Raw genomic sequence first — 57,671 nt, forward strand, 5'->3', positions numbered from 1 at the left:
TAAGACTGCATTAGAAAATTTTCAGGGGAGTTTTTTACTTTTTATAGGGGATCAGTGTAGATTATTTAAAAATTCGCATACGTAATAAGCCCTGATGGGTTTTGTCTTTTTTCAATTAAACCGCTTGCTCTTTTTCAATTTTAAGATAAGCAGAAGTAACAACGGTTGTAAACCAAATAAAAAAAACGCAAAATTGCCCATCACATCTCCGAATTTAAATAGGTCATTAGTATCTTTCGGAATCATAGAAATGATGTAAATAACCGGAAGTAATCCAAATATAAATGGATAAATGTTCTTTTGAAAAAGTTGCGCCAGTCCCAAAGAAGCAGCATAATAACCAATGCTAAAGCAAGTAAACATTTTCATAATCCATATTGCGAGCAAAAAAGACTCAAATCGTTCAAATATCAAACCGGGTATTTCAAAACTTCGCATGAGGTCAACCGTCGGCCATGTTCTTGTTATCACTCCATCGATGGAAAACACACCGATGACTATTATAACAGTTATCAAGTAAATAATCAGTGAGATAGAAATTCCAACTAGAACAGCTTTTACTGCTTTATTTGGCTGTTTCATAAACGCCATTATAATCAACATGCTTTCAAAACCTGTATATGAGAGAGCGGTTGTTTTGATTCCTTTTAGTACTGGTATGATTCCCAATCCCAGTACCGGGCGGATATTATCTATCTCAAATATTTTGAAACTCATAAAGGCAACCAACAAAAAAAATCCGATCGCAATGGGGAGGATAATTTCAAGCAAGCGTGCAAGGGGATTTATGCCACCCATGATTAGATAGAGACTCACCCACATAAATGGCATCACGATGGCCCAAGACGGGGTGCCTTCCAATAAAAAGAAACTGGTTATTTCTGCTAATGAACGGGTATGAAACCCACTCATCATTATAAAATAACATACAAGGAGTAAACTTAGTAACCCGCCCATCCATTTCCCTACAATTTCTTGGCTATATTGATAAAAGGTTTTTCCAGGAAACTGTTGACCTAATTTGACCATAATAACGCCTAGTATCATCGCTATTAGCCCGCCTAAAATTACAGCTAACCAGATATCTGGTGTTTTCACTTTCTCTGTAGATGCTCGTGGCAAGGTTAAAATCCCCGTTCCAAGTGTATAATTGATAACGATAACAGCTGTTTGAATTGTTGTAATACGATCTTTTGGGTTCGTAATCATCGTGGATCACTTCCTTATCCATAATTCAGGATTGCTATTTTTAGAAGGTTCATTATTTCTCATTATTCCATGCTTTTTCTTATAAACCGTACAATTTTATATTTCCAAAAAAGAACAAAAATTATACATATTGTATTCATGTGGAATTTACATAACAGCTCATTATCGATAGCAAGAAACAAGGCGGCGCCTTTCGGCCTCACAATAGTTCCCTATGTCTCCCTATTTTTTGCATAAAAGTTGCTGTTTTTTTATTTTCAATTTCATTCATCTAATTCCAAAGCTAATGATAGAGTGCTTGCTCCAGTCCACAAAATCATTTCCATTTATTTTCTTATTACGACTCATTTGACGCAGTCGAGAAATTATGAAATATTAAAACACAACAAGTATTAAGCGACGATATTGAAAATCATTTTGTGGAGATTCCAAAATTAGTGAAACAAAGGCGTGAAGAAAAGGTGAACCCATGGGAAAATACATTTGTTCGTTGGATGTTATTGTTACCAGTCCATTATGAAACGGAAGAATAATGTGGGCATAGGATAGGATATGTTGATGTGAATTTATAACATTATAAGACCCTTATTTAATTATGTGTTTTTTACATAATTAAATAAGGGTTTATTTATTCGGGAAATAAAAAGAAGCTTGTGTATTAGGCAAAGAAATGAGTTTATAATTTCACCTGTAATTAAATGTAATTGAGTAAATAAGTTTTGGAGCAGATAGTGAATTTGGAGGATATTTGGCTCAGAGAAATCAGCACGTGAAGATTATTCTGTAAGTGGAGAAATTATGAGACGCCTATTTCAAATGGGGAAGGAATAATTATTAGGACAGCATAGTTTACACTAAGATAAAAAAGAAAAGTATCTTTTTAGAAATGGATACTTTTCTTTTTTTACGTAAAATAACAAAAAAGTAAACTATAAATATAAAGTTAATAAAATAAATTTTGATTAATACTATTCCCACACTAATCGCATACATGTCGTTTACAAATAAATTGTATAAGTACTTCAAAGTTTAAAGAGTACAATGTCGTTCTTTCTTATTCTTTATTCAATCAATTTTCAAATGTTGATAAAATATTTTCTAGTCTTTTGGAACTTAGTTCGCGTTTACTTCTCACAAAAGCAATAAAGTCAATTATTTCTTCAGTTGATAGTACTTCTCCGTCTATTGCAAGTGTTTGATCTGGATCTTTCAGTAGTTTTGTAATATCAATTACATCTTTGTTTTGATGTAAATTTTCAGTTCGGCCTATTATATAATCTACGGATGTATCAAATAAATCTGCTATTTTGGATAAAGATTGTAATGAAGGCAATCTATAACCATTTTCATACCCAGCATAGGTGCTTTTTGCAATCCCAAGTCGATCTGCTGTATCTTGTAAGGACCATTTTCGATTTTTTCTTAATTCAGATAAACGTTCCAGCATTCGTCTCATACCCCATCTATTTTTATTAAATCAATTATAACATAAGAAAATAATCAAAAACAGAAAAAAGTACGCGTATTGAATACGAAACCTTGATTATTTCAAATTAAGTTCTATAATGATAATTATAAATACGCATTTCGCGAACGATGTATAGTTGTTTATTTTATGGAGGTGTTTTGTATGAAGAGAATTTTATTACTTGCAACTGGTGGAACAATTGCATCTGTGGAGGGAAATGAAGGGCTTGTTCCAGGATTATCAGCTGAGGAATTGTTGAATTATTTTTCAAAGTCATCCCAAAACTTAGAAATAGATTGCAAAATCTTAATGAATATTGATAGTACCAATATGCAGCCTGAGCATTGGATAGAAATAGCTAATGCTGTTTTTAATCATTATGATGATTACGACGGGTTTGTGATTACACATGGAACAGATACGTTAGCCTATACATCTTCTGCGCTTTCTTATATGCTTCAAGGTTTAAGAAAACCAGTTGTTTTAACAGGCTCACAAGTACCTATCAGTTTTAAAAAGACAGACGCAAAGAAAAATGTAGCTGATGCCCTTAGATTTTCCTGTGAGGATGTTGGCGGTGTGTTTATTGTTTTTGATGGTCGGGTCATTATTGGGACAAGGGCCGTTAAAATGCGAACAAAAAGTTATGATGCGTTTGAAAGTGTGAATTATCCATATGTTGCTGAAGTAAATGAAAATGAAGTGAAATATCATTGGAAGCCAACTTCTATTCATAATGAACTCTCAGTAAATACTAATTTATGTACAGATGTTTTTCTTATGAAATTGTATCCAGGTACAAAACCGGAGATATTTGATTGTCTAAAAGATTTGTATAAAGGAATCATTATTGAAAGCTTTGGTAACGGTGGATTACCTTTTGAAGGAAGGAACTTGCTTTCGAAAATTCAAGAACTGTCTGAAATGGGGATTGCTGTAGTAATTACTACTCAATGCTTGGAAGAAGGAGAAGATATACTTCTCTATGAAGTAGGAAGGAAAGTGGCGCAGCATCAAGTAATATTATCAGGAGATATGAATACCGAAGCCATCATAGCAAAATTGATGTGGACGCTTGGAAAAACTAATAAATTAGAAGAAATTAAAGAGATTATTGAAACACCTTTAGCATATGATTTAACACTTAAATCTGACGATAATTGATAATGGATTCATCTGTTTTTTTCGGCTGTACATTTAATATAGGGAGAAATTATTATGTCAACTACAAATAAGAACATGCGAGTTGAGAAGGATTTTTTGGGATCAAAGGAAGCACCTACCAAGGCGTATTATGGAATTCAAACTTTACGTGCTGTTGAAAATTTTCCAATCACAGGTTACAAAATTCATGAAGGCTTAATTAAAGCGTTTGCAATTGTAAAGAAAGCCGCAGCTCTTGCAAATACAGATGTAGGAAGGTTGGAATTGAATAAGGGAAAAGCAATTGCAGAAGCTGCTCAAGAAATTCTAGATGGAAAATGGCACGATCATTTTATCATCGATCCAATTCAGGGCGGTGCAGGTACTTCAATGAACATGAACGCAAATGAAGTCATTGCCAATCGTGCTCTTGAATTATTAGGAATGGAAAAGGGAGACTATCATTATATTAGTCCAAATAGCCATGTGAATATGGCACAATCAACAAACGATGCATTCCCAACAGCGATTCATATCGCAACATTAAATGCGTTAGAAGGCCTATTACAAACGATGGGTTATATGCATGATGTATTTGAATTAAAAGCAGAACAGTTCGATCATGTTATTAAAATGGGTCGTACACATTTACAAGATGCTGTGCCGATTCGTCTTGGACAAGAGTTTAAAGCGTATTCTCGTGTACTTGAACGTGATATGAAACGTATTAAGCAATCACGTCAACATTTATATGAAGTAAACATGGGAGCAACTGCAGTTGGTACAGGGTTAAATGCAGATCCGGAATATATTGAAGCAGTTGTAAAACATCTTGCTACGATTAGTGAATTACCGCTTGTTGGTGCGGAAGATTTAGTAGATGCAACGCAAAATACTGATGCGTACACTGAAGTATCTGCAGCATTAAAAGTATGTATGATGAACATGTCTAAAATTGCGAATGACCTTCGCTTAATGGCATCAGGTCCACGCGTTGGCTTAGCGGAAATTATGCTACCAGCTCGTCAACCAGGTTCTTCTATTATGCCAGGGAAAGTAAACCCTGTTATGCCAGAAGTTATTAACCAAATTGCGTTCCAAGTAATTGGTAACGATCATACAATTTGCCTTGCTTCAGAAGCAGGACAATTAGAATTAAACGTTATGGAACCAGTACTTGTTTTCAACTTACTTCAATCTATTAGCATTATGAATAATGGTTTCCGTGCCTTTACAGATAATTGCTTAATAGGAATTGAAGCGAATGAAAATCGTTTAAAAGAATACGTTGAGAAGAGTGTAGGAATTATTACAGCCGTAAACCCTCATGTCGGTTATGAAGCAGCAGCTCGTGTTGCGAAAGAAGCAATTGCAACAGGTCAATCCGTTCGAGAACTTTGTGTGAAAAATGGTGTATTGTCACAAGAAGACTTAGAGTTAATTCTAGATCCATTTGAAATGACACACCCAGGAATTGCAGGAGCAACTCTTTTAAAGAAAAATTAAAAAAAGAGGGGGGACAAGCCCCTCTTCTTTGTTTACAATATAGAAATGCCATATATAAATAGAGGTAGGGATGTTATGAGTAAGTTTACAGTAGGTTCTAATGGTTCATTAGAAACGACATTAAGAGGAGTAGAAGTATTATCAACACCACTTTTAAATAAAGGGGTAGCTTTCACGCAAGAGGAAAGAGAAGAGTTAGGTTTAAAAGGGTTATTACCGCCAGCGGTTTTAACGTTAGAAGAACAAGCACGCCGAGCATATGAACAATTTAGTTCTCAGCCAGATGATTTATTAAAGAATGTATACTTAACTGCGTTACATGATCGAAATGAAGTATTATTTTATCGTATATTAACAGATCATTTACGTGAAATGTTACCAATTGTATATACACCAACTGTTGGTGTAGCAATTCAAAGATATAGTCATGAATACCGTAAACCGCGTGGGGTTTATTTATCAATTAACGATCCATCAGGTATTGAAGATGCATTTGCAAATATCGGTGCAACAGCTGAAAATATTGATTTAGTCGTTGTAACAGATGGAGAAGGTATATTAGGAATTGGTGATTGGGGTGTTGGTGGAATTAACATTGCGATCGGGAAATTAGCTGTATATACGGCCGCAGTTGGAATCGATCCCAGCCGTGTATTACCGGTAATTTTAGATGTAGGTACAAATCGTGAGGAATTATTAAACAATCCATTTTATATTGGAAATCGTCACCCTCGTATAACAGGTGAAGCTTACTATGAATTTATTGATACATTTGTACAAGCGGTAAATAAACAATTCCCGAAAGCACTTTTACATTGGGAAGACTTCAGTTCTCGAAATGCACGAAAAATTTTAGATAAATATCGTCATGACGTTTGTACATTTAATGATGATATTCAAGGTACAGGGGCAGTTTCACTTGCTGCCGTATTATCGGCAGTAAAAGCTTCGGGTGTACCGTTAAGTGAGCATCGTGTCGTTGTGTTTGGTGCTGGTACGGCTGGAATCGGTATCGCAGATCAAGTAAGAGATGCAATGGTTCGTGTAGGCTTATCAGACGAAGAATCTCATAATCGTTTTTGGTGTATCGACCGTAACGGATTAGTTACAGATAATATGGAAGATCTTCTTGATTTCCAAATTCCATATGCAAGAAAAGAAGTTGAAGTAAGTGAGTGGAAACAAAATGATGTGATCGGACTTGCTGAAGTTGTGAAACATGTAAAACCGACAATTTTAATTGGTACATCTACTGTTGCGGGCGCATTTAAAGAGGAAATTATTAAAGAAATGGCTTCTCACGTAGAAAGACCAATCATTTTACCGATGTCGAATCCAACGCCGCTTGCGGAAGCGAAACCAGCAGATTTAATCGAGTGGACAGAAGGAAGAGCGTTAGTTGCAACAGGAAGTCCGTTTGAACCGGTTACATATAACGGTGTAACATATGTGATTGGACAGTCAAATAACGCACTTATTTTCCCGGGACTAGGTCTTGGAACAATTGTTGTACGTGCAAGCGTCATGACGGACGGAATGTTCGCAGCAGCAGCTGAAGCAGTTGCAAGTATGGTGGATACAAGTAAGCCAGGAGCACCTATTTTGCCAGAAGTTGAAGAGTTACGTAATATCTCGGAAATGGTTGCAATTGAAGTAGCGAAAGTTGCAGTTGCAGAAGGTGTTGCTAGAGAGAACTTAAGTGATAACGATATCAAGATTGCAGTGAAAGAAGTAATGTGGAAGCCTGAGTATCGTCGAATAAAAGCAATAGAAAAGGTTAGAATATAGAAATAAAGCCCGTTTATAATAATAGGCGATACCGCCCCATGCCTATCAAGTTAAGCTTATATAAGTTTAACTTGATGGGCTTTTTTTCTCTAAAAATCTATTGTTAGTTCTTTGGCTCTGGTGTGAAAAAACAAAGCCTCCTGCAAGTAATCTTCTAAACTTGGGATTGTGAGGTATTTTTGATCAAACTTTATTTCAAAGCTACACTATATGAAACTGTCAAAGAAATAGCTTGTACTGCGATTACTCTTAGCAGAGAAATATATTGCAAAAAACAATCTTTTCCATACTGACCATGTCTTTTTTTAGAGTCATAGTATCAGTATGGAAAAGATTTATAGATTACTTGAACCATACTCAAAAAAGTTATTGAATAATTCTTTATTTTCAGTATAATTAACAAGTAACTATAATAACATTTTTAGTTACAAGGGTTATACCGCTTGTTTTTAATAAAAGATTCCCCGTAAATCAAGTAGTAGAAAAAATTTTTGTACACCTATGCATTCGGTATCCCCGCTAAAATGTTTCTTTTAAATAAACAGGAAGAAGGAAGTGATAAGATGAATCAAATGAATACACTCTCTCTATGGACAGCGACTGCAAACAGCTATGAGAAAGGAAAAACTCTAGAAGAAAATGAAGAGGCGGATGTTGTCGTTATTGGCGCTGGTTTCACAGGGCTTTCCTCTGCTTATCATTTGCAAAAGTTAGGAAAGAATGTCATTGTCCTAGAGCAAGAAACAATCGGATACGGTGCCAGCGGTCGTAACGGTGGGATGGTATTGCCAGGCTATAAGCCAACGATGCAGCAGCTTACCAAAAAGTATGGTACTGACGAGGCTAGACAACTAAACGATCTCTCCTTGTTTAGTATTGAACTGGTAAAAAACATTATTGACGAACATCAAATCAACTGTGACTTTAGAAATACAGGTCACATTGTAGTAGCTTACAAAGCAAAGCATTTTGAAGAATTGAAACTTGAAAGCGCATACTTAAACGAAAATTTCGGATACGAATCAAGAGTGCTCGATCGAAGTCAATTGCATCAAGAGATCGATTCCCCGGTTTATCATGGTTGCTTAGTCGATGACGCGAGTTATTCGTTCCATCCACTGAATTATGCAATTGGTTTGGGAGAAGCAGCTAAATCGATCGGTGCAAGAATCTTTGAGCATTCTAAAGCATTATCCATCGAGTACGGTCAACATAGTGTGAAAGTTGAAACAGAAAAAGGTTCTGTTATTGCGAAAGACATTATTGTGGCGACAGATGGTTACTCTGGAAAAATCATGAATGAACTGAACAAAGGTGTACTGCCAATTTCGGCACGTATTATTGCAACTGAACCGCTTCCGGAGTCATTGCTGAATATTGTCATTCCTAAAGATCGCATGGTTTTTGATACAAGTAGTTTTCTTTACTATTTCCGTCGTACACCAGATAATCGAATCGTATTTGGCGGTGGCGATATCCGTCCAAACTTAGATGATAGCGTGTATCAAAAAGTTTACGATGCGATGGTAAACTTGATGCCGAAGCTGGCAGGAAGCAAAATTGAATACCGTTGGGGTGGATTTATTGGGGTTACAATTGATACATTCCCGGTTATCGGAAGATCTAAAGAAGGCGCATATTTCGCAACAGGTTATACGGGCCACGGCGCTTCTCTCTCGACATTGTTTGGTAAGTTATTGGCCCAATGGATTGTTACAGGGAGTGCAGGTGGATATCGATTTGAAAAGGAACGTCTAAAAGCATTCCCGTTCCATAATCAGAAAACTATGCTTGTAAATCTAGCGCATATTGGTTTCAAACTGCATGATATTTTTGCGTAAAGGAGAGAGACGTGTGAAAATTAACATGTTCATTGATGGGAAATGGGTAGAAGCGTTATCCGGTGCTAGAAGAAACGTTATGAATCCAGCAACTGGAGAGGTAATCGCAACGTCTGCTGATGGATCAGAAGATGATGCAAAGGTGGCAGTCAAGGCGGCTCGCAAAGCGTTTGACAGCGGGATTTGGTCGGATTTATCGGCTGATGAAAGAGCTGAATATCTCTATAAGATTGCAGATCGTCTTGAAGAGAAGGCGGCTGAAATTGCACGTTTGGAGACTGCAAATAACGGTAAGGTTATACGTGCAACAACCTATGTGGATATTCCGGTGTCGATTCAATGCTTCCGCTATTATGCTGATTTGATCAAAGGCATGAAAAAAGAATCTTACACGCGTGCTGATTCTTCGGAAACAATTATTATTCATGAGCCGATTGGTGTTTGTGGGCTTATTGTCCCTTGGAACTTCCCGCTTATGTTAGCTGTTTGGCAAATTGCTCCTGCACTCGCTGCTGGAAATACAATTGTAATTAAGCCTGCGGAGGTCACTCATGTAAGCGTATTCAAATTATTTGAAATTATTGAGGAAGTCGGGCTTCCGGCCGGAGTGGCAAACTTAGTATTGGGACCTGGATCAAAAGTTGGAAATGAGCTTGCCGAGAGCCATGATGTTGATAAGATTGCCTTTACAGGCGGAACAAAAACAGGCCAAAGCATTATGCGCGCAGCTGCGGGAAATATGAAAAAAATTACACTTGAATTGGGAGGTAAATCTCCACTTATTGTGTTCAACGATGTGGATTTTGAAACTGCAGTCGAGAATGCGATGTTCGGTATTTTCCACAATGCTGGGCAAGTTTGTTCAGCTGCATCCCGTCTGCTTGTACAAGAGACAATTTACGATAAGTTTGTTGAAAGATTGGCCGAGCGTGCAAGCAAAATTGTAGTTGGCAACGGGGAAAACGAGAACATTGAAATGGGAGCGCTTACAAATGAGGCTCATATGAATGACGTTTTACATTACATCAAGAGTGGAATCGAAGAAGGTGCAAAATTAGTTTGTGGTGGTAAGCGCTTAACAGAAAATGGGCTTGATCGAGGATTTTTTATTGCACCAACGATCTTTGCTGATGTAAACACGAATATGCGTGTTGTTAAAGAAGAGATTTTTGGTCCAGTCCTTGTTGTACAGAAATTTAAAGATGAGGAAGATGCAATTCAAAAAGCGAATGATTCCATTTATGGATTAGCTGGTGCTGTATTTACTGAAGACATGGATCGAGCAAAACGTGTCATTAGTAAATTGCGCGCGGGCATCACTTGGATTAATAGTTATCACCTTGCTTATGTTGAAGGGCCTTGGGGAGGATATAAGCAAAGTGGAATCGGCAGAGCGTTAGGTGTTACTGGACTAGAGCACTTTATGGAAATGAAGCAAATCAATATCCACCAACATGCTAAGCCTGTAGGGTGGTATGCGAATTAATTTGGCTTAACTTGCTGTATAAACTATTTTTAGGAGGGCATGAGCATGGAAATAGCAGGAAACCGTCCCTCACCGAAGAAAGAAACAGCAGAAATGATGAATAAGTCAGTAAATGCTTCAGCACTGGGAACCAAAAGTATTCCTTTACTATATTTACGGTTTGCTTTGGCAGGAATTATGGCGAATGCGATTCTTGGAGTGGTATCGATTGTCGATGGCTATTTCGTCAGCGGCTTTCAGGAGCTGGAAGTGGAAGGAATCGGAATTGGATTTACAATCATGGTTATTACCCGTATGCTTGGCGTTCTTTTTGGTATAGGAGCCGGAGCGGTCATTTCGCTTCGGCTTGGAAAAGGGAAAATCGAAGAAGCTAGGAGTATTATGGGACAAACTTTATGGTTTACTCTTTTCATCTCCACCGTGCTAGCTGTACTTGGATTGGTCTTTGAAAATCCAATCCTGACTTTATTCGGAGCAAGTCAGGATGCACTTCCATATGCGGTGAAATATAGCCGACTATTGTGGATTTCATTGCCAATAACGATATTGGCGGTTGTACTAAGTATTTTAACCAATATCGATGAAAAACCTGTATTATCAATGAACAGTTGGTTAGTTGCAGCGGTTGTTGCGGGAATTACAGAATGGATTATGGTATCGAAATATGATATGGGGATGATGGGTTCCGCGTGGGCGAATACAATTTCACAATCGATCCCTGTTTTACTCATCTTTTATTTTTGGTTCGGTAAAACAAAGCTTAAGCCAAAAATAAAAGATATGATGATTAATCTCAAGACAATTGGTGAGGTGGCTTGGACAGGCTTTGCATCTTTTTCAAGTCAGCTCATGATGTTTTTTTCCATTATTTTCTTCAATAATTTACTGCTAAGCTACGGTGGTGGGCTGCATGTTGCTGCTTTTACGGTTCAAAACGGTTACATTACAAATCTGCTTGCTTTAGCAGCGCTCGGTGGGATGACGGGACTTCAACCGATCATTAGTTATAATTACGGTGCGGGCAATCTTGATCGTGTTAAACAAGCAATTAAGATTGGACTCATTTTTACGGTTTCCTTCTTTCTGATTGCGACAGCTTTACTAATCATGTTTGCAGATCCAATTATGTCATTTTTCTCTGGAGGTAATCCGGATTTACAGAAACTAGGAATCTGGACGACAATTGTATTTAATTGCATGTTTACATTAAATGCTGTTAGCTTGCTTATCGCCGGTTATTTCGAATCACAAGAGAAAAACTGGTCGGCAACGTTTATTAATGTTAGCAAAGTGTTGTTTTTTTCATTCCCGTTCATGTTTATTTTCCCAAAATACTGGGGAGTTGATGGTATTTGGTATTCCGCTCCAGCTGCTGAAATTCCGGGTGTTCTAATTGCGATTTATTTTCTTCGAAAAGAGTTGAAACGTTTAAAGGAAACAAGAGCAACGTAAGCATACTGATATCAATTAATCTTTCAAAATTATCTATAAGAAGGAGAGACGATGAAAATGTTTTTTGCGAAAAAAATTACAGATGAAGAAGCACAAAGATTAAGTGTTGACACTTGGGAGCCATGGGTAGGCGAACCTAATAAAGGAACTTGGCACGTAGAAGAACAGGAAGTTTTTTATGTGACAGATGGTGAGGTGTTTATTACTGTTGATGGAGAAAAGTATCATATTACAAAGGGCTGGGTCGTTTCTTTGGCTAAAGATCTTGTTTGTGAATGGGATTGCCCAGAATTTTTGAAAAAGAATTATAAAATGAACCATGAGATTAATTTGAAATAATGTGAAATTAGGAGTGGCATCTAATCATCACAATCGTATACTTTGCATAAATATTTGTGGTTTATGATACACAGCGCGGTTAGCCAATCTTGCGTCATATGCGATTGTTGCTTATCTTACGCAAATAAAATTCAGAATATTTTAACAATTAGGAGTGTTTGGGTAAAAACGGAGAATCTGATTCAGGATGCAAGAACGTTCCCTTATAAAAATAAAATCGGGAACGAATGTTCCGTGCCCGATTTTTTAGTTAGATCATTATTATGATTTATTTTTGACTAAGCCGAACAATAATACGTCTACGATAGATGAGAGGGCTTCTGGTAAGGTAATATTATTTTCCATATAAAAATTTCGATCAAAGACAGAATTTGTAGCATCTATGATCAGCTTTACAGCGAGTGTTGGATTGATTTCAATGAGTTCACCTTGCTGTATACCTTCTTCGAGTAACAAGCGCAGAGCTTCCCACTCGCTCAAAGCGTCATTCACTTTTGTCCATTGCTCTGGGTAATAGCGCTTCATTTGTTCCAACACTTTGAAGTCGTAAAACTCAAAATTGGGCAACACAGTACAAATCTGTCTGATTTTTTCAATCAGGCTTAAAGATGTATTATTCATAATTTGTTCTGTTTTTTCATCGAACTCTGATAACGATTGATCAATGATTAATTCTAAAATTTCAACTTTCGAAGAAAAATGTTGATAAAGGTATCGTTTGTTTACACCAATGCGTTTTGCTAGATCATCCATTGTGAACTTCATACCTTTATCATGAATCTCTTCAATAAAAGCTTTTATAATGCGTTCTCTCATTCCCGGTACTCCTTAAATTAGAAATTTGCTGAAAAGGTTATCTAAACTAAGTTACTCAACTTTCGTACCTTGAAAATTATTTTTAGCCCTTGTCTGTGTCTGTGCCATATTCTCTGTTGGGACATTTCCCTTATTAACACATAACACCTTTCTTTTTAGCAGGGTGGAAGCAACTAAACTCCCAATTAAAAACGGAAAGGTACATATCTTCCATGATACAGCACAACTCCCTGTCCGAAAAGGCACTTAACTCGACTATTTCAAGTATTTTCAATCCATAATACAACCTATATGCTCTGCATTTTTAAAGAGTTTTTATGTATTATATTTTTAATAACTTTACTATTCGCGAACATTAATAAAAATGTTGTAGGAAATGAAAATATTTGTGGTGCAAAAAAAGATAGAACATACAGAATTTTTATGTTTGTATCTATCCTCTTTTTTCTTTATACAATGTGTACATTATATATTTATTCTTGGTGAAATAAAGATAGATTCAAATTTTTTGAATCTAAATAAAAGTTATGCATTCTTCTTTTTTATGTAAATGAAAACGTTCACTCCTGGACTATTTGTTAATCAAATCATAGTAATGATAGCTTGCAGTAATTTCAAAACCACAGTGCTTATAAAGTTGCAAAGCATTCTCATTTTTTGTTTCTACCTCTAGTGTAATGCTTCTTTTTCCTTCTTTTAATAATTGCTGTACAGTAGTTTGTAACATGTTTGTTCCAAGTCCTCTTCCTTGATAAGAAGGATCTACAGCAAACCCAGAGATAGATGTGACCTCTTCTTCATGAGAAACGGTTATCGTTCCTACTACTTCCTGATTGAAAAGAGCCATATAAAGCTGACGGTTAGGTGCTGATATTGTCTTATGTAACCATGTTATATTATCTTGTAAGGAATCGTTAAAAGCTTTACTTGCAATTTTAGCGATGTTCGGCAATTCCTCAGTAGTAGCTGGTACAAGGTGAATTGTATTTTTTATATTTATAAAAGAAGTTGAATTTCTTTTGAATTGCATAGAGTATTCACTAAACAAAATTTGTAATCCAAAAGATTTAGCAAAGGCGTTTCCGCTTGTAGAAGCGGCATTTACAATGAATAATAGTTCATTGATGTTACGATTTTTTATTTCGTCAAAAGCTGCATTTAGAAGGTTACTACATATTTTTTGCCTTCGAAATGAAGGATGGACTATTCCTATTAATTCAAGTTTAGTAGGTCTTTCAAATTCATACATACTTACAAAACCAACTAATTTGTCGTCTTGGTAATAAAGAAAATCATTCACCTGATCTTTATTTCTTGTTTGGAGCACATCTACATATAAAGAAGGTTTATACTCCAGTCCATCGTTACGTTCACAGTATGTTGCTAAATCGATTATTTGTTGTATGTCTTTTGAGGTTAATATATTCTTTTTTTTAATCGTCAAAGAATCACTCTCCATTTCTCATACTATTAATCTTTTCTGTAAGTAATAGTGTGTATGTCCTTTCGGGAAGTCTTCTATAACACCATATACTTCATAGCCATGTTTTTTGTAAAATTCCGGTGCTTGAAAGCTAAATGTATCAAGTTTAATAAGATTACAATCGTTTTCTTTCGCTATTCGTTCGGCTTCTAATAGGAGCTTACTGCCATAGCCTTTATGGCGCAGACTATCACTGACCCATAAAATATTGACGTGTAAGCATTGCCAAAATATGACTCCTGTTAAGCCAGCTACTATTTCTTCATTATCGTTTTTTAGTGTTAAACTGATATCTTTAACAAGTGATTTCTCACTACCTGAAACTTGTGAATGATTGAATGCGATTAATTGTTTTCTGAGATAATCGCTGTCCTCTTGACTCCATTTGTATTGAATTTGCATATTGTATTCTCCTCTTTATATTGTGTTACTTAATAATTTAAAAAAAGATGGGTGTTCTATCCACTCGTCTAGGTTCACACTTCCTTGAATAGACAGTAAACGATATAAATATCGATATGGTGCTCTGCATTGTGTCAAGTTTGGAAGAGGGGATATGGTTTCATAGCCTTTTTGAAATGCTGTAGCTTCAGCTTCTGTAAATAAATATTCTAATCCAATGAAATCGAATTCTCGCGGTGCAATAGCGTAAGCTTCTGTATCTACAAGTCCGGTAATTTTTTGACCATCTGTTAAAAATTGTGTTGGGTCCATGTCGATAAGAACGAATGATGCTTCTTCTGGGGTAGGAAGAGACGCAGTTTGAGAAAAAAATTTTTTTAACCTGTTACGAATTTTTTGATTATGTGAGTGAAATCGCTCTATAAGTTCTGTGCTAGTTTGTATCACATGTTGATGAAAGCTATGTAATGGAATTTGATGTGTTCTAGATGGATTACCGACATAGTTTGTTTTGTATTGATGAATTTCAGCTAATCCTTTTCCAAAGTTATGTAGTAAAGAGTCAGGCTGATTGAAGAAGGATTGCAGCATTTGTCCTTCTAGTTTTTCAACGACAATGTACTCACGATCTAGTACATACTTGCGTAACACTTTAGGAATAGGAAGAGCTGTATATTGTCCGAGTGAATGATTGACAATTTCTAGATTATGAACAGATCGTGGATTAATTCCGAATAATTGTTTACATCCCCACCAAAAATCATTATTTGGTTCTTTTTCTAATTTAGAAGAACGAACGATGACTTCTTCATCTTTTGTTTTTACAAGCCATACATCGCTTGCATGGTCTTCGTAGCCAGGATGTAATTCTTCTATATGTAAGATAGGGGAAGAAAACATCGTTTGTAGCATCATATCGTATATGGACTCCTTTTTCGAAAAATTCATTCAAAATCATTATATAATATTTATAGGTAAAATAGGGATATTTTAGGTGGATAAGTGATGGGACAGAATAAAAAAAGGTGTTGTAAACAGATGAAATACATTGTTTACAGCACTTTTTTGATTTTTTGTTAACATTTCAAGATTTGTATTGAAAATTGTAAACCCTAGAAGTATCATATACATATTCAAACATTTGAAGATGTATATGATACTTCTAGGTTATATAAAATTAATAATAAGTAATGGAGGTGTTTGAATGGGTGGGGAAATGCAACAATTTAAGGCTGATTTTTTTAAAGCCTTATCACATCCCTTGCGAATTCGTATTCTCGAATTGCTGTCAGAGGGGGAAAAAAGTGTAAATGAAATTCAAAGCATTCTAAATAAGGAAGGTTCCTCGGTTTCTCAACAGTTAAGTGTATTACGTGCAAAAAATATTGTTGTTGGTACCAAAGATGGAAAGCGAGTTTTATATTCTCTTCGAGATCCTATGATTATGAACTTATTGGAAGTTGCTCGGAAAATATTTAATAACCATTTAATTGATACGATTTCAATGTTAGAAGAACTAGACGAAACAGACGGTGAAATGATCGCCAAGGAGGCACAGGTTGAGTATTGAGGTTAAGAAAGAAGCCATTATCCAACACGGAATTGAAATATTTCGTTTAATAGGAGCTCATCACGTTTGTAATGTTTGTATTAAAAGTGGGAATTCTTGTTGTTTTGCATGCCAACATTTACAAGATGGAGTTGGATGTCAAAAAAGGAATACAGCCTGTACAGCTTGGTTATGCGGGATTCAAAGTTTTTTATTTGATCAAATAGGATTACTGGATGAATGGAATCGTTTTTGGAGCGAAATTCCGGGGCAAATGTTTCGTAGAGATATGACGCCAGAGAAGATACCGATTACAGCACTTATAGATACGCAGAAGCTAGATAGTCATAGTGGGGAACTTCTAGCAGAAAGGTTGAAAACCTACGTGCAAGAAGGTGGAGATATAGATAAATTAGAACGTCATTTGAACAAAACGTATAGTAAATATTAAGTTGATGTTCTCATAGAAAAAGATAAAGTTTGCAATGCAAATTTATTAAAAATAGAAAAGAAGGGTTTGTATGAAAGGGTTATTTACGGGAAGATTTGAAGGATACTCATTGGGACATTTTCAAAAGGATCTTCTTTCAGGAACAATTGTCGCGGTTGTTGCGATTCCACTTGCTATGTCTTTTGCTATCGCTTCTGGAGTGAAACCGGAGTATGGGATTTATACAACATGTATTGCTGGGATTCTCACTTCGCTATTTGGTGGTTCGAAGTATCAAATTGGAGGGCCGACTGGTGCTTTTGTTCCAATTCTATTAGGCATTGTAATTACTTATGGATATGAAAATTTACTACTGGCGGGTTTATTAGCTGGAATACTCTTATGCCTTATGGGGATTTTTAAACTAGGATCTTTAATTAAGTTTATTCCACGTCCTGTAACAGTTGGTTTTACATCAGGTATTGCTGTTACTATTTTTACGGGACAAATTGCTGGCTTTTTGGGGCTGACAGGTATAAAAAAGCATGAGGCATTTATAGCAAATTTGAAGGAAATCTTTATCCATATTGATACCATCAATTTTTATAGTATTATAACTGCTTTGATTTGCCTTTTTGTGATATTGATAACACCAAAAATTTTACCAAAAGTTCCTGGTTCATTAGTAGGTATTGTTATTTCAACTTTAATTGCAACGGTATTTTTCTCGAGTCATGTACCTACGATTGGTACAGCATATGGTGCGATTCCGAATACACTTCCTCAGTTCCATATTCCAGAAATCACATTGGAGCGTATAAAACAGTTAATTGGTCCTGCATTTGTTATTGCCATGTTAGGTAGTATTGAATCTCTTTTATCCGCTGTCGTGGCAGATGGTATGACAAATAGTAAGCATAACAGTAACAAAGAGCTTATCGGTCAAGGAATTGCTAATATTGTTACACCGTTATTTGGAGGAATTCCGGCAACTGGAGCGATTGCCCGAACAGCAACTAATATTAAGAGTGGGGCTACTTCTCCTATGTCAGGTATTATTCATGGGGTGCTTGTTTTACTAACGCTTTTACTGTTAGCTCCATCTGCTTCACATATTCCACTGGCTAGTATGGCGCCCATTTTAATGGTAGTAGCTTGGAATATGAGTGAACAAAAACATTTTGCTCACATCCTTAAAATGAAAACAGGAGATTCTCTTGTATTACTTGTAACATTTTTGTTTACTGTGTTTACTAGTTTGACAACAGCTGTAGAAATCGGTCTTATTCTAGCTATTATTTTATTTACAAAACGTATGAGTAGCATGCTTGTTATATCTAAAGTGCTTCCTGATCATACAAGAAAGAACGAAAAATTGCTGCCGCATGTGGTGAATAAAACGCATGATTGTCCACAAATTAGTATTTATACAATAGAAGGTCCGTTATTCTTTGGAGCTGCTCAAACGTTTGAACAAAACATTTTAGCAACTATTCATTATAAACCAAAAGTATTAATTTTACGTATGGGAAAGGTTCCTTTTATTGATACAACAGGAGAATCCTATTTTAGGAATATTGTTCATCATTTTAAAAAACAAGGTGGCGTACTTCTTATTTCGGGAATTCAATCTGAGTTAAAAGTAACGCTAGAGAAAAATGGATTGTACAATGAGATTGGAGAAAAGAACTTTTTTGATCATACAGGGGAAGCTATTACTTATGCCCTAGAACATTTGGATGCAAAAAAATGTATAGATTGTAAGCATTTCGCTTTTCGTGAATGTACTCAACTTTCCTGTCAATCTCAAACAACGAATCCATTAGATAGAGTGTTAAAAGAGATATAAAAGATAAATAGAGGCTCTCTCTATCTTGATAGAAAAACTTTAAATGAAAAAGTGCTGTAAACAGATAAAACATATCGTTTACAGCACTTTTTTGCGTATGTTACCTAAAACCAAGCTTTCTTCAATAATTGAATGGCATAGGGAATGTCGTTTTCTGATAAACCGCCAAATCCCATCAATACGTAAGATTCCTTCTGTAAATCATATACTGCATCATATAGGGATAATGGATATACTTTCACACCTTTTACAGCAGCCTTATCAATAAGCTCATGTTCATTCATTCTGTTATGAACATGCAATACAATATGAAGTCCCGACTGGGAACCTATGATATCAACTAGAGGGCCCATTTCTTGTTGAATTGTATGTACTAATAATTGATGTTTCTTTTTATATACAGTGCGAATTCGATTTAAGTGTCGATTCCAATAACCTTCTCTCATAAATGTTGCAAACGTGAGTTGTTGTATTTTTGAGACAGTTTGTTTGAAGATGGTACCATGGTGTTGATAAGCTTTTAGCAAAGGTTGTGGAAGAACCATATAACTCATTCGGAGTGAAGGCAAAAATGACTTCGAAAATGTTCCCATGTAAATGACACGTCCATTTGTATCTAATCCTTGTAAGGAAGGGATAGGTTTCCCAGTGTAACGAAATTCACCGTCATAATCATCTTCTATAATATAGCTATCATTTTCATTTGCCCATTTTAACAGCTCCATTCGGCGAGAAAGCGGCATAATCATTCCATATGGAAATTGATGAGAAGGTGTTACATATACAACATCAGCATTACTTTTATATAAAGAAGAAATATGAATCCCTTTTTCATCTAGAGAAATGGGCTGTATATGTAATCCATAGCTTTGCATGACAGCTCTTACTCGGTGAAAACCCGGATTTTCCATTGCATATGTGTATTCATTCCCAAGCAATTGCAAAAGCAGCCAAAGAAGAGGTTGTGTACCGGCTCCGATGATAATTTGTTCTGGGGTAGAATGCACACCACGTGCTTGATAGAGATAACGAGAGATTTCAGAGCGAAGCTGCCACTCACCTTGTGGGTCTTCTTTTGTAAATAAATCATTCTCATATTCTAGGAGGCAATTACTAGTTATCTTTTTCCAAGTTGACGATGGAAAAGAGGATGTATCAATGCTTCCATGACTGAAATCATAACGTAAATTCTCTCGAACAGGTTTCCCTTCATATACAATATGTTTATTGTTTGTTGTTTGGATCATATCGTAATCTGCAGCAGCAACAAATAAACCTCGTTTTTGTTTACTCTCAACATAACCTTCAGCTATCAATTGTTGATATGCATATTCCACTGTATTACGGCTTATACCAAGCTGCAAAGATAAATTGCGGTGAGATGGCAGACGATTACCGACCTCAATATTTCCTTGTAAGATTTCTTGTTTTATATGGTTATAAATTTGTATGTAAAGTGGTATCTTACTTTCTGAATCTAATGGGATGATCAATTCCATTGGCATTTTCCTTTCAAACTGCCCCTGTAAAAAAGAATAAAACTGTCACTTACAAAAGGGGCATGAGATTTTTATAATAACAATTATAAAATATTTTGAATTTTTTATAAATAATTGGAGGGAAAGAATATGAATACATGTGTACAAGAGGTAAAAACAGAACAGGAATTTTGTAGGGTATTACCAGTATTACAGCAGTTGCGGCCTACACTTTCTCAAGAAGAAGCACAGCCTCTTTTGGAAAGAATGAAAGAAGAAAATTATCGCCTATTTGCTTTGTATAACAGTGAGGAAGAAGTAGTGAGTTTAGCAGGAACGGCAATTTGTACAAATTTTTATAATAAGAAACATGTCTTTATATATGATCTTGTTACAGCAGAAGCACATCGATCAAAAGGATATGGAGAGACATTGCTGTCGTATATTGAGGGATGGGGCAAAGAAAATGACTGTTCTTGTGTCGTATTAACTTCAGCGTTTCCAAGAATAGATGCACATCGCTTTTATGAACGAGAAGGGTATGAAAAGGTGAGTTATTCATTTCATAAGGAAATAAAATAAAGCAGAGGATAATCTTCTGCTTTATTTTGTACAAAGAGTATGTTTTATGAATTTAAAGTCTTCTTTTTTCATTTGTACTACGTAAGCATCACCTGTTGTTGCTATATGACGGAATCCAAAATTTTGTAAAACTCGTTGGCCAGAAATGTTGTTTTTTGCAATGCAATCTATCATAATCTCTCCGTTAAACCCTTCAAAGTAATATTCTAACAATAAACAAATTGCTTCTTTTGCATATCCATTTCCACGATGTTTGTATTCAATTTTGATATTAAATTCTGCAGTTTTTGTATTTAAATCATATCTCCCAAAGCTAACTTCTCCTATAGGGGTATCAGTGTTTGTGTAGATTAAAGTGTAAAAGTGTTTTCCATCAGTCGGCTCAACATTTTTCTCAAACCAACTTGGGCGGCGGTCTTCTAAAAAAATGAGTTCCGCCAACAGCTTCCATTGTTTTCTCATCCAGCCAGAGCTTTTGAATATAATCTAATTCTTTAAAAGTTGGCTTTTTAATATATATATTTTGGCCATTTCGTTTGAACATGAAATTTCCGCCCCTCATAATTTTCCTTAACATGGAAAACCTCCAAAAAATATTTTTACAATATTATACAAAATATATCTATTTGTTTTGATTTTTCAGAAAAAATATTATAATAAATAAAAAATATATTGTCTTTTAGTTCATTTAGTGGTGAATAAGAGAGGATCATACTACAGATTGCATAATATATTGCTACATGGTAATTGGAAGATGAGAAGGCATATATAGGAGGAATTTATGAACCAACTTTATATAAAAGGAGAAAAAATAGTTATTAGAATGATAGAAGACGAGGATCTATATCCGCTATGGCAAGAAATATATAAAGAAGAAAAACCAGAATGGAAAAAGTGGGACGCACCGTATTTTCCTTTTGTGAGACAAGAGTTTCCAATATTTCAGGAAAGAATTCGCTCTAAGCTCGAGAAAGACCCCTATTCACAGCTTATCATCGAAAATGAAGGTGAAATCATTGGGGTTGTAACGTATTATTGGGAACACGAGCCATCACGCTGGTTAGAAATAGGCATTACAATTTATAATCCGGCGTATTGGAGCGGTGGATATGGAACAGACGCATTACGTTTATATGTAGACGTCTTATTCCAACATTTGCGTATTGCGCGTGTAGGCTTGACAACATGGTCAGGAAATAGGCGCATGATGAAGGTTGCTGAGAAGCTAGGCATGCAATTAGAGGGAAGAATGAGAAAATGCCGTTATTATAATGGAGAATATTATGATTCGATTCGGATGGGGATGATCCGTGAGGAATGGGAAGAAATGAAAGCAGCGAGGGGATGGGCCGTTTGTACGCAGTTATTGTAACGTTTGATGAAATATTTGCAGCACATATAAAAAATAAATGGGATGAATTAAGTGATTTGTCATCTTATATAAACAACATTGAGGGACTGGAACCACATATTACATTAGCAGACTATAAATATTTAGATGTCGAAATATTCAAACGAGAGCTGCATCAGTTTGCAAAGTGTATGAGTACTATTGAAATCGAATTTTCTCATATAGGAAGTTTTCCGGTAAATGGAACAGTCTTTTATGCTCCGACGATAACAGAAAATCTGAAACAGTTTCATACAAACTATCATAAATGTTTTAGTCGTTTTCAAGATAATGCAGATTCCTATTATGTACCAGATAAATGGGTTCCACATTGTACGGTAGCAAGTAGACTAACGAAAATAAAGTTAGGACAAGTTTTTCAACATGTATGTGAGAGATTTGAAGTGATGCGAGCAGTAATAAATCGTATCAAGTTAATCCAAGTTGTATATGAAGATGGAGTGTGTGTGAAGTGTAACATATTAGCAGATTATAGATTGGAGGAGTCTCTATGAACTTTGTTATTCGTGAAATGAAAGAAGAAGATATTCCGTCTGTACAACATGTGGCCAAGACTTCTTGGAACGATGCATATACAGATATTATTCCGATATCAGTGCAAGAGAAGTTTTTACAGCATGCTTATTCTTATGACATGATGAAGCATCGTTTACAATATTCACATTTGTTTGTGGGAGAAGTAGACGGAAAAGTTGTCGGATTTGCAAATTTTTCACCGATAAAGCATCAATCTGAAACGGAGTTAGGAGCAATTTATCTATTGCCTGAATATCAAAGTAACGGTATAGGAGCGGCGTTGTTGCAAACAGGAATTGCAATGTTGGAAGGTGTGAAAAAGATTTATATTAACGTAGAATCAGAGAATAAAAAAGGGAAAGCATTTTATAATGCAAAGGGGTTTGCAGTGGTTGATGCGTTTGAAGAAGATTTTGGTGGCCATATACTCAAGACATTAAGGATGGTATTACATGTTTAGTAGGAGGGAGGAAGAGGTTCTTATGATACAAAGAGCAACTGAAAACGATACAGAAAAAATTCTAGCTCATGCTACCGAGTCTTTATATGAAGGGACTATGAAAACGAGTAAGTTGAGCCAAGAGAAAGTACTAGAAATTACAGCGCCCCTTTTAGAAAAAGGAGCATTTTATCTTGTTGTAAAACAGGATGATATTTTGAATGGATGGATATTAATTGGGAGTAATAAAGACTATTTTTCTGGAGAAGAAATAGGTTTCATTTATGAATTGTATGTGTTGCCTTCTTATCGTGGACAAGACCTTTCACGCCAACTTATGAGAGCGGCAGTTGATGAATTATATAAGCTAGGCTATTCGGAAATTCGTTTGAACGTGTTTGCAGGGAATTTTGCGAAAGAGTTGTATAAAGAGATGGGATTCATTGAGCGGCAAATTGTTATGAGCTTGAAGCGTGAGAGTATGTAATTTCGAAAGAAACATGGAATCACACTTTTAAATCTAAAAATAATGATAGAAAAGCATTTGAATGGGGATAAAGGATTATATTTGAGGAGGATATATGTATTGAAGGGGAATTTAGTAGAATTACGAGCTATTACAAAAGAAAACATGAACTCTCTTTATAAATGGCGCAATGATGACGAAGTGAGTTACTGGGCGACAGGAAATTCACCATTTTTTACAAATGTTTCAATGGAACAGTTAGACCATTTTTTTGAACAAGTATCGAATTTAAATAAAAAAGATGAATGTGTGTTTGCTGTTTACACGTTAGAGGGAAAGTGCATCGGAATAGCAGACTATAGAGATGTAGATGCGGTGACGCATAAGGCGGTAATTGGTTTAACGATAGGAGATAAAGAATATTGGGGAAAAGGGTTTGGAACAGACGCTGTACAAACACTTGTAAAATATTTATTTTTAAATTTAAATATGAGAAAAATTCAGCTTGATACATGGAGCGGGAATAAAAGGGCAATTCGTTCCTATGAAAAGTGCGGATTTCAAGTGGAGGGTGTTCTTCGTGAAGATGTGTATGTAAATGGAGAATACTACGATACTGTGATAATGGGCTTATTACGAGAAGAATGGGATCGAGATGTATTAAAGTGAAATTTCCATCAGTGGGGGTTTTACTGCCCACGAATAGCGAGATAAAAAGTTAGGAGATGAGACGATGATATTAGAAGCAGCGATGCTCCAAGTGAAGCGCGGGTTGGAAAATGAATTTGAAAATGCTTTTCAAGAGGCGTCTAGCATTATTTCTTCTATGAAAGGTTACCGAGGTCATACGCTTCATAAATGTATAGAAACGACAGGGAAATATCTTTTATTAGTGAACTGGGAGACGTTAGAAGATCATACGGAAGGGTTTCGAAAATCAAGTGAGTATGAAGAATGGAAAAAACGATTGCATCATTTTTACGAGCCGTTTCCAGTTGTTGAGCATTTTCAACATGTGGAATCGTGAGAGAAGAAAGTATAATTGTAATAAAATGAAGCTGCCATCAGTGGGAAATGAAGATATTTTACGCTGATGGCAGTTTTACTCTAGCGATACATCGTCCAAGTTCCAATATCTTCAAAGCCTAAACGTTTATAAATTCGTCCGGCTGCAGGGTTGTTGTAAAATAAACAAAGTGTTCTTCCTTCCGCGATGAAATCTTGAATCATTTTACTTAAAATTTGCGAAGCATATCCTTTGCCACGGTGATTTTGGTGTGTGCATACACCTACAACCATGGCGGATAATGAATTTTCAGCAGATGTAGACGCACATGCGATAATTTCTCCGTTTTCTTCTATGTAATATGTCCGTCCGGTGTTTGTTTCAATTGCTTGGCGAAGGAGTTTACCTGCGCTGTCTGCGATCTTAAATTCTGTAATTTGTTTTCGTAAATGCATAATATGATCTACATCTTCAACCGTTGCCATTTTTATGTCTTCTTTATTTATGTCTGTTACTAACTGTTTATCGGTTGTACATTCACAAAAGTATGAATGAAGTTTTTTACCAAGGTTTAGATTATCAAGATTTTCAAACTGTTCTACAACCTCTGATTTTCCAGAGAGTTTAATGTAGTCATGGTTAGTAAATTGATCAATGAAAGCTTCTGGCTGGAATGAAGTCTCCGCATAGGCAATAAAGGAATCGTGGAATCTCAATAGAACAGCTTGTAATTCATTTTCTATCGTAAACTGTCCCCATAATTCTTGGAAATCTTGATCATATCCAAATGCCTCAATATCACCAATTAAGAATAAATTGAATGCTGCTTCTTTCTTTAAAAAGGAAAGTACTTGTTTATGGTCTTGTTCGGTTAGTTTTCGAATCATATTGCTGCATCCCCTTTTGTTAGTATTTTCTAAATATTAGTACTTATTATTTTGGAAATCAATATAAAATTTATGTTTAGTTCACGATGTTTAGGAAAAACTAGGAAAGATATGAAAAAGGAGGTTATGAACGGTGGATCATCCAATTCAAGGGCTGATGAAAGCGGCTATGGAAAATTTAAAAGAAATGGTTGATGTGAATACAATCGTCGGTGAACCTGTTCAAACAGCAGATGGCGGTGTTGTTTTAACTGTTTCAAAAGTAGCATTTGGTTTTGGTGCAGGCGGATCAGATTTTTCCACAAATGACGTGCAAAAGGTACAAAGTAATCCCGCATTTGGCGGTGGTAGTGCGGGTGGAGTTTCTATTACACCGGTGGCTTTTCTAGTTGTGAATAAGGATGGTGTAAATATCCTTCATTTGCAAAATGCAACGCACTTGGCAGAGAAGGTAATCGAACTTGCGCCGCAAACAATTGATAAGATTCAGTCGATCTTTCAAAACAATAAAAAACAGGATCGTTCGCATTACCCACAAAATCCAGATGAAATTGCATGAAAAATGCCTGTTTATAAGCAGGCATTTTTTCTTGTAACGGTGATGTAATAAAACTCATGAAAATGTAAATAGTTTTTATAGTTTTTTCTATGTTTCTAAAAATTTTCATGATAAAATATCCTATAGTATTGAAACATATAAAACGAAGGTGGCTAGGTGCTTTGTCTGGAGGATCTGACCAAATCAAAAACATGATTTATATTAATGGTAATCGTCGCAATCATAGTTTTATCACATCTGGAATTACGTTTGAGGAATTTGCAAGCAATATTCCTTCGCCGCTTCATCAAGTTCTGCTTTTAAAGCATAGTTTTGAATGGACGGATTTTCATTATCATACTTTATTTGAATATGTAGAAGAAGAGAATATACATAAGTTAATTGCAGCAGATGTTGAAGAGTTTGAAGAATTTTGCTGGGTTGATTTTGATGATGTAAATGACTTGGATGAATTGGAGCCAAAAGAAATTGCAGAATTGCTCTATTTGGCACACAAAAAAGAACCACTCGGGAAAGCTTTTTTCCCACTTTTGAAAAATAGATTCGTTTATCTTTCTCATGATGATGGTTGGTACAATAAGGTATACTACCGAAGAATGTCGGACTTTGTTGGGATGCTTAGTAAAGTGATTCCTTATAAACTCGGTTCATTTGGAAAAAAACGATTTGCATTCTTTCAAAAATCAAAAATTTATCCAGCGATTTCAAAAGAGGTTATTCTCGAACTTCTGCCATTTATGGAAGATGGCTTATATTTGGACTTAGCAGGAAAAATAGAATCAAGACGTGGTTTAGAGATTCCTGTTTATGTCATCGGTTCGTATGAAAGTACAAATGAAGTTTTAGACAGTTTAGAAGATTTGAAAAGTGAAGGTTCTAAAACAGGATGGCTTATCTTTGATAAGAAAGAACAAGAGTGGCAGTGGATAATGGACTAAGGGAACTTGACGATAAGAGTCAAGTTTTCTTTCTTTTTGAAAGGAGATAAAATGGAGAAGACTTTCACAATAATAGGTATTAGTAGTATTATATTTGTAGCAATTTTATTATTAACTTGTCCGAAGGAAGCGGACTTTCAAAAACATTTAGAAGATGAATATTCAATTGTGTGTAGTGAAGTGAGTTTTAATTGTACACAGCAAAAAGATAATAAAGAAGAGAAACTAGAGTTTGTTAGTAGTGATGTTCGAAACGGCGTATTCTTTATGAAAATAGAACAAACCTTTCAAACAGAAACAGGAAAAAAGAAGACATATAGTGCCATTGGAATATTGGGAATGTTCCTCTTTTCCTCTGAAAAGACTTTCTAATGTTTAGAAGGTCTTTTTTTTATACTCTTCCTCATATAGTTATGGTAAGACAGGCTTGGGGAGGAGATTATTTGAATAAGACTTGTATCATTTGCGGAGGAGAAGAATTTTTTTCGTCCACCTTATATGCTCGTACAAAACAAGACTGGGCGTATGCCCCGAATATGTATCGTTTTGAAAAAGTATTTATTGAACAGCGAGATGAGGAGAACTATCCTGTATTTCAAGAAATTACTGCTTATCATTGCAGTGGTTGCGGTTATGTGATGTTATTTCGTTAAAAAGCAGAGAGATACAATAAATGCATCCATTCAACCATTGTTGAGTGGATGCATTTATTGTATCAGTAGGTTCTAACCTCAATGTTCTAAGAAAGAAAAGAAAAGAAAAGAAAAGAAGATAGGTGAGTTTTTTATCATATCTGGCGAGAAGACCCCCACCTCAAGCGCGAAGCGGTAGGTGGGGGTAGTTCAATAGTGGGAATGAGCATATCATTCTTTAAGGGATGAAAAGTTTAGGGCCAACATCAGAAAGTTGATGTTTTGGGTTGAAACTTTTGGAAGGTGCTTCTATCTGGTCACTATTCATTCTTTTGTTTAATCCTATAGAATCTTTAGAACTACCAACTGAAAATTGTTGCTTCGTATTGGAACTTTCAATTGCCGAATTTGTACCACTTGTACTGTATGTTCCACAACCGCTTGCTACTTGAGTAGCAGATGAATTAGAATCGTTCTCTCCTGCGTAATTAATCTGATTATTAATAATAATGATGATTTCTTCTTCTGCACAGCATGTTTTATGGTTTTCATGTGGTTCGTGCAGGGTGCCTTCTATGCCTTCATTTTTTGCTTTTCCTTCAGCACTGCTTCGACCTGTGCCACTTGCTAGTTGTGTAGTATTTGGTGCATTAGTGAACTGGTTGTTAATAACAATTACAACTTTTAGCTTCTCATGTATAGACTGTTCAACGATAGTTTTCTGTCCGTCTAACTCAACAGAGGCATCACCTTGTTTATTTTCCAAACTGCTATAACAACTCCTTTTTTAATAAATTATATGTAACCTGATGGCATCTGAAATGGACAATCCTCTAAGTTTAGAATGAATAATTTACTCAGTTATAAAACGTAATAATGAAGGTGATAGATTTGCAAGCTAAAAAAGAAGTGAAGATTCACTCCTTTTTTAGCTTGCAAATATTTTTTGTTTTAGTTCTTTATAAGAAAGCGCCTTTTAAAGGACTGATAAGAAGAGAGGATATAATAAACTGAAAAGCAGAGAAAATCCTCCAAAGCCAATAGCTGTGTATCCAAGTGTTTTTGCTTCATAACGAACAGCGAGAAGCCCAATTAAGATGGAAAGAGATCCAAATGTAATAGGATAGAAAGCAATTGAAAATAAAGAGAGAAATAATGCGATATACCCAACAATTGTACCAATGTCTGTTCTGTCTTCTTCTTTCTGAATTTCTTTACGACGACGTCTAATTGGAAGTCGCTGAGGGGTAATTTCTACCGCATATTCTTCCAGTTTTTCTCCATTTTTTACATGATGTGTTCGTTTCTTTTGCAATGAATAGCCCTCTCTTTCGATTTAGGGTATGTTTAGTATTTTTTATAAAGAAAAAAACATGCCTGTTATTTATACCCAAACAAATAAAAAATAAAGAAAGTGATAGTCCGTTGCTATGTTATCCATCTCTTCTTAAGAATAAACAGGAATAATGTAAAATGATGTAGAATGACTTTTAATAGATGTAAAATGTAAAGGTGGGACAAAAATGACAAAATTTAATTGGCATGCAACAGCGCAGCAGAAATGGGATAATAATGCTGATTTTTGGAATCAAAATAGTCAAGAAATGTGGGATAGTGGCAGCCGTAGTACAATTATTCCGTTTTTCCAAAAATACATACGAAACGGAGCAACTGTTCTTGATGTAGGGTGTGGAGATGGATATGGCACATACAAATTAAATAAAGCGGGTTATAAAGCTTGTGGTATTGACTTATCAGAGCAAATGATTGAGAAAGGAAAAGAGCGTGGCGAGAGTCCTAATTTATCATTCATAGTGGGAGATCTTACTTCATTACCGTTTCAAGATGAGGAGTTTGCATCAGTCTTAGCGGTAAATTCATTAGAATGGACGGAAGAGCCACTTCAAGCATTGCAAGAAATAAAGCGGGTATTAGCATCAGAAGGTTTTGCATGTATTGCCATTTTAGGACCAACAGCAAAACCGCGTGAAAATTGCTATCCGCGTTTATATGGAAAAGATGTCATTTGTAATACGATGATGCCGTGGGAATTTCAAAAGCTTGCGCAGGAGCAAGGCTTTCATTTAATAGATGGAATGGGCGTTTATAAGCGTGGCGTAAATGAAAAAATTATTGGACAACTTTCTCTTGAATTGCAACAAGCCTTAACATTTATGTGGGTATTTATGTTTCAAAAAAGTAACTTATAGGGGAGTTATAAGTGCAGAAAATACAAAAAACTGATACAATATTTTCAGAAACAATTAAAGGGGGACTAGGGAATATGACAGCAACTACTACAGTAAAATCTGATATTGAAATTGCACAAGAAGCAAGCATGAAGAAAATCCAAGAGATTGCATCGGAATTAAACATTTTAGAAGAAGAATTAGAGCCGTATGGCCATTATAAAGGGAAATTATCTCTTGATATTTTTAAGCGCTTACAAGAAAAAGAAGATGGAAAAATTGTTTTAGTTACAGCGATCAACCCTACTCCAGCAGGAGAAGGAAAATCAACGGTAACAGTTGGTTTAGGGCAAGCGTTTAATAAAATTGGTAAAAAAGCAGTTATCGCGCTTCGTGAACCATCTCTTGGACCAACTATGGGATTAAAAGGCGGTGCAGCCGGCGGAGGTTATTCGCAAGTTGTACCGATGGAAGATATTAACCTTCACTTTACAGGCGATCTTCACGCGATTACAACTGCGAATAATGCGCTTGCAGCATTTATCGATAACCATATTCAACAAGGGAATGAGCTTCGCATCGATACACGTAAAATCGTATGGAAGCGTTGTGTAGATTTAAATGACCGTGCACTTCGTAATGTTGTAATTGGTTTAGGTGGGCCAGTACAAGGCGTACCACGTGAAGATGGTTTTGATATTACAGTCGCATCTGAAATTATGGCTGTATTCTGTTTAGCGACAGATGTCCAAGACTTGAAAGTACGTTTAGCTCGCATTGTTGTAGCTTACAATATGGATAATGAGCCTGTAACAGTAAAAGATTTAGGGGTAGAAGGTGCGTTAACGCTTCTATTAAAAGATGCATTAAAACCAAATTTAGTACAAACGTTAGAAAATACACCGGCAATTATTCACGGTGGACCATTTGCTAACATTGCACATGGTTGTAACAGTGTAATCGCAACGACAATGGCGGCTAAACTTGGTGATTATGTAATTACGGAATCTGGTTTTGGTGCAGATTTAGGTGCTGAAAAATTCTTAGATATAAAAGCGCGTGCAGCGGGTATTAAACCAGAAGCAGTTGTTATTGTTGCAACAATTCGTGCTCTTAAGATGCACGGTGGCGTACCGAAAGATGGATTAAAAGAAGAAAATGTTGATGCATTAGCAAAAGGTATGGAAAACTTACAAAAACATGTTGAAACGATTCAAGAATTTGGTGTTCCATTTGTTATTGCAATTAACAAATTTATTACAGATACAGATGCTGAGGTAGAGTACTTACAAAATTGGTGCGGTGAGCGCGGTTACGAAGTATCGCTAACAGAAGTATGGGAAAAAGGTGGCCAAGGCGGTGTTGACCTAGCAGAGAAAGTACTAAAAGTAATTGAAAAAGGTGAAAATAAATACGCGCCTTTATATGATTTAGAACTTCCATTAGAAGAAAAGATTCGTACAATTGCTCAAAAAGTATACGGTGCAAAAGACATTGAATTTGCACCAAAAGCTCGTAAACAATTAACACAATTTGCGGGAGAAGGATGGGGCAACCTGCCAATTTGTATGGCAAAAACACAGTATTCTCTTTCTGATGATGCAACAAAACTAGGACGCCCAACTGACTTTGTTGTAACAATTCGTGAGTTAAAACCATCTATTGGTGCTGGATTTATTGTAGCGTTAACAGGAACAATGTTAACAATGCCAGGACTTCCAAAGAAACCAGCTGCTCTTCAAATGGACGTAAATGAAGATGGAAAAGCAGTAGGTTTATTCTAAAAGGTTGTATTTCTTTTCTTTTATCGGTAAACTATACGTACATCACACAGCGCCTTTCGATGGAAAGGCGCTTGTTTTTTGGAGGAATATATGTTTGATCCAACCGCTTTTGAAAATTTAAAAGTTGTCGTTGAAGGAGCTGTATATGATTTTGATTTGCATGCTGACATCATTGTAACTGACCGAAAAGATATAATGGATCTCGCATCGCTTAGTCGTACATATACCATTACGTTTCAATTGAGAGAATATATAGGGCCATTAGTAGAAGCGACATTTTTATTATCAGTCGATGCAGAAAACTTATCAGGTGAGATATTAGAGGTAAAAAATTTTGTACCTGGTTGTGAAATGAAGCTGTTCTTTACATTTTCTTTGGAGCATCCAGAAAAAGATTGTCAAGAAATCGAAGCGTTGCTACAATCCATATGGGGAAAAGAACGAATGATTACGCAGCAAATTTCATACGAATATAATAAGCAAGCGATTTCATATCATAACAAGGTAGAAATCTTATTTCAAAAAGCGATTACAGAAGATCATGTTGATGACTTAATAGCTGTTATTTCTCATATGATAGAAACGATGCGAACAATACAACAATTTCTTCAAAAATAGAGATAAAGGAGAAAAAGAAATGATAAAAGAGATGCAACCATTTTTGCTACAAGCTTGGGAGAAGGCTGGTTTTAAAGAGTTTACTGAAATCCAAAAGCAAGCTATTCCAACTATTCTAGAAGGACAAGATGTTATTGCTGAATCTCCAACTGGGACAGGTAAAACATTAGCGTATTTATTGCCACTTTTACATAAAATTAACCTTGAAGTGAAACAACCTCAAGTTGTAATTTTAGCACCGACGCGTGAACTTGTGATGCAAATTCATGAAGAAGTGCAAAAGTTTACCGCAGGTACTGAAATTTCAGGTGCTTCTTTAATAGGCGGTGCGGATATTAAGCGTCAAGTAGAGAAGTTAAAGAAACATCCGCGAGTAATCGTTGGATCACCTGGACGTATTTTAGAACTAATCCGCATGAAGAAATTGAAAATGCATGAAGTGAAAACAATTGTATTTGATGAGTTTGATCAAATCGTAAAACAAAAGATGATAGATGCTGTGTCCGATGTAATTAAATCGACAATGCGTGATCGTCAAGTTGTATTCTTCTCTGCAACAATGACAAAAGATGCAGAAGAAGTAGCGCGTGATTTTGCCGTTGAACCGCAATTGGTTCGCGTTAAACGCACGGAAACGAAGAGCCTTGTTGAGCATATGTATGTCGTTTGTGAACGTCGTGAAAAAAATGATTTTGTTCGTAAAATTATGCATAGTGGTGATGTAAAAGCAGTTGCCTTCTTAAATGATCCATTTCGATTAGATGAAATTGCAGAAAAATTGAAATTCCGTAAGATGAAAGCAGCAGCTCTTCATGCAGAAGCGAACAAACAAGAACGTGAAGCAACGATGCGCGCATTCCGTCAAGGAAAAGTAGAAATTTTATTAGCGACAGATATTGCGGCACGCGGATTAGATATTGATGATTTAACACATGTTATTCATTTAGAATTACCAGATACACTCGATCAATATATTCATCGTTCAGGACGTACAGGACGTATGGGTAAAGAAGGGACAGTCGTTTCGCTTGTAACACCGCAAGAAGAGAAGAAGTTACTTCAATTTGCGAAGAAGTTAGGTATTCAGTTCAATAAGCAAGAAATGTTTAAAGGATCGTTTGTTGAATCGAAACCAAAAGCTCCAAAGAAAAAGAAACCTGCATTTAATGGGAAGAAAAAGCCTAGATAAATAAAAAAAGACGTGGCTACGAATATTACGTAGTCGCGTCTTTTTTATCATCATTTAGGCGTAGACTGATTAGTGGTTAGCTTTTCTAAGCAGAACACACCTTTCTGAATAGAAGTTTCTATATATCCAATGATTTGATTCAGTGTAAATACTTGTAGGCTTGTATATAAGTCTTGTTGTGAATACAGCATATCTTCAAAAATTAATGTTTTAAAAGAAAGGGTGTTTTCTTCTAGTACTTCTTCTATATTCACCAAATTCGCTTTCTTATTCAAAATATGAAATAAGTTCTGATCTCCATCATAATAATGTAGCAATTTTCCATTTAAAAGCTTAAAGTCGTGATGATACAGAGAAAGGAGATTTGGATCATGATCTATTCGATTTTTGAGCCATGGAAGATAAAATCCTTGTAGCCACATTTCATCAGCAATGAGATGGGTATAGTACCCTAATATAAAAGGGGAATTTTTATAAGCTTTATATTTATGGAGAAATGCTTCATAATCAATCCTTCTTGTGTAGTTCTTTACTGTACCTGTATAAAAGTGCGATATTTCTTTTTCGTCTCTTGAATGAACTGCATCTGCAGCAACTCCTCCGAGTAGGAAGGAAGTTTTGTCCTGAATAGCCAATTTCTCTGCAATACAATTCGCGATAATGACATGCATAATTCTTGAGCCCATTTAAAACACCTCTAACGAAGATTTTATGGTGTTAACTGAACATCTAATATAATCTTTCCTGTACTTTGTCTACTTTCAACCCATTCATGTGCTTTTCCTGCGTCCTGAAGAGAAAAATGTTTTCCCACTTTTATTTGTAGGTTACCGTTACTTAAATGACGAAATACTTGCTTAGCAGTATGTTGAAGTAAATGGGGATGTTTTTTTCTAGTTGTTCCAAAGCTAAACCCGAGAATAGATCGACAGCTTGCATGTAAATCTTTTGTTTGAAATGTTCCGATATCCCCGCTTGCATTTCCAAAATGGACAAGGCGACCATAGAACGCAAGACATTGTAAGCTTCTCTTTGATACAGTACCAGAAATAGAATCTAATATAACGTTTGCACCTTCTCCATTTGTAAGTTCGTTTACTTTATGTACAAAATCTTCTTCCTTATAACAAATAACATAATCTGCTCCGGCTTCTAAAGCAATTTTCTTTTTTGCGTCATTTCCAACTGTTCCAATGACTTTTCCAGCACCAAAAATTTTAGCAAGTTGAATGGCAGTCGTACCAATTCCTCCTGCAGCGGAATGGATAAGAACTGTTTCACCTTGTTGTAATCTTGCAACATCTGCTAGAAGTTTATAGCTTGTAAAGGAAACAATCGGACAGGCTGCAGCAGTTTCAAAATCAATTCCATCTGGTAATACAAAAGTAAGCTCTTCATTTGCTACAACATATTCAGCATAAGAACCGTTAAGTGGAAAAGCAATAACGCGCTGTCCCACTTCAATATTCGTTACGTTAGAACCGATCTGTTCTACGATTCCAGCAGCATCTATACCAGGTATAAAAGGAAGATTTCCGGTTCCTTTTTTTCCATATCGAGATTTAATATCAGCAAAGTTAATACTTGTTGCGACAACGCGAACCAAAACTTGATTGGCGTTGATAGACGGTATAGCTATGTCCGTATACTTCATTACTTCAGGACCTCCAAATGCAGTTACAACAATGGCTTTCATGATATGTCCTCCCACAATAGATTCTATAGTTTATTTTAAACGGCCATTGTAAATTGGAAAATTATATAATAATTATCAAGGATTATAAGGAAGCATTATGAAACAGGTGCCACTAATAAATTTTCTATATAGAAAATTATTTCAAAAAAATCGAACGAAATTTTCTTTTCTTGCCAATATATAATGTAAGACATAAGGAAGGAGGCATTGAGGATGGAGAAAGAGATGGATGCGTCTACGTATTATGAAAAAAGCGGAAGAGCAGAAAAAAACAATTGAATTATGGATTATGTAAATGAAAAGGTACAAAAATAAAATAAGAATATTTCCACCGAATAATTTCCTATAGAAAAAGAGCCCATGTTAAGAAATGGACTCTTTTTCTATAGCGACAAATATTTTCATGTGAGCAGTAAGACTGGTCCTAAAATCTAAAAGAGTCAAACTGGTTGTAACAATTAGGTTAGTAGGAATAAAAAACATTGATGAAATATTTACTTTATAGTCATCTTTGTTTGTTCCAGCTTTGTAAAATAATCAATAATTCCCATCGCACTAATTTCCATATCAAGTTTCAACAAATCATAAATAGAATGTGTTGTTGGGACACCTTTTTTCGTAAGGTGCGATGACACTTTTTCCAACAATAGAGTAGACAGTTGATGACTTGCTTTTTCAAAGTTTTGTTCTTTTTCAAATACTTGCTTGCCAGTTTCAACAAATATATGGAGCCAATGTTCTAGTTCTGTGCAGACGTCAGAGACATGAGAAGAGGCACCATAATGACCGAAGTAAATGTAATCGACATTCATGTTTTGAATAAGGTCTTTTGAAGCTAACATAGCTTCAGGTTGAAATTGCGTAGGAGATGTTGTTGGTAAATAAAGATTAACACCCAGTTCAGCTAATTGACGATAGTAAATACCAATCGTATCGCCTGTAAATATACCATTTGTTAAGGAATCGTAAATACTAATATGATGCTTCGCATGGCCAGGTGTATTATAGAAGGTAAGCGTCCGATCCTTTGCGATTTGCAGTGTTTCACCATCTTGTACGATATGAACTCGTTCTTCCGGAATAGGCAAAATCGGATGAAAGAGTTTATCAAATGAATCTCCGTATACAGCTTTCGCACCTTGGATGAGTTTAGCCGGATCAACCATGTGACGAGCGCCTCGAGAGTGAACGAATAGCGTTGCGTTGGGGCATTTCTCCATCATTAAGCCAGCAGCGCCAGCATGGTCAAGATGAACGTGTGTAACAATAATATTTTTTATATCGGTCAGTTGTATATTCAATTGTTGTAATCCATCTAATAGGTAAGGAAGAGAAGGTGCAGCGCACGTTTCAATTATAGTAATTTCATCACCGAGTAAGACATATGTACCTGTACGTTGTTCATGTTGTAAGTCGTGATCGTCGATGATATATAAGTGTGAAGATATTTTCTCTACTTTTTTCAAATTTATCACTCCTTGTATCCTGTTATTCTTTTATTATAAAAGAAAAGGCAGAAAACGAAACAACGTTTTCTGCCTTTATGTAATGCGTTTAGTTATTTTGTTGTTTGCTAAGAGACATAATAAAGTAGCCAACAAGACCACCAATTGCTGGAACAGTAATCATTCCTGCTAGTCTAAAGTATTTGCTTAAGAAAATACCATTAACATCCATAAACCATCCTAAAACAAGTAACATCATCATGTATAGTACGAAATAAAATTCGCGATTAGAAAGCTTTTCACTTTGTGCAGTTTTCATTGTCAACACCATCCCTATTTTTAATAATAGAATTGAAAATGTTACAATTTAGAAGATAAACCGTCACATTTTGTTCACATTTTTATTGTAAAACTTTCCAAGAAAAATGTCTAGTTAATTGTGACGAATTTTTGAACAGAAATAAAGCGTTCTCATTAGACAATATATATATTGCATTCTATGATAGACATAAGCAATTGTATAAGATTAAGGAGGTAATACATATGACAATTTATAATTTTTCTGCTAAAACAATAACAGGAGAAGAAAAATCGTTACGTGAGTATGAAGGAAAAGTAATATTAATCGTGAATGTTGCCAGCAAATGCGGCTTTACACCTCAATATACAGGGTTGCAAGCTTTGTATGAAAAATATAAAGAGCAAGGTTTTGAAATACTCGGCTTTCCATGTAATCAATTTGGAGGCCAAGAGCCAGGAACAGAAGATGAAATTACGAGTTTTTGTGAACTAAATTATGGTGTGACGTTCCCGATGTTTGCAAAAATAGATGTAAAAGGGACTAATATGCATCCGTTATTTCATTATTTAACAGAGCAAGCGCCAGGACTATTTGGGATGAAAGCAGTAAAGTGGAATTTTACGAAATTTTTAGTAGGGCGTGATGGCGAAGTAATGAAGCGTTTTGCACCTAATACGAAACCGGAACAACTAGAAAAGGAGATTGAAAAGGAAATATAGAGAAAAGGGGCTGATACAGAAGAGCCTCTTTTTTGTTAGCTGGTTTTTAAAATATAGATAATAGAAGAGAGTTTTCATTGATAGGCGCATTCAAAAATAATATAGTAGTATAAGGATGCGGGAGGAGAATAGCTTGAGAAAATTTATTTTTACTATAGGATGTTTATTTATTATGTTAGCCGGTTGCAGCACCAGTAATTATGATGCACATGTTGATGCGGGCATGAAAGCATTACAAGATGAGAAGTATAGTGATGCAATTATGTGGTTTGAGAAAGCGAATCAAGAAAAGTCTACGGATGAAACAAAAAATTATATGAAGGTTGCAAAATGGATGGAATACGGAGATTCTGCATTAAAAGATGGCGATTATAAACAAACAATTGAAAAGGCAAATCAAGTAATAGATATGAAAAAAGGTGCGTCACTTGAAAAAGCTGTAGAGTCAAATGCTGAAGAAATGTTGCAGAAGGCGAAAGATATAGAGAAAAAAGAAGAAGCGAGAGATGAAAAGAGAAAGAAAATAGAGGAGGATGATATTGATAAAGCAATTAAAGTGGTAGATAGTGTTGACAAAGTAAGAGAAAAACAGAAGGAGATTGGAGAATCTTTAGATAAAGCTGAAAAAGCAAAGGAAAAAATAGAAGAAAAGAAAAACTGATATGGAGAAACATTGAAGACGCAAGGAACAAAGAATAAACCAAATGATTAATCATTCGTTTTATATGTTCATTGCGATTTTCCATAAGGACGCTAACAGTTAAAAGAACTTCTATTATGTATATTAATTTTATAAAAAAAAAGAAAAAGTTCACACGAAATACAAAAGTATTCGATACAATGACTCGGTGAGAAAGAAGCCATAAATACATGAAAAAAATATTCTATGTGTTCATTCAACAAATGTTCTAGTCAGAAAGGGAGAGAGAGATGAAGGAAGCGTTAAAAAACCAGTTTCAAAATATGCGTTTTATTTTGTTAACCGCTATTTTGATATGGTTAAAAACATATATTGTTACGCGATTTAGTTTTGATTTGAAGTTAGAATCTGCGACGCAGGAATGGATTCTTTTTATTAGTCCGTTAGCATCTTCTTTAGTGTTAATTGGGCTTGCATTATTTGCGAAGGGACCAAAAAGAAATTATATAGCTATCATTATTAACCTTATTATGACCATTATCCTCGTTGGTAATGTAATGTTTTATGGTTTTTATAATGATTTTGTTACACTTCCAGTGTTAACGCAAACGTCGAATATGGACGGATTAGGAACTAGTGTAAAAGCTTTGTTCAACATTAAGTTTTTATTAATGTTTGCGGATATTATCATTTTATTTTACCTTGCTAAAAAGAAGCCTAAATTTGCAAAAACAGAGCGTATTTCTGGCTCTATGAAGGCACTATACTTTTTAATCAGTATAGCTATTTTCATGGTAAACCTTGGTTTTGCAGAAAAGGAACGTCCTGAATTATTAACTCGTTCATTTGACCGCGTTATGCTTGTAAAAAATCTTGGGATATATGTTCATCAATTATATGATTTTGGTTTGCAAGCAAAGACAAGCTCGCAAAAAGTATTTGCTGATGGAAGTAAAATTCAAGAAGCAGAGAATTATATGAAAACAGTGGAGACAAAACCTGATCCAAATATGTTTGGTATGGCAAAAGGAAAGAACGTTATTGTTGTTTCTTTAGAATCAACGCAGTCCTTTTTAATTGATTCGAAAGTAAATGGACAAGAAGTTACACCTTTCTTAAACCAATTTAAAAAAGAAAGTTATTATTTCGAAAACTTTTATCATCAGACAGGACAAGGGAAAACATCGGATGCAGAGTTTATGATTGATAACTCATTATATCCGTTAGATCGCGGTTCTGTATTCTTTACGAATGCTGGAAATGAGTATATGGCAACTCCAGAAATTTTACATGAACAAGGCTACTATACATCTGTATTCCATGCGAATAATGCTACGTTCTGGAATCGTAATATGATGTATCCGTCCTTAGGATATGATCGTTTCTATAATGAATTGGATTATAAAATTACACCAGAGAATAAAATAGGATGGGGATTGAAAGATAAAGACTTCTTTGATCAATCTGTGGATAAGTTACAACAAATTAAACAGCCGTTCTATAGTCGTTTTATCACGTTAACGAACCATTTTCCATTTACGTATGATAACAGTATAAAAATGATTGAACCATTTAATTCAGGTGACGAAACATTAGATAATTATTTTGTCACAGCGCGCTATGAAGATGAAGCTTTAAAAGAATTTATTCAACGTTTAAAAGACACTGGCTTATATGATAACTCAGTTATCGTCTTTTACGGTGACCATTATGGTATTTCAGACGCCCATAATCGTGCGATGGCACAATACCTAGGGAAAAATGAAATTACTTCATATGATCACATGCAGTTACAACGTACACCATTATTTATTCATGTTCCAGGTCAAACAGAAGGAAAAACAATGACTGCTCCTGCTGGTGAAGTAGACGTGAAACCAACGATTCTTCACTTATTAGGAGTTGATACTTCTAATGATATTGAGTTTGGTCATGATTTATTTTCACCAGAGCGAAAACCGTTCGTTGTAGAACGTGATGGAAGCTTTATTACAGACAAGTATATTTATTACAATAACACATTCTACGATCGTCTAAATGGTCAAGTCGTTCAAGTACCACAACAAGAGGCAAAATCACTTATTGATAGAGCGCAGACAGAATTGAAAATGTCCGATAATATTATTCAAGGTGACTTGTTACGTTTCTCAGATGCGGCGACTAAAGTGAAATCAGGAACAATCAAAACAGCGATTAAAGATGATCAGAATAAAAAATAATGAAAAACCCGATGTCTGAAAGAGGCATCGGGTTTTTTCTATATCTGATACAAAATGAACAAGTTTAAAACAGCGCATTCTTTTCCAGTGGGTGAATAAGATGTTTCTAATTGTTTAATAACAAAGTTTGAAATACCGGTGCTTCGATGGATGACTTGGTCTTCCGAGAATCTACTGCCAATCCATTGTCCATTTTAGTTTGTGCTTTTGTAATGAATATACATTTGATTATATTAACATCGTTCCATTGTTTTCAAATATATTCTTAAAAGAGCACCATAGATAGGTGCTCCTTTAAGAATATATTGTTGTTTTTAGCTAACTATTGCTAATGAAAAAAAATTGGATTTTTCCTATTACTTTATAAGCGATAGAAAGTTTGTTTTTTCTTGTTTGATTAGGGGGATTATTAATGAAATTGTTGTTGGTTTGAATAATCGATTTGCTGATTATTCATTTGTCCTTGTTGACCGCCCATTTGTTGTCCTTGTTGGTTACTCATTTGCCCTTGTTGACCGCCCATTTGCTGTCCTTGCTGGTTACTCATTTGCCCTTGTTGACCGCCCATTTGCTGTCCTTGCTGGTTACTCATTTGTTTGATTTGTTGTTGAGCTTGAGAAATTGCTTGATTCATTTGCCCTAATGTTTGATTGGATTGAAGGTACTGAAGACCTTGGTTTAAAGTTTGAATCGCTTGTTGAATAGTTTGTTGTAATTGTTGATCAGCTTGTTGCATTTGTTGTTGAGACTGTTGGCTAAATTGCTGAAGCTGTTGCATTAACTGATTAGCTTGTTGTAATCCTTGTTGTGGCAATTGTTGTTGTTGCCCTTGAGACCCTTGGGATAAAGCCTGTTGTAAATGCTGAATTTGATTTCTGAGATTAGTTAACTCTTCAGCTACTTCTAAATCTGCTGCTTTACGCGCTATAGCTTCAACTTTTTTTTCTGTTCGTTTGTCCATTTTTAGTCCTCCTTTTGTATTCACATTGTTGTGAAGAACATTTTTTATAATGTACAAAAGTTAGCTTTTAATACTAAAGAAAATTTCAGGCAGTATCTATTAAATAAATTGTTTTTTGAGAGGAGTAATCACTACGAATGGCCTAATATTAAAGGTTTTTTCTTGGAGTTTTTAGACCACATTTGGCTCACGGATGATATAAAATATACAGAAAAATTCGCAAGTTACTTTTGTGTTAAAACGGCTTAATGAAAAATAAAGGCTTTTTTCATATAGATTGTTGTTTTTGCGATAAAAATAAGACCTCAGACTAAATCAAGGTCTTAGGTATTTATGAACGCTTTCTTCGTATGGCGATATTAATCTTCATCACGACTTCTAAAGCTAAACAATAAACAAAATAAACGCATAAGATAGAATTCGAAAATCAGCTTCAAAAGTGTAAATATTTATCAAAATTCTATTTTTTGTGCACATTCGAATTTAGAATATCCCTGCATTTTCTCATTGTTTGTTTAATTTGCTGGTTTTCAAAAAAATAAACCTCTGTACCTGACCAAATAAAAACCCAACATACAATGCTTAATACTCCTGCAATATAGGCATGATTATTTGAAAGGTTCAAGAATATCAACCCAACAATTATACCAATCACAAACAAAACAATAGCCTTTTTGACATTTCTAGCATATGTATATTCCTCTTCGTTCAAGAGGTTAGAAAAAGTGTTGAATGTGGCAGTCTTCAATGACTTTTCGTCAAAATCATTCTGACCTAGAAAAAATATTTCTACTTCTTTTCTTTTGCCACTGTGTAACTTTGACAAAAGAAAGTCTTCAAGGTCAGAACTTAGGTGAACATCATCTGAGCTATAATATCTTGAAAATGGAGTATCAGTTTCATCTAAATATATATTTATACTTAATTTATCTTTCATGTTAGCTCTCCTTTAACTCCAATGTGTTAGTTGAAAGTCAACCTTCTATCAGTATGGGCAAAATAGCAGCAATTTTTACGAAAACAGCAAAAATAAAAAGCACCAAAGCGCCCTTTAATAGAATAACAAGTATATGTGTTTAGTCCTATAATCTATCATTGCTTGTTGAACTAACGCACCCGTTAACTTAAAAATAATTAGGATTTTAATTTTTTTCTCATTTTATAATTAGTCAATTTGACACCTTTACGTTCAACAGTTTGTGAACGAATAATATTGTAACCTTTATGTTTAAAAAATGGTTTAGCTGTAATGCTTGAATCTGTAGTAATTTCTAAAAAATTTAGCTTTTTCGCTTCACTTTCAAGCATATCAACTAATGCTGAAGCTATACCTTGACATTGAAAATCTTTATGAACAAACAGTCTATCTAAGTACCCGTCATAGGTCAAGTCACTAAAGCCCACTACTTTATCATTAATTTTTGCGACAAATGATATATTTTGACCTAAAGAAACTTTCCACGAATTGATTTTCGATTCTTTTTCCTCTTTTGTTGCCCAAACATCTAATTGTTTTTGCGAATAATCTTTCAAATTAACTGAATGAATTGTCTCGTAAAATAAAGAAACAATTTCTTCAGTATCAGTTTCCTTAAATTTCATAATAATCATTTTCTAATATACCTCTCTATATATTAGAATAAATATATTTTACCATCGAACCCTTTATTCCACTATCCTGCCCCGATTGTGGAATAGGATGAATCTCATTTTTTTAACAACTTTATTATTTTTTTAAAAGACTTAATTGTAAATTAAACAACTTTTTTGTCACTAATATCAATGCAATTCTTTGAGTAAATAACATCAATAAACGCAAAGAAGAGATAGCTTAATGGCTATCCCTTAAATTCTCTATCGACTCCTGTTAGTTAAATAAATTTGTTGTCTGTTTTTATTGAGTGTCTTCGTCGCTTTTGTACTCCAAAATATCACCTGGCTGACAATCCAAAGTCTTACATATCGCTTCTAATGTTGAAAAACGAACCGCTTTTGCTTTCCCATTTTTCAGAATGGAAAGATTCGCCATAGTAATTCCAACCCTCTCCGAAAGCTCCGTTACGCTCATTTTTCGTTTTGCTAACATCACATCAATATTAATAATAATTGCCATATCCTCCACCTCAGACCGTTAAATCATTTTCTGATTTTATGTTAATAGCTTCTTGTAGAAGCCGTTGGAGGATAGCAGCAAAAACGGCGATAACCAACGAAGCAAAAATGATGATGAGTCCCATTAATCCAATAGGAGGGTCAACTTTCTTCGCTATAAAATGAAAGAGTGGCAAACCTAATACATACAAACCACTAATTGTAATCGCACAGCACTTTATGTTCTTTAACGCCTTTACAGATAATTCCGAGAACGCTGTGTTCTCGTCAATGTACCGTAAAAGATTGAAAGCCTGATAGAGAGAAAAGTAAAAAGGCACAGCCGCTCCATACATCACGATGAAAACGAGATATTTCATTGGGGCAATATTTGGATACAATTTTGCTGCGAAATTCGCCATATGGGGCACTAAAAATATACATAAAGCAAGAACCGGTAGTCCTATAATAAAAACAGCTATTTTTAAAAACAATGTTGGGACTTCTCTCAAAATACTCACTAAGCACCTCACTAATTTAATTATAAAATGACTTTAACATGCTATTTATCGTTTTGCAATAAATTAATATCGTTTTTTATTATATTATTGTTGTTAATGGAATATCCTTTTTATTTTAAGAAAAGGCTCTGTTAAAGTATTTTGTTGATTTTCTTATACAACTAAATGGCAGATTAGTTGTATAAGCACTGTGTTTAATTATACAAAAAAGGACTTTTTATAAAGTTATAGAATTTGATTGGATATGCTTTTATATTACTGGAGGATATTGAAGTGAAGGTCCATATTATTGGTGGTTCAGGGAGTGGAAAATCATTTAAATAGTTATTCGACAGCTTTGAAACTATTCAAAAATTGCCGCTTAAATTCGTAAGAGGGGATAAATTATGTTAGTTAAAGTTATGTCAATTTATAACTGTGAAACAGAAAGATTATATAGTGAAATAAAAAAATCAAAATCTCTTATTTATATAGGAAAACCACTTGTAAGATTTGTGCAATTACCAGAGCATTCGATACCTGAAATATGGGAAGAAGGCAGGTATCTTATCAAAATGTATATTTTGGGATTTATACCATTTGGAAAACAGTGGATAGTTATTTCTATTGATAATGACATGAAAAATATCAGAGATAATGGATATAGTAAGTTAATAAAAAAATGGGATCACAATATATACTTAAAAGACCTTGGAAACAATAAATCGCTTTATGTAGATACGATAGATATAAATGCGAGATTGTTAACACCATTTATCGTATTGTTTGCAAATGTATTCTATAGGTTAAGACAAAAAAGATGGAAGAAACTTATTAAAAATAATTTTAATTATGATCTTTAAGTGCTATATAATATAGAAATTAGCCAGAAGAAGCTCACATCAAAGTAAACAAACGAAAGTGAAATGACTATTTTGAGTAGAGATGCAGAACTTAATTTCGACGTTTATGTTTATTCCTAAAAAGAGTTAAGTAAGTAATCATTTTCTTGTACAACTAACGCATGCTTTAGTTCAATAAGAACGTGAAAGGACTGTCAAAAGCAACAGGTATTCCTTGGGATTCTGTTTATGACAAAAGAACAAAAAATGTCAACTCGGAGAGCGATTTTTTAAAGAGAAAAGAACAAATGACAAAGTAAAAAAATATTCAGCATTAATTTGAAATGAACTGTTTTTTAGAAAGGTGATAAATTAAATATTTGTAAGGGAAAGCTAAGCTTAAAGCCTTGGGCCACAAGGTATATTGGTTCATAATATGTTCACATTTTTGCTCACATTTTGCTCACAAACTATATAAAAGTATATGAAAGTGGGCGAAAAAATAATATTTTAATAAAATAAAATCAAGAAACCTAAAGCGCCAAAATCCTTTGTTTATCAAGGTTTTTGGCGCTTTATAGTCTTTGGAATTTACAAAATGAATTATTTTAAAACTGCTCATTCTTTTCCCAGGATTCAACTATATAATGGGCAACTGTCGGATTTATCCCGCGGCCAATTAAGTATGTGATTGCAGCAACTTCCGTCATTGCATGTGCTACGGATGTATATTTTGCTTCTTTTACTCCGTATTCTACCCAAGGTTTTACGAGGTGTAATACAGGTTGTTTTAAGTGATGATATTGTGAAGCGTATTGTTGGATTTGTTGTTGTGTTGGTTCTGTTGGCATTGTAGGACCGGATTGAGGGATACGTGGATCATAGTAATATGGTTGGTGTGGCTGTTGTTCATAGTTTGGTTGATAGTATGGTTGCTGTGGATAGGGCTGTTGTGGGTTGTAAAACATTTTTTTTCCTCCTTCATGATACTAAGTACAACATATAGTATGGGCGGACAAGAAAATATGTGATGAAAAAATGAGGGCGTGTTACAATAATAAATTGGGTGAAGATATTATGAAAAAACAACAGCAAATTGAAAAAACGATTACATTTGTAAAAGGCATATTAGAAAAAGATGCAAGCGGACACGACTGGTACCATATTGAGCGTGTACATAAGTTAGCGATTGCATTATCTGAAAAGGAAGGCGGACATCGCTTCGTTATTGAAATGGCAGCTTTGCTGCATGACATCGCAGATGAGAAGTTAAATGAAAGTGAAGAAGCTGGTATGAAAAAAGTAACAAATTGGCTTGAACAATTAGCAGTTATACAAGAGGATGTAGATCATATTGTTCATATTATCACCAATATGTCTTATAAAGGTGGACATGGCGGAACAGTGGTAACGTTAGAAGGGAAGATTGTTCAAGATGCAGACCGACTTGATGCACTTGGGGCAATTGGAATTGCTCGGACATTTGCTTATGGAGGGGCAAAAGGACGTTTAATGTATGATCCAAAAATTCCACCGCGTGAAGCGATGACGAAGGAAGAATATCGAAAAAGTGATGAACCATCGTTAAATCATTTTTATGAAAAATTGTTAAAGTTAAAGGATTTAATGAATACAGATGCAGCGAGGGAAGAGGCTGAAGAGCGTCATCGCTATATGGAACAATTTATTGATCAATTTATGAAAGAGTGGAATGCGCAAATATGAGAATGTTAACAGTCGAAAATGTATCTAAATCATATGGAGATAAACCGTTATTTAATGGTCTATCTTTTAGTATTGCTGAAGGACAGCGTGCTGGTATTATCGGTGTAAATGGAACTGGTAAATCAACATTATTAAAGATTATTGCAGGTATAGAAATTCCAGATACAGGAGAAATGACACATACGCGTGGTTATACGATTAGTTATTTATCACAGCAACCGGATTTTAAAGAAAATTTAACTGTACTTGAGCAAGTGTTCCATGGCGATACACCGTTAATTCGTCTTCTTCGTGAGTATGAACAAACATTATTGAACTTAGAAAAAAATCCAACAGATGAAAAAGCGCAAGAAGCATTATTTGCGGTGCAACAGCGTATGGATGCAATGAATGCTTGGGAAGCAAATGCAAATGCAAAATCGTTGTTAACAAAACTTGGTATTACTGACTTTTCTGCGACGGTAGGAAATTTATCAGGTGGACAGAAAAAACGTATAGCAATGGCGCAATGTTTTATTCAAACCCCAGATTTATTAATTTTGGATGAGCCAACGAACCATCTCGACCATGAAACAGTAGAATGGCTAGAAGAATATTTATCGCGTTATACAGGTTCTGTTTTACTTGTTACGCATGATCGTTATTTCTTAGATCGTGTAACGAACCGTATTTTTGAATTAGACAATGGTAAGTTATACAGCTATGAAGGAAACTATGGTGCCTTTTTAGAAGCGAAAGCACTTCGAGAAGAACAAGAAATGGCTCAAGAAGCAAAGCGTCAAAACTTATATCGTCGTGAACTTGCATGGATTCGTCGCGGTGCGAAAGCACGTTCTACGAAGCAAAAGGCACGTATTCAGCGTTTTGAAGAGTTGCAAAAGAAAGAAGGACCAACAGCAAAACAAAACGTTGATATTGCGCTTGGAGGCAGCCGATTAGGAAAGAAAGTACTTGAATTAAAAGATGTGACAAAAACATTTGGAGATAAAACGGTCCTTCATAATTTCCAATATATTGTGAAACCAGGGGATCGTATCGGTATTATTGGAGCGAATGGCAGCGGTAAATCTTCTCTATTAAACATGTTAGCTGGTAAAATCAAACCAGACAGCGGTGAGATTGAAGTTGGGCAAACGGTAAAAATCGCATACTATACGCAAGAAAATGAAGATATGAACTTAAATCAGCGTATGATTGAGTATATTAAAGAAGCGGCTGAAGTCATTCATACTACGGATGGAAAAACAATTAGTGCTTCGCAAATGCTAGAGCGCTTCTTGTTTGAACCACACACACATGGTACACCGCTTAATAAGTTGTCAGGCGGTGAAAGAAGAAGACTGTATTTATTGCGCATTTTAATGGGAGAGCCGAACGTTCTGCTTCTAGATGAGCCGACAAACGATTTAGATACGCAAACATTAACAGTGCTTGAAGATTATTTAGAAGAGTTTCCTGGTGTTGTGATTACTGTATCGCATGATCGATACTTCCTTGATAAAATCGTAGAAGAACTTTTTGTTTTTGAAGGTAACGGTCACGTCCGCGTCTTCTTTGGTAGTTATAGCGATTATTTAGATGAGAGAAAAGAACAAGAAGCACTGTTAAAAGCAGAAGTGCAGAAAGAGAAGAATGTAGAAGAGGCTCCAAAACAGCAAAGAAAACGTAAACTTTCCTATAATGAACAGCGCGAATGGGAAACGATTGAAGATAAGATTGCAGAACTAGAAGCGAAAATTGAAAGTATTGCAGAAGAATTAGAGAAAGTTGGTGCTGATTATACGAAAGCTCAGCAGCTTTCTGAAGAGCAGCAACAAACAGAAGAAGAATTAGAACAAACAATGGAGCGTTGGAGTGAACTATCTGACATTGTAGAAGGTTTAAAATAAGAACAAGCTGCATATCTTGAAATATAAAGGGAAAATATTTACACTATTGGTAGAATCTATTTTAGGAGGGAAATCATGCGAACATCCAATCCAATGTTAAAGAAAGAGGCGTTTCGAAAAGAGGGCGTAAGTACTTCAGCGATGACAATCGGTGGTACAGTTGGTAAAACGTTTATTATGCTCATATTGTTATTAGGAACGTCTGTGTACGCATACATGCAGATGATTGAAAATAAGATGCAACTACCAGTATTAATTGGTGCTTTAATTATAGCGGCAATTGTAGCGTTTGCTTCGGCATTTGTACCACGTATTTCACCAATTACAGCACCGATTTATGCAGCGGTAGAAGGAATTGTATTAGGAAGTATTTCTGCTATGTATACAATTCGTTTTGGTGACTATATCATTTTACACGCAGTGTTATTAACCATTTCTATTTTACTAGCAATGTTAGTGTTATATGCAACACGTGTTGTGAAAGTGACAGATAAGTTCCGTACAGGTGTTATGGCAGCAACGTTTGGGATTGCGATTATGTATTTAATCGTTTTAGTTCTACAACTATTTGGCGTGCCAGTGCCATTCTTACATCAAGGTGGAACAATTGGCATAATTGTTAGTGCAGTTGTGATAGTTGTTGCCGCACTAAACTTAATGTTAGACTTTGATTTCATTGAAGGCGGCGCGCGCGGCGGTGCTCCGAAGTATATGGAGTGGTACGGTGCATTAGGATTAATGATGACACTAGTTTGGTTATACCTAGAAATTTTACGCTTCGTTTCTTACTTTGTAAAAAATGATTAAAATGTGAAATCCTGCATGTTTGTATCATGCAGGATTTCTTTTTGTTTTTTTATAGAGACAAAAATGAGTTTTTTTATAAAAAAATAGCTTTTCACGTTTTTTACGGCACGCTTCCTTTTTTCTACAATAAAGAAAAAGGAAGAGGTGAAATAAATCGTATGATGAATCGAGTTGTGTTAATCGGCAGATTAACAAAGGATCCAGAATTATACTATACAAAGCAAGGGATTGCTTATGCGCGTCTTTGTGTGGCAGTAAATAGAGGATTTCGTAATAGTTTAGGGGAGCAACAAGCAGATTTCATTAACTGCATGATTTGGCGAAAATCGGCGGAAAATGTAACGATGTACTGCAAAAAAGGAGCACTTGTTGGTATAACCGGACATATTCATACGAGTCAATACAATAATGAGAGCGGAAAAAGAATATATAAGACAGAAGTTGTTATTGAAAGAATTACTTTTTTAGAGAAGAAAAAAGAGCAAGCACCTCAGTAGGAGTCTTATTTCAGAACATGTTACAATACAGCTAAGAACAGCAATAAAGGAGAGACAATATTCGTGAAGATTAAAGGGATTGAACCGACACCAAGTCCAAATACAATGAAAGTTATTTTAAATGAAGTGTTACCATCAGGAGCACGTAATAACTATACACGTAATAATATGGGGGAAGCTCCGGAAAGAGTGCAGCAAATTTTACAAATTGAAGGTATTAAAGGTGTGTATCACGTTGCGGACTTTTTAGCGGTAGAGCGTAATGCAAAATATGACTGGAAACATATTTTACAGCAAGTACGTGCTGTATTTGGGGAAGAAGTAGCAACGGAGAGTGAAAAAGAAGCCAATGCGCATTTTGGCGAAGTAAAAGTATTTATTCAAATGTTCTTTACTATTCCTATGCAAGTGAAATTAACAGATGGTACAACAGAGGAACGAGTTGGATTGCCAGATCGCTTTAAAGAAGCAATTATGAAAGTGCAGATGTCTGCGCCAAATGTTGTGAAAGAACGTAAGTGGGTTGAGCAAAGTACACGCTACGGTGACTTTGAAGACATTGGAAAAGAAGTTGTGGAAGAAATTGTTGCGGCATATCCAGCTGAGCGCGTAGAAACAATTGTACAAGAATTATTACAGCAAGCAGGAGCAAAAGAAGTAACGATTACAAAACGTCAGCCATATAAAGTAACAGAAGAAATGATGAATGATTCTGATTGGACAAAACGTTATGCAGCACTTGAACAAATGGATCCAACAGAAGAAGATATTCCTGTACTGAAGAAAGCGATAGAAGATGAAAAAGTATCGATTCGCCGCTTAGCAACTGCTTATTTAGGAATGGTAAAAGGTGATGCTGTATTACCTTTACTGTATAAGGCATTATTAGATAGGTCAGTAAGTGTACGCCGTACAGCAGGTGACTGTCTATCAGATATCGGTGACCCAGCAGCAATGTTTGTGATGATTAAATCGTTAAAAGATCCAAGTAAACTTGTACGTTGGCGTGCGGCAATGTTCTTATTTGAAATTGGTGATGAAAGTGCAGTCCCAGCACTTCGCGTAGCACAGGAAGATCCAGAATTTGAGGTAGCGATGCAAGCTCGCTTAGCCCTTGAACGTATTGAAGGCGGAGAAGAAGCGAAAGGTTCTGTTTGGAAGCAAATGACGGAGTATCGAAAAGGAGAATAATAGCCATGCTTGTTTTTTATGATAGCTGGTGCCCGATGTGTACAAAGGTTGCAAATCGAACGAAAGAACTAGATAAAAAGGGGAAAATCAAATTTGTCTCTTTTCGCGAAGAAGAAATTGTGCAGCAATATTGCTTATCAGAAGAGATGCAGCAAAATATGGAGAAACAGCTATATATTTATAAAGATAGTCGTTGGTATAAAGGCATTAAAAGTGTAGATGTTTTAGCGAAAGCAATTCCTGCATACTGGGCAATCGTACCATTTATTAAATTATCGATGCTTTTTGGTTTTGGTCAATTTTTATATGATTATATTGCCGAGAGAAGAGGAATTGTCCCCGTCGGACATTGCAAAGACGGGGTTTGCGAACTTCCGAGGAAAAAATAAGAAAGTCATTATGTTTCTTTTGCGTCTATTATTAGAGCATGATATGATGAATCTGGAATGAAAGTTGAAGGAGAGATTAGTAACATGACAAATGCATACGAAGAATACATGCGTCAAATGGTAATTCCAATGCGCCAAGAGTTAGTACGCGCAGGATTTAAAGAATTAACAACAGCAGAAGAAGTACAAGAATATATGGAAAATACAGAAGGGACAACATTAGTTGTTGTAAACTCTGTGTGTGGTTGTGCGGCAGGATTAGCACGCCCTTCAGCTGGCCAAGCGGTTGTACGTTCTGAGAAGCAACCTAACAATCTTGTAACTGTATTTGCAGGTCAAGATAAAGAAGCAACAGCAATGATGCGCTCTTACTTTGATGATATCCCGCCATCTTCACCATCTATGGCTTTATTAAAAGGAAAAGAAGTCGTTCACTTTATTCACCGTCATGAAATTGAAGGTGCAACAATGGAAGAAATTATTAATAACTTAGAACAAGCTTTTGAAAAGCATTGCTAAAAAGGGAGAGATTTTCTCCCTTTTTCTTTGTAATGAGGTGAAAGAATGATTGTAACGACAGCAGGACGAACAAATAAAGAGATGACCACATATGCTGAAAAAATAGCAGCAGATTTACAATGTACTTTTTTAGTGAGAAATGATCATCCTATTTATGAATTACATGAGCAATATAAACAAGATATACTTGTTGTTGGGAAGAACCGATTAGCGATTTATCCGCAAGGAACGGAAGAATCGTTCTTTTTTCATCCAAATTCAGCAATGTTTCGCGTGAAGCGATTAATGCGCGGTGAACATGATCCATTTCTGCAAGCTGCGCAGATAGAAGAAGGGATGACAGTACTGGATTGCACACTAGGTATGGCATCTGATAGCATTGTGGCAAGTTATGCTGTAGGAGAAGCGGGACAAGTTACTGGATTAGAAGGTAATCGCTATATGGCATATTTAATTGAAAAAGGTCTTCAACAGTGGGATGCAGGTGTAACAGAAATTAACGAAGCAATGCAGCGAATTACAGTAAAGCATACGGAGCATTTATCTTTTTTGCAACAATGTGCAGATCATAGCTACGATGTAGTATATTTAGATCCGATGTTTGAAGAAACAGTATTAGAATCAGACGGTATTCGTGGTTTAAAACATTTTGCATTGTACAACGATATTACGGATGAGACAATTAAAGAGGCAAAGCGTGTGGCGCGAAAACGAGTTGTGTTAAAAGACCATTTTCGTAGTACGCGTTTTGAAAAACATAACTTCTTTGTATATAAACGAAAAAGCTCTAAATTTCATTTTGGTGTAATTGAAACTTGCTAATTGTCAGATAATATGTATAATGGACTATAATCAATTGCATAGAAAATCTTGGATGAAGAGAGTAATTATTTTCAGAAGCGATAGCGAGCTAGGGATGGTGAAAGCCTAGTGCAGAGAAAATAATGAAGCGCACTTCGGAGATGCTGCTTGAACGGTGTAGTAGAGTAAGCCGGGGCTCCCTTACCTCGTTATAAACGGGAAAGTGGTTCGTTATGAACAACAAGGGTGGTACCACGGGTGTAAACTCGTCTCTTTTTTAGAAAAGAGGCGAGTTTTTTTATTGATAAAAAGGAGGAAGATACTGATGGAATATAAAATGAAGTTTGCACAGCATGTATTCGATGTATTAGAACCAAGTTTATCATTACAACAAATTGCCGCTTTAATTGAAACACCAAAGCAAGATGAGTTTGGAGATGCAGCCTTTCCTTGTTTCACATTGGCAAAACAATATAAAAAAGCACCAGCAGTTATTGCGCAGGAACTAGCAGATAAATTATCTCACCCATTTTTTACAAAAGTAGAAGCAGTTGGACCATATGTAAATGTGTTCTTCGATCGTCAAACTGTAAGTAATGAAGTGTTAAATGCAATACTAGACGAAAAAGAAGAATATGGGCAGCTGCACTTTGGGCAAGAAAAAACAGTTGTAATTGACTATTCATCTCCTAATATAGCTAAGCCATTTTCGATGGGGCATTTACGTTCTACAATGATTGGAAATGCATTAAAACATATATGTGAAAAGTGTGGTTACGAAGTCGTTGGCATTAACTACGTCGGTGACTGGGGAACGCAGTTTGGGAAACTTATTACAGCCTATAAAAAATGGGGCGATGAAGAACTTGTCAAAGAAGATCCGATTCGTGAGCTATTTAAGTTATACGTACGTTTTCATGAAGAAGTAAAAGAATATCCAGAGTTAGAAGAAGAAGGACGTGCTTGGTTTAAAAAGTTAGAAGATGAAAACCAAGAAGCGGTATATTTATGGAATTGGTTTCGTCATGAATCTTTAAAAGAGTTCTCTCGTATTTACGAACTGCTTGGCGTAGAATTCTCGAATTTTCAAGGCGAGGCATTTTATAATGATAAGATGGATGATCTCGTTTCGCTTCTAGAAGAACACCGTTTACTAGAGGAATCAGACGGAGCACAAGTGGTCAATTTAGAAGCAGAAGGAATGCCGCCATGTTTAATTAAAAAGTCAGATGGTGCTACTATTTATGCAACGCGTGATCTAACAGCTGCATTATATCGTCAAAATACGTATGAATTTGATAAAGCATTATATGTTGTTGGAGAAGAACAAAGCTTACATTTCTCACAATTCTTCACAGTATTAAAAAAATTAGGATTCCAGTGGGTAGAAGGTATGTCTCACGTACCATTTGGACTCATTTTAAAAGACGGTAAGAAAATGTCTACTCGTAAAGGAAAAGTTGTTCTATTAGAAGAAGTGCTAGAAGAAGCAATTTTGCTAGCAAAGCAAAATATTGAAGAAAAGAATTCGAACTTAAAGAACAAAGATGAAGTAGCAAGACAGGTCGGTGTCGGTGCAATTATTTTCCACGACTTGAAAAATGAACGCATGCATAATATCGAATTTTCGCTTGAAAATATGCTGAAATTTGAAGGAGAAACAGGACCATACGTTCAATACACACATGCACGTACTTGTTCGCTATTGAAAAAAAGCGATATAGATATTGAGAAACAAGAATTAAAGTTAACAGATGATATAAGCTGGACAGTGATAAAATTGTTAAATCGCTTTCCGCAAGTCATTGAAACAGCTTTTGTAAAATACGAGCCATCTCATATTGCAAAATATTTACTAGACGTGGCGCAGGCGTTTAATAAATATTATGGTAACGTTCGTATTTTAGAAGAAAACGCACAGAAAGAAAGTAGACTTGCGCTCGCATATGCGGTGGAAATTGTATTAAAAGAAGGTTTACGTTTGCTTGGGATGGAAGCGCCTGAGGAGATGTAGAGGATATGAAAGAGAAGGGAATTGAGTGTTTATCAATTTCTTTCTCTTTTTTATTTATAACATTTCAGCTAATTAGTAAACATGGATTAATTTTATAAAATAAAAGAGGCTGTACTCAAAACGAGTTTTAAATCATTTTGAGACAACCGCTGTCTTAAGGTATATCTATTTTTTTAGTATATTTTTAAGCTCCATCAAATTTGAAATCTCAAAAGTAGGTTTCAATCCTAATGTATTTACAATTTTATTAGGATTAAACCAGCACGTATCTATACCAAAATTGATCCCGCCTTGTATATCAGAAGTTAAGCTATCTCCTACCATCAATACCTTGCTCTTGTCAGTGTGCTGTATATTGTTTAAAGCGTGTTCAAATATTTTAGGGTCTGGCTTTGATGCCTCAACATCCTCAGAGACTACGATATCTTCAAAGTATTTTGCTATAATAGATTTTCTTATTCTATGATCCTGAACATCTTTAAGACCATTAGTAATTATAGTAAGTCTATAATCTTTATGTAGACTTTCTACAAGGTCTATACTCTCATCGTATAAAAAAGATGCATAAGATAAATGTTTCATATATAATTGTGCAAATTCAACTTCATCAAATTCAGCATTTAATTTATTTGATAACCGTTTAAATCTTTCAACATTTAATTTTTTCTGAGTAATAAGTCCATCCTCAAGCTCTTTCCATATAGCTGTATTTATATCCTTGTATACTTTCAAATGATGATTTTCATCATATTCTATATTAAACGCAAGCATAGTATTTTTAAGAGCATCTTTTTCAGATTTTTTAAAATCAAATAAAGTCTCATCTGCATCAAATATTATAATCTCGTACTTCATACTAATCCTCCAAATATAGTTAGTTTTTCTAGTTATCACATACAAACTTTTTTATAAAAAAGTCTTGTCAACGTACTTATATGATGTCCTATAGCATTTTGTTACAAAATGTCATAACAAGTAAAATACGAATCTAGTTTTATATAAAATACTTATTATGCTATACAACACTTTATAAATTACAGTATTTATAAAGTGTTGTATAGGACATATGTCATACTAAACAGGGGTATGAGAAAACTTGAGCACAGGAAAATTACCTGTATTTAGTTTTTTATATTTTGTATAATTTAAAATTTTCAAATAAAATATTATTAGAATTAAAGTTTCTAAACTCTAAAGAGGTGTACGATAAAATGAATACTGGGGTTAATTTATCAGTAAAGGAAATCTTAAAGCATAGGCATTTTCAAAATGCAAAAGTGATAGCAGGGAAAGCCGGCCTTTGCCGAACGGTAAAGTGGCTACATATTATGGAAATACCTCGAATTGGAAATCTCTTAAACGGAAATGAACTTATCCTTTCTACAGGAGTTGGATGGAAAGGAGATAAAGAAGTTTTTCTTTCATTACTTAAAGAATTTATTGATGCGAATGCTGCAGGACTTTGTATTGAATTAGGAATGTATATGACTGACGTGCCACAAGAAATTATAGAATTAGCCGATTGTCATGATTTCCCATTAATTGTTTTCTATCATGAAGTACGGTTTGTTGATATTACACAAGATGTACATACTCTTTTATTGAAAAAACACTATCAAATGATTTCAGATTTAGAAGACTATTCACATCAGTTAAATCGGTTGCTTCTTACATCTAACTCACAATCAAAAATCTTGCAACTGTTACACGATTATTTACAAATGACAGTATTGTATCGTTCAAAAGAAGGTGAAATCCAAATTATTTCCGAAAAAATGCCTGATGAACAAGAGAAAATCATTAAATTTTTAAGAGGGGATAACGTACAAAAGGACGTAACTATTTTTTGTCAATCAATACAAGCTTTAGATCAAAAATTTGCAGACCTCTTCGTCGTTTCAGAATCTGAAATAAATGGATTTGAATCACTTATAGTAGACCGAAGTGCCATAGCATTGGCGCAAAACCTATTACGTGAGTTATATGTTGAAGAACGAAGGAAGGCTGATGAAACGGAATGGATTCAAAGATGGATCGATGGGGCACATAGTGAAGAGCGAATTCATAGATACATTACTGAGCTTGAGCCTAACCTCAAAGTAAACGGCTGTATTGTGTTACTCTGTAAAATCGATGACTATGACCAAAAAAGCTCGGGTTTCACTTATTTAAAAATACTCTTTCGTTCTATATTTGAACAGCAGGGTTTCTTTCTTTTAGCAACTGTAAGGAAGAATCAAATGATGTTCATATTGCTGAACAAGCGGAAAACGAGTGATTGGAAACGTAGAATCGAAGCGGGAATCGACCATCTGCAAAAAACAGAATTAATGGAAAAATACAAGGTGGGTCAAATCCAATTTGGTGTCGGAAAATTTATAGATAAATTAAGTCATGTAAAAAAGAGCTATTACACGGCGCAAGAATCATTAATCATTCAGGAGAACATGCCAAAAGGGCATGTGAGCTATTTTTATGACGATTTACATATCTTTCGTTTAGTATCGATAGTTAACGAACAAGGAGATCTGGATGATTTTATCTCCGATTATTTAGGCCCTGTACTCATTTATGACCAGCAAAATAACGGAAAACTAATGGAAACATTAAAAACTTACCTTAAGTGCAATGGATCTAAGCAAGAAACAGCAACAAATTTATATATCGTTCGGCAGACTCTTTACCAACGACTTCAAAAATTAAATGAGCTCTTAGGGGAAGATTTTATGGATTTCCATAAACGACAAGCGATTGAATTTGCCATCACTGCCTATGAATATGTATTTGCTTTTAAATCGTAATGAAGTATGTTGAGTACTTTACTCTATGTTTTCTTACTTTGGACTATTTGTAAATAAATAGATTGGATATTACCAAAATGTAGTGATTATTTTACAAATAAATTTACATACTGTCTACTGAAAGCGCTTTCTGGTACGGATATAATAAACGCACAGGATTGTTATTTCA

60 protein-coding genes, 2 pseudogenes and 1 other annotated feature are annotated in these 57,671 nt (G+C 35.2%); of the genes and pseudogenes, 40 read left to right on the forward strand and 22 right to left on the reverse strand.

From position 1 onward, the window contains the following. Window positions 1-111: 111 nt before the first annotated feature. Window positions 112-1,209, reverse strand: a complete 1,098-nt coding sequence (locus ACFQZ1_RS22205) for a spore germination protein (protein ID WP_377884320.1) — start codon at window positions 1,207-1,209, stop codon at window positions 112-114. A gap of 320 nt (window positions 1,210-1,529) precedes the next feature. On the opposite strand from ACFQZ1_RS22205, the pseudogene ACFQZ1_RS22210 reads away from it, so the two are divergent. After that, window positions 1,530-1,724 (forward strand): annotated as a pseudogene (locus ACFQZ1_RS22210) (Rpn family recombination-promoting nuclease/putative transposase); the annotation flags it as partial. Window positions 1,725-2,278: 554 nt separating this feature from the next. Here the strand turns inward: ACFQZ1_RS22210 and ACFQZ1_RS22215 are convergent. Then, the gene (locus ACFQZ1_RS22215) at window positions 2,279-2,656 is read right to left on the reverse strand and encodes a helix-turn-helix domain-containing protein (RefSeq protein ID WP_377884321.1); all 378 of its coding nucleotides are present in this window, start codon (window positions 2,654-2,656) and stop codon (window positions 2,279-2,281) included. A gap of 183 nt (window positions 2,657-2,839) precedes the next feature. Here ACFQZ1_RS22215 and ansA point away from each other — a divergent pair, with 183 nt between their 5' ends. The 7 genes from ansA to ACFQZ1_RS22250 all read left to right on the forward strand — a co-directional run bounded on the left by ansA (window position 2,840) and on the right by ACFQZ1_RS22250 (window position 12,232). Beyond that, on the forward strand, window positions 2,840-3,841 hold the full coding sequence (gene ansA / locus ACFQZ1_RS22220) for an asparaginase (RefSeq protein WP_377884322.1): 1,002 nt from the start codon (window positions 2,840-2,842) through the stop codon (window positions 3,839-3,841). A 54-nt stretch (window positions 3,842-3,895) separates the two neighbouring features. Next, a complete protein-coding gene (gene aspA, locus ACFQZ1_RS22225) occupies window positions 3,896-5,326 on the forward strand; it encodes an aspartate ammonia-lyase (protein WP_377884323.1) in 1,431 nt (476 codons plus the stop codon). 75 nt (window positions 5,327-5,401) lie between these two features. Continuing rightward, window positions 5,402-7,114, forward strand: coding sequence for an oxaloacetate-decarboxylating malate dehydrogenase (malS, locus tag ACFQZ1_RS22230; RefSeq protein ID WP_377884324.1), 1,713 nt, complete (start codon window positions 5,402-5,404; stop codon window positions 7,112-7,114). Window positions 7,115-7,638: 524 nt separating this feature from the next. After that, complete coding sequence (locus ACFQZ1_RS22235) at window positions 7,639-8,955, forward strand: NAD(P)/FAD-dependent oxidoreductase (protein ID WP_377884945.1); 1,317 nt, start codon at window positions 7,639-7,641, stop codon at window positions 8,953-8,955. Window positions 8,956-8,968: 13 nt separating this feature from the next. Next, window positions 8,969-10,441, forward strand: a complete 1,473-nt coding sequence (locus ACFQZ1_RS22240) for an aldehyde dehydrogenase family protein (RefSeq protein ID WP_377884325.1) — start codon at window positions 8,969-8,971, stop codon at window positions 10,439-10,441. A 45-nt stretch (window positions 10,442-10,486) separates the two neighbouring features. Next, window positions 10,487-11,893 (forward strand): MATE family efflux transporter, encoded by a 1,407-nt coding sequence (locus ACFQZ1_RS22245; RefSeq protein ID WP_377884326.1) that lies wholly within the window; start codon window positions 10,487-10,489, stop codon window positions 11,891-11,893. A 57-nt stretch (window positions 11,894-11,950) separates the two neighbouring features. Then, window positions 11,951-12,232: a cupin domain-containing protein gene (locus tag ACFQZ1_RS22250; protein WP_377884947.1), complete on the forward strand. Its 282-nt coding sequence runs from the start codon at window positions 11,951-11,953 to the stop codon at window positions 12,230-12,232. A gap of 261 nt (window positions 12,233-12,493) precedes the next feature. On the opposite strand, the gene ACFQZ1_RS22255 is transcribed toward ACFQZ1_RS22250, so the two are convergent. The 4 genes from ACFQZ1_RS22255 to ACFQZ1_RS22270 form a co-directional block, all read right to left on the reverse strand. Then, entirely contained in the window at window positions 12,494-13,048 is a 555-nt protein-coding gene (locus tag ACFQZ1_RS22255) for a TetR/AcrR family transcriptional regulator (RefSeq protein ID WP_377884327.1), read from the reverse strand. 571 nt (window positions 13,049-13,619) lie between these two features. Continuing rightward, the gene (locus ACFQZ1_RS22260) at window positions 13,620-14,492 is read right to left on the reverse strand and encodes a GNAT family N-acetyltransferase (protein WP_377884328.1); all 873 of its coding nucleotides are present in this window, start codon (window positions 14,490-14,492) and stop codon (window positions 13,620-13,622) included. A gap of 18 nt (window positions 14,493-14,510) precedes the next feature. Continuing rightward, window positions 14,511-14,933, reverse strand: coding sequence for a GNAT family N-acetyltransferase (locus tag ACFQZ1_RS22265; protein WP_377884329.1), 423 nt, complete (start codon window positions 14,931-14,933; stop codon window positions 14,511-14,513). 15 nt (window positions 14,934-14,948) lie between these two features. After that, window positions 14,949-15,845 (reverse strand): phosphotransferase, encoded by an 897-nt coding sequence (locus tag ACFQZ1_RS22270; RefSeq protein WP_377884948.1) that lies wholly within the window; start codon window positions 15,843-15,845, stop codon window positions 14,949-14,951. A gap of 292 nt (window positions 15,846-16,137) precedes the next feature. On the opposite strand from ACFQZ1_RS22270, the gene ACFQZ1_RS22275 reads away from it, so the two are divergent. The 3 genes from ACFQZ1_RS22275 (at window position 16,138) to ACFQZ1_RS22285 (ending at window position 18,761) form a co-directional block, all read left to right on the forward strand. Next, complete coding sequence (locus tag ACFQZ1_RS22275) at window positions 16,138-16,503, forward strand: ArsR/SmtB family transcription factor (protein WP_377884330.1); 366 nt, start codon at window positions 16,138-16,140, stop codon at window positions 16,501-16,503. After that, window positions 16,493-16,933: a DNA mismatch repair protein gene (locus ACFQZ1_RS22280; RefSeq protein ID WP_377884331.1), complete on the forward strand. Its 441-nt coding sequence runs from the start codon at window positions 16,493-16,495 to the stop codon at window positions 16,931-16,933. The genes ACFQZ1_RS22275 and ACFQZ1_RS22280 overlap by 11 nt, the downstream gene beginning before the upstream one ends. 70 nt (window positions 16,934-17,003) lie before the next feature. Beyond that, a complete protein-coding gene (locus ACFQZ1_RS22285; RefSeq protein ID WP_377884332.1) occupies window positions 17,004-18,761 on the forward strand; it encodes a SulP family inorganic anion transporter in 1,758 nt (585 codons plus the stop codon). Window positions 18,762-18,865: 104 nt separating this feature from the next. Here ACFQZ1_RS22285 and pdxR read toward each other — a convergent pair whose 3' ends face one another. Continuing rightward, window positions 18,866-20,260, reverse strand: coding sequence for a MocR-like pyridoxine biosynthesis transcription factor PdxR (gene pdxR / locus ACFQZ1_RS22290; protein WP_377884333.1), 1,395 nt, complete (start codon window positions 20,258-20,260; stop codon window positions 18,866-18,868). A gap of 129 nt (window positions 20,261-20,389) precedes the next feature. On the opposite strand from pdxR, the gene ACFQZ1_RS22295 reads away from it, so the two are divergent. After that, complete coding sequence (locus ACFQZ1_RS22295) at window positions 20,390-20,821, forward strand: GNAT family N-acetyltransferase (protein WP_377884334.1); 432 nt, start codon at window positions 20,390-20,392, stop codon at window positions 20,819-20,821. Between the two features lie 21 nt (window positions 20,822-20,842). On the opposite strand, the gene ACFQZ1_RS22300 is transcribed toward ACFQZ1_RS22295, so the two are convergent. After that, complete coding sequence (locus ACFQZ1_RS22300) at window positions 20,843-21,283, reverse strand: GNAT family N-acetyltransferase (protein WP_377884335.1); 441 nt, start codon at window positions 21,281-21,283, stop codon at window positions 20,843-20,845. 319 nt (window positions 21,284-21,602) lie between these two features. Between ACFQZ1_RS22300 and ACFQZ1_RS22305 the strand changes: the two genes are divergently transcribed. The 6 genes from ACFQZ1_RS22305 (at window position 21,603) to ACFQZ1_RS22330 (ending at window position 24,680) form a co-directional block, all read left to right on the forward strand. Then, a complete protein-coding gene (locus ACFQZ1_RS22305; RefSeq protein ID WP_377884336.1) occupies window positions 21,603-22,193 on the forward strand; it encodes a GNAT family N-acetyltransferase in 591 nt (196 codons plus the stop codon). Continuing rightward, complete coding sequence (locus ACFQZ1_RS22310) at window positions 22,175-22,726, forward strand: 2'-5' RNA ligase family protein (RefSeq protein WP_377884337.1); 552 nt, start codon at window positions 22,175-22,177, stop codon at window positions 22,724-22,726. Before ACFQZ1_RS22305 ends, ACFQZ1_RS22310 begins: the two co-directional genes overlap by 19 nt. Then, a complete protein-coding gene (locus ACFQZ1_RS22315; RefSeq protein ID WP_377884339.1) occupies window positions 22,723-23,208 on the forward strand; it encodes a GNAT family N-acetyltransferase in 486 nt (161 codons plus the stop codon). Before ACFQZ1_RS22310 ends, ACFQZ1_RS22315 begins: the two co-directional genes overlap by 4 nt. A gap of 22 nt (window positions 23,209-23,230) precedes the next feature. Next, a complete protein-coding gene (locus tag ACFQZ1_RS22320) occupies window positions 23,231-23,674 on the forward strand; it encodes a GNAT family N-acetyltransferase (protein ID WP_377884340.1) in 444 nt (147 codons plus the stop codon). A 99-nt stretch (window positions 23,675-23,773) separates the two neighbouring features. Continuing rightward, on the forward strand, window positions 23,774-24,322 hold the full coding sequence (locus ACFQZ1_RS22325; protein ID WP_377884342.1) for a GNAT family N-acetyltransferase: 549 nt from the start codon (window positions 23,774-23,776) through the stop codon (window positions 24,320-24,322). A 64-nt stretch (window positions 24,323-24,386) separates the two neighbouring features. Beyond that, entirely contained in the window at window positions 24,387-24,680 is a 294-nt protein-coding gene (locus tag ACFQZ1_RS22330) for an antibiotic biosynthesis monooxygenase family protein (RefSeq protein WP_377884343.1), read from the forward strand. An 80-nt stretch (window positions 24,681-24,760) separates the two neighbouring features. Here the strand turns inward: ACFQZ1_RS22330 and ACFQZ1_RS22335 are convergent, their stop codons facing one another. Next, window positions 24,761-25,546, reverse strand: a complete 786-nt coding sequence (locus ACFQZ1_RS22335) for a GNAT family N-acetyltransferase (RefSeq protein ID WP_377884344.1) — start codon at window positions 25,544-25,546, stop codon at window positions 24,761-24,763. 133 nt (window positions 25,547-25,679) lie between these two features. Here ACFQZ1_RS22335 and ytfJ point away from each other — a divergent pair, with 133 nt between their 5' ends. From ytfJ to ACFQZ1_RS22355, 4 genes are all read left to right on the forward strand, one after another. Next, the gene (ytfJ, locus tag ACFQZ1_RS22340) at window positions 25,680-26,105 is read left to right on the forward strand and encodes a GerW family sporulation protein (protein ID WP_377884345.1); all 426 of its coding nucleotides are present in this window, start codon (window positions 25,680-25,682) and stop codon (window positions 26,103-26,105) included. Between the two features lie 161 nt (window positions 26,106-26,266). Further along, window positions 26,267-27,043 (forward strand): oxalate:formate antiporter, encoded by a 777-nt coding sequence (locus tag ACFQZ1_RS22345; RefSeq protein ID WP_377884346.1) that lies wholly within the window; start codon window positions 26,267-26,269, stop codon window positions 27,041-27,043. Between the two features lie 51 nt (window positions 27,044-27,094). Next, entirely contained in the window at window positions 27,095-27,415 is a 321-nt protein-coding gene (locus ACFQZ1_RS22350; protein ID WP_377884348.1) for a hypothetical protein, read from the forward strand. A 41-nt stretch (window positions 27,416-27,456) separates the two neighbouring features. Beyond that, window positions 27,457-27,696 (forward strand): hypothetical protein, encoded by a 240-nt coding sequence (locus ACFQZ1_RS22355; RefSeq protein WP_377884949.1) that lies wholly within the window; start codon window positions 27,457-27,459, stop codon window positions 27,694-27,696. A gap of 217 nt (window positions 27,697-27,913) precedes the next feature. Here ACFQZ1_RS22355 and ACFQZ1_RS22360 read toward each other — a convergent pair whose 3' ends face one another. Together ACFQZ1_RS22360 and ACFQZ1_RS22365 are read right to left on the reverse strand one after the other, a co-directional pair. Continuing rightward, window positions 27,914-28,441 carry a hypothetical protein gene (locus tag ACFQZ1_RS22360; protein ID WP_377884349.1) on the reverse strand — a complete coding sequence of 176 codons (528 nt, stop codon included), beginning with the start codon at window positions 28,439-28,441 and terminating at the stop codon, window positions 27,914-27,916. Window positions 28,442-28,651: 210 nt separating this feature from the next. Next, complete coding sequence (locus ACFQZ1_RS22365; protein WP_377884350.1) at window positions 28,652-28,990, reverse strand: permease; 339 nt, start codon at window positions 28,988-28,990, stop codon at window positions 28,652-28,654. Between the two features lie 208 nt (window positions 28,991-29,198). On the opposite strand from ACFQZ1_RS22365, the gene ACFQZ1_RS22370 reads away from it, so the two are divergent. From ACFQZ1_RS22370 to ACFQZ1_RS22385, 4 genes are all read left to right on the forward strand, one after another. Then, entirely contained in the window at window positions 29,199-29,885 is a 687-nt protein-coding gene (locus tag ACFQZ1_RS22370) for a class I SAM-dependent methyltransferase (protein WP_377884351.1), read from the forward strand. A 74-nt stretch (window positions 29,886-29,959) separates the two neighbouring features. Continuing rightward, window positions 29,960-31,648: a formate--tetrahydrofolate ligase gene (locus ACFQZ1_RS22375; protein ID WP_377884951.1), complete on the forward strand. Its 1,689-nt coding sequence runs from the start codon at window positions 29,960-29,962 to the stop codon at window positions 31,646-31,648. A 90-nt stretch (window positions 31,649-31,738) separates the two neighbouring features. Further along, on the forward strand, window positions 31,739-32,266 hold the full coding sequence (locus ACFQZ1_RS22380) for a hypothetical protein (RefSeq protein ID WP_377884352.1): 528 nt from the start codon (window positions 31,739-31,741) through the stop codon (window positions 32,264-32,266). Window positions 32,267-32,285: 19 nt separating this feature from the next. Next, window positions 32,286-33,455, forward strand: a complete 1,170-nt coding sequence (locus ACFQZ1_RS22385) for a DEAD/DEAH box helicase (RefSeq protein WP_377884353.1) — start codon at window positions 32,286-32,288, stop codon at window positions 33,453-33,455. A 50-nt stretch (window positions 33,456-33,505) separates the two neighbouring features. Here the strand turns inward: ACFQZ1_RS22385 and ACFQZ1_RS22390 are convergent, their stop codons facing one another. From ACFQZ1_RS22390 to ACFQZ1_RS22405, 4 genes are all read right to left on the reverse strand, one after another. Then, on the reverse strand, window positions 33,506-34,141 hold the full coding sequence (locus tag ACFQZ1_RS22390) for a hydrolase (RefSeq protein WP_377884354.1): 636 nt from the start codon (window positions 34,139-34,141) through the stop codon (window positions 33,506-33,508). Window positions 34,142-34,164: 23 nt separating this feature from the next. Beyond that, window positions 34,165-35,151 carry a quinone oxidoreductase family protein gene (locus tag ACFQZ1_RS22395; protein ID WP_377884355.1) on the reverse strand — a complete coding sequence of 329 codons (987 nt, stop codon included), beginning with the start codon at window positions 35,149-35,151 and terminating at the stop codon, window positions 34,165-34,167. Between the two features lie 494 nt (window positions 35,152-35,645). Further along, window positions 35,646-36,617 (reverse strand): MBL fold metallo-hydrolase, encoded by a 972-nt coding sequence (locus ACFQZ1_RS22400; RefSeq protein ID WP_377884356.1) that lies wholly within the window; start codon window positions 36,615-36,617, stop codon window positions 35,646-35,648. A gap of 88 nt (window positions 36,618-36,705) precedes the next feature. Beyond that, window positions 36,706-36,915 carry a DUF3925 family protein gene (locus ACFQZ1_RS22405; RefSeq protein ID WP_377884358.1) on the reverse strand — a complete coding sequence of 70 codons (210 nt, stop codon included), beginning with the start codon at window positions 36,913-36,915 and terminating at the stop codon, window positions 36,706-36,708. Between the two features lie 224 nt (window positions 36,916-37,139). On the opposite strand from ACFQZ1_RS22405, the gene ACFQZ1_RS22410 reads away from it, so the two are divergent. From ACFQZ1_RS22410 to ACFQZ1_RS22420, 3 genes are all read left to right on the forward strand, one after another. Next, window positions 37,140-37,616 carry a glutathione peroxidase gene (locus tag ACFQZ1_RS22410; RefSeq protein WP_377884359.1) on the forward strand — a complete coding sequence of 159 codons (477 nt, stop codon included), beginning with the start codon at window positions 37,140-37,142 and terminating at the stop codon, window positions 37,614-37,616. A 115-nt stretch (window positions 37,617-37,731) separates the two neighbouring features. After that, on the forward strand, window positions 37,732-38,277 hold the full coding sequence (locus tag ACFQZ1_RS22415; RefSeq protein WP_377884361.1) for an outer membrane protein assembly factor BamD: 546 nt from the start codon (window positions 37,732-37,734) through the stop codon (window positions 38,275-38,277). Between the two features lie 269 nt (window positions 38,278-38,546). After that, window positions 38,547-40,475, forward strand: coding sequence for an LTA synthase family protein (locus tag ACFQZ1_RS22420; protein WP_377884362.1), 1,929 nt, complete (start codon window positions 38,547-38,549; stop codon window positions 40,473-40,475). Between the two features lie 409 nt (window positions 40,476-40,884). Here the strand turns inward: ACFQZ1_RS22420 and ACFQZ1_RS22425 are convergent, their stop codons facing one another. From ACFQZ1_RS22425 to ACFQZ1_RS22445, 5 genes are all read right to left on the reverse strand, one after another. Then, window positions 40,885-41,436, reverse strand: a complete 552-nt coding sequence (locus tag ACFQZ1_RS22425; RefSeq protein WP_377884363.1) for a hypothetical protein — start codon at window positions 41,434-41,436, stop codon at window positions 40,885-40,887. Window positions 41,437-41,896: 460 nt separating this feature from the next. Then, entirely contained in the window at window positions 41,897-42,373 is a 477-nt protein-coding gene (locus tag ACFQZ1_RS22430) for a hypothetical protein (RefSeq protein WP_377884364.1), read from the reverse strand. A 197-nt stretch (window positions 42,374-42,570) separates the two neighbouring features. Beyond that, window positions 42,571-43,047, reverse strand: coding sequence for a GNAT family N-acetyltransferase (locus tag ACFQZ1_RS22435; protein ID WP_377884365.1), 477 nt, complete (start codon window positions 43,045-43,047; stop codon window positions 42,571-42,573). Between the two features lie 283 nt (window positions 43,048-43,330). Continuing rightward, entirely contained in the window at window positions 43,331-43,549 is a 219-nt protein-coding gene (locus ACFQZ1_RS22440; RefSeq protein WP_004434885.1) for a helix-turn-helix domain-containing protein, read from the reverse strand. Between the two features lie 10 nt (window positions 43,550-43,559). Further along, window positions 43,560-44,039, reverse strand: coding sequence for a DUF2975 domain-containing protein (locus tag ACFQZ1_RS22445; protein WP_377884952.1), 480 nt, complete (start codon window positions 44,037-44,039; stop codon window positions 43,560-43,562). Between the two features lie 395 nt (window positions 44,040-44,434). On the opposite strand from ACFQZ1_RS22445, the gene ACFQZ1_RS22450 reads away from it, so the two are divergent. Then, window positions 44,435-44,890, forward strand: a complete 456-nt coding sequence (locus ACFQZ1_RS22450; RefSeq protein ID WP_377884366.1) for a hypothetical protein — start codon at window positions 44,435-44,437, stop codon at window positions 44,888-44,890. 587 nt (window positions 44,891-45,477) lie between these two features. Here ACFQZ1_RS22450 and ACFQZ1_RS22455 read toward each other — a convergent pair. Then, window positions 45,478-45,825, reverse strand: a pseudogene (locus tag ACFQZ1_RS22455) (hypothetical protein); the annotation flags it as partial. A gap of 121 nt (window positions 45,826-45,946) precedes the next feature. Between ACFQZ1_RS22455 and ACFQZ1_RS22460 the strand changes: the two are divergent. From ACFQZ1_RS22460 to argS, 9 genes are all read left to right on the forward strand, one after another. Beyond that, window positions 45,947-46,594 carry an HD domain-containing protein gene (locus tag ACFQZ1_RS22460; RefSeq protein WP_377884367.1) on the forward strand — a complete coding sequence of 216 codons (648 nt, stop codon included), beginning with the start codon at window positions 45,947-45,949 and terminating at the stop codon, window positions 46,592-46,594. Beyond that, window positions 46,591-48,483: an ABC-F family ATP-binding cassette domain-containing protein gene (locus ACFQZ1_RS22465; protein ID WP_377884368.1), complete on the forward strand. Its 1,893-nt coding sequence runs from the start codon at window positions 46,591-46,593 to the stop codon at window positions 48,481-48,483. The genes ACFQZ1_RS22460 and ACFQZ1_RS22465 overlap by 4 nt, the downstream gene beginning before the upstream one ends. A gap of 75 nt (window positions 48,484-48,558) precedes the next feature. Further along, entirely contained in the window at window positions 48,559-49,290 is a 732-nt protein-coding gene (locus tag ACFQZ1_RS22470; protein WP_377884369.1) for a Bax inhibitor-1/YccA family protein, read from the forward strand. 158 nt (window positions 49,291-49,448) lie between these two features. Beyond that, the gene (locus tag ACFQZ1_RS22475; RefSeq protein ID WP_098311095.1) at window positions 49,449-49,787 is read left to right on the forward strand and encodes a single-stranded DNA-binding protein; all 339 of its coding nucleotides are present in this window, start codon (window positions 49,449-49,451) and stop codon (window positions 49,785-49,787) included. A 63-nt stretch (window positions 49,788-49,850) separates the two neighbouring features. Beyond that, complete coding sequence (locus ACFQZ1_RS22480) at window positions 49,851-50,978, forward strand: conserved virulence factor C family protein (RefSeq protein WP_377884370.1); 1,128 nt, start codon at window positions 49,851-49,853, stop codon at window positions 50,976-50,978. Window positions 50,979-50,983: 5 nt separating this feature from the next. Beyond that, entirely contained in the window at window positions 50,984-51,367 is a 384-nt protein-coding gene (locus ACFQZ1_RS22485) for a thiol-disulfide oxidoreductase DCC family protein (protein ID WP_154711554.1), read from the forward strand. Between the two features lie 84 nt (window positions 51,368-51,451). Further along, window positions 51,452-51,886, forward strand: coding sequence for a BrxA/BrxB family bacilliredoxin (locus tag ACFQZ1_RS22490; RefSeq protein WP_377884371.1), 435 nt, complete (start codon window positions 51,452-51,454; stop codon window positions 51,884-51,886). A 45-nt stretch (window positions 51,887-51,931) separates the two neighbouring features. Beyond that, entirely contained in the window at window positions 51,932-52,708 is a 777-nt protein-coding gene (locus ACFQZ1_RS22495; RefSeq protein WP_377884372.1) for a class I SAM-dependent methyltransferase, read from the forward strand. Window positions 52,709-52,748: 40 nt separating this feature from the next. Next, window positions 52,749-52,964 (forward strand) — a binding site (T-box leader). Window positions 52,965-53,012: 48 nt separating this feature from the next. Further along, window positions 53,013-54,701 carry an arginine--tRNA ligase gene (argS, locus tag ACFQZ1_RS22500; RefSeq protein WP_377884373.1) on the forward strand — a complete coding sequence of 563 codons (1,689 nt, stop codon included), beginning with the start codon at window positions 53,013-53,015 and terminating at the stop codon, window positions 54,699-54,701. Window positions 54,702-54,866: 165 nt separating this feature from the next. Here argS and ACFQZ1_RS22505 read toward each other — a convergent pair whose 3' ends face one another. Continuing rightward, on the reverse strand, window positions 54,867-55,556 hold the full coding sequence (locus ACFQZ1_RS22505) for a YjjG family noncanonical pyrimidine nucleotidase (RefSeq protein WP_377884374.1): 690 nt from the start codon (window positions 55,554-55,556) through the stop codon (window positions 54,867-54,869). 356 nt (window positions 55,557-55,912) lie between these two features. Between ACFQZ1_RS22505 and ACFQZ1_RS22510 the strand changes: the two genes are divergently transcribed. Then, the gene (locus ACFQZ1_RS22510) at window positions 55,913-57,502 is read left to right on the forward strand and encodes a PucR family transcriptional regulator (RefSeq protein ID WP_377884375.1); all 1,590 of its coding nucleotides are present in this window, start codon (window positions 55,913-55,915) and stop codon (window positions 57,500-57,502) included. Window positions 57,503-57,671: the final 169 nt, after the last annotated feature.

Origin of the sequence: Bacillus sp. CGMCC 1.60114 (assembly GCF_042676365.1) — a bacterium.
GTDB classification, from domain to species: domain Bacteria; phylum Bacillota; class Bacilli; order Bacillales; family Bacillaceae_G; genus Bacillus_A; species Bacillus_A rhizoplanae_A.

Bases quoted from the DNA above. Each gene is read 5' to 3' on its own strand.
- ACFQZ1_RS22205 (WP_377884320.1), bottom strand. From the start codon at position 1,209: ATGATTACGAACCCAAAAGATCGTATTACAACAATTCAAACAGCTGTT.
- ACFQZ1_RS22215 (WP_377884321.1), bottom strand. From the start codon at position 2,656: ATGCTGGAACGTTTATCTGAATTAAGAAAAAATCGAAAATGGTCCTTA.
- ansA (WP_377884322.1), top strand. From the start codon at position 2,840: ATGAAGAGAATTTTATTACTTGCAACTGGTGGAACAATTGCATCTGTG.
- aspA (WP_377884323.1), top strand. From the start codon at position 3,896: ATGTCAACTACAAATAAGAACATGCGAGTTGAGAAGGATTTTTTGGGA.
- malS (WP_377884324.1), top strand. From the start codon at position 5,402: ATGAGTAAGTTTACAGTAGGTTCTAATGGTTCATTAGAAACGACATTA.
- ACFQZ1_RS22235 (WP_377884945.1), top strand. From the start codon at position 7,639: ATGTTTCTTTTAAATAAACAGGAAGAAGGAAGTGATAAGATGAATCAA.
- ACFQZ1_RS22245 (WP_377884326.1), top strand. From the start codon at position 10,487: ATGGAAATAGCAGGAAACCGTCCCTCACCGAAGAAAGAAACAGCAGAA.
- ACFQZ1_RS22250 (WP_377884947.1), top strand. From the start codon at position 11,951: ATGTTTTTTGCGAAAAAAATTACAGATGAAGAAGCACAAAGATTAAGT.
- ACFQZ1_RS22255 (WP_377884327.1), bottom strand. From the start codon at position 13,048: ATGAGAGAACGCATTATAAAAGCTTTTATTGAAGAGATTCATGATAAA.
- ACFQZ1_RS22265 (WP_377884329.1), bottom strand. From the start codon at position 14,933: ATGCAAATTCAATACAAATGGAGTCAAGAGGACAGCGATTATCTCAGA.
- ACFQZ1_RS22270 (WP_377884948.1), bottom strand. From the start codon at position 15,845: ATGCTACAAACGATGTTTTCTTCCCCTATCTTACATATAGAAGAATTA.
- ACFQZ1_RS22275 (WP_377884330.1), top strand. From the start codon at position 16,138: ATGGGTGGGGAAATGCAACAATTTAAGGCTGATTTTTTTAAAGCCTTA.
- ACFQZ1_RS22285 (WP_377884332.1), top strand. From the start codon at position 17,004: ATGAAAGGGTTATTTACGGGAAGATTTGAAGGATACTCATTGGGACAT.
- pdxR (WP_377884333.1), bottom strand. From the start codon at position 20,260: ATGGAATTGATCATCCCATTAGATTCAGAAAGTAAGATACCACTTTAC.
- ACFQZ1_RS22295 (WP_377884334.1), top strand. From the start codon at position 20,390: ATGAATACATGTGTACAAGAGGTAAAAACAGAACAGGAATTTTGTAGG.
- ACFQZ1_RS22300 (WP_377884335.1), bottom strand. From the start codon at position 21,283: ATGAGAAAACAATGGAAGCTGTTGGCGGAACTCATTTTTTTAGAAGAC.
- ACFQZ1_RS22305 (WP_377884336.1), top strand. From the start codon at position 21,603: ATGAACCAACTTTATATAAAAGGAGAAAAAATAGTTATTAGAATGATA.
- ACFQZ1_RS22315 (WP_377884339.1), top strand. From the start codon at position 22,723: ATGAACTTTGTTATTCGTGAAATGAAAGAAGAAGATATTCCGTCTGTA.
- ACFQZ1_RS22320 (WP_377884340.1), top strand. From the start codon at position 23,231: ATGATACAAAGAGCAACTGAAAACGATACAGAAAAAATTCTAGCTCAT.
- ACFQZ1_RS22330 (WP_377884343.1), top strand. From the start codon at position 24,387: ATGATATTAGAAGCAGCGATGCTCCAAGTGAAGCGCGGGTTGGAAAAT.
- ACFQZ1_RS22335 (WP_377884344.1), bottom strand. From the start codon at position 25,546: ATGATTCGAAAACTAACCGAACAAGACCATAAACAAGTACTTTCCTTT.
- ACFQZ1_RS22350 (WP_377884348.1), top strand. From the start codon at position 27,095: ATGGAGAAGACTTTCACAATAATAGGTATTAGTAGTATTATATTTGTA.
- ACFQZ1_RS22355 (WP_377884949.1), top strand. From the start codon at position 27,457: ATGGTAAGACAGGCTTGGGGAGGAGATTATTTGAATAAGACTTGTATC.
- ACFQZ1_RS22370 (WP_377884351.1), top strand. From the start codon at position 29,199: ATGACAAAATTTAATTGGCATGCAACAGCGCAGCAGAAATGGGATAAT.
- ACFQZ1_RS22375 (WP_377884951.1), top strand. From the start codon at position 29,960: ATGACAGCAACTACTACAGTAAAATCTGATATTGAAATTGCACAAGAA.
- ACFQZ1_RS22380 (WP_377884352.1), top strand. From the start codon at position 31,739: ATGTTTGATCCAACCGCTTTTGAAAATTTAAAAGTTGTCGTTGAAGGA.
- ACFQZ1_RS22385 (WP_377884353.1), top strand. From the start codon at position 32,286: ATGATAAAAGAGATGCAACCATTTTTGCTACAAGCTTGGGAGAAGGCT.
- ACFQZ1_RS22390 (WP_377884354.1), bottom strand. From the start codon at position 34,141: ATGGGCTCAAGAATTATGCATGTCATTATCGCGAATTGTATTGCAGAG.
- ACFQZ1_RS22395 (WP_377884355.1), bottom strand. From the start codon at position 35,151: ATGAAAGCCATTGTTGTAACTGCATTTGGAGGTCCTGAAGTAATGAAG.
- ACFQZ1_RS22405 (WP_377884358.1), bottom strand. From the start codon at position 36,915: ATGAAAACTGCACAAAGTGAAAAGCTTTCTAATCGCGAATTTTATTTC.
- ACFQZ1_RS22410 (WP_377884359.1), top strand. From the start codon at position 37,140: ATGACAATTTATAATTTTTCTGCTAAAACAATAACAGGAGAAGAAAAA.
- ACFQZ1_RS22415 (WP_377884361.1), top strand. From the start codon at position 37,732: ATGCGGGAGGAGAATAGCTTGAGAAAATTTATTTTTACTATAGGATGT.
- ACFQZ1_RS22420 (WP_377884362.1), top strand. From the start codon at position 38,547: ATGAAGGAAGCGTTAAAAAACCAGTTTCAAAATATGCGTTTTATTTTG.
- ACFQZ1_RS22425 (WP_377884363.1), bottom strand. From the start codon at position 41,436: ATGGACAAACGAACAGAAAAAAAAGTTGAAGCTATAGCGCGTAAAGCA.
- ACFQZ1_RS22430 (WP_377884364.1), bottom strand. From the start codon at position 42,373: ATGAAAGATAAATTAAGTATAAATATATATTTAGATGAAACTGATACT.
- ACFQZ1_RS22435 (WP_377884365.1), bottom strand. From the start codon at position 43,047: ATGATTATTATGAAATTTAAGGAAACTGATACTGAAGAAATTGTTTCT.
- ACFQZ1_RS22440 (WP_004434885.1), bottom strand. From the start codon at position 43,549: ATGGCAATTATTATTAATATTGATGTGATGTTAGCAAAACGAAAAATG.
- ACFQZ1_RS22450 (WP_377884366.1), top strand. From the start codon at position 44,435: ATGTTAGTTAAAGTTATGTCAATTTATAACTGTGAAACAGAAAGATTA.
- ACFQZ1_RS22460 (WP_377884367.1), top strand. From the start codon at position 45,947: ATGAAAAAACAACAGCAAATTGAAAAAACGATTACATTTGTAAAAGGC.
- ACFQZ1_RS22465 (WP_377884368.1), top strand. From the start codon at position 46,591: ATGAGAATGTTAACAGTCGAAAATGTATCTAAATCATATGGAGATAAA.
- ACFQZ1_RS22470 (WP_377884369.1), top strand. From the start codon at position 48,559: ATGCGAACATCCAATCCAATGTTAAAGAAAGAGGCGTTTCGAAAAGAG.
- ACFQZ1_RS22475 (WP_098311095.1), top strand. From the start codon at position 49,449: ATGATGAATCGAGTTGTGTTAATCGGCAGATTAACAAAGGATCCAGAA.
- ACFQZ1_RS22485 (WP_154711554.1), top strand. From the start codon at position 50,984: ATGCTTGTTTTTTATGATAGCTGGTGCCCGATGTGTACAAAGGTTGCA.
- ACFQZ1_RS22490 (WP_377884371.1), top strand. From the start codon at position 51,452: ATGACAAATGCATACGAAGAATACATGCGTCAAATGGTAATTCCAATG.
- ACFQZ1_RS22495 (WP_377884372.1), top strand. From the start codon at position 51,932: ATGATTGTAACGACAGCAGGACGAACAAATAAAGAGATGACCACATAT.
- argS (WP_377884373.1), top strand. From the start codon at position 53,013: ATGGAATATAAAATGAAGTTTGCACAGCATGTATTCGATGTATTAGAA.
- ACFQZ1_RS22505 (WP_377884374.1), bottom strand. From the start codon at position 55,556: ATGAAGTACGAGATTATAATATTTGATGCAGATGAGACTTTATTTGAT.
- ACFQZ1_RS22510 (WP_377884375.1), top strand. From the start codon at position 55,913: ATGAATACTGGGGTTAATTTATCAGTAAAGGAAATCTTAAAGCATAGG.